This is a genomic window from Nocardia colli (assembly GCF_008704205.1).
Taxonomy (GTDB): Bacteria; Actinomycetota; Actinomycetes; order Mycobacteriales; family Mycobacteriaceae; genus Nocardia; species Nocardia colli.
The window spans coordinates 115,344-172,381 of sequence record NZ_VXLC01000016.1; the positions used below are offsets into that span (position 1 = coordinate 115,344).

Here is a 57,038-nt window from a genome sequence, read left to right on the forward strand (position 1 = left end):
GCGCGATGATCAAGCGCCGCTTCCAGCGCGGCGACAAGCACTTCATCTGCGTGGTCGCCGAGGGTTCGCATCCGGCGGAGGAATCCGATTTCGCGTTGCGCGAGGGCGGGATCGACGAATTCGGTCACGAGCGATTCACCGGCGTCGCCCAGCAGCTCGGTGCGGAGATCGAACGCCGCATCGGCAAAGAGGTCCGTACCACTGTGCTCGGCCACGTGCAGCGCGGCGGCAGCCCGACCCCGTACGACCGCGTGCTGGCCACCCGATTCGGCCTGCACGCCGCCGAAGCGGTGCATGCCGGGCAATTCGGCCAGATGGTCGCGTTGCACGGCAGCAATATCGACCTGGTCCCGCTGGCCGAGGCCACCAAGCAGCTCAAGCGGGTGCCGGACGAGCGCTACCGCGAGGCCGAGGCATTCTTCGGCTGATCGCCGAATTGGCCAGGGCCACAGCCGATCAGCGCAGCCCCGGCGGTGCGATCGTGGCCGCCGGGTTACGCTGGCGGTCATGGCCGACTTACACGTGAACGACCTGCCGCACGCCGACGTCGTCGTGCTCCGCCGTCGGGCCCGCGCCGCCGGACTCCCGCTGCTCGGCTACGTGCGCGAGGAACTGATCGCGCTGGCCCGCCGGCGCAGCGCCGACGACACGATCGTGGAATTCCTGGAGTCCGAAGGCCGCGAACTGATCCCGGAGATCGACGCGGCCGCCGTCGCCCTGTTCGACATCTACGATCTGCCCGCCGACGCCCTCGCCGTCTTCGGCCGCCGCGCCTACGCCGCCGGCCAACCGCTGAGCGACTACGTCCGCCAGGCCCTGATCACCTCCGCGCGCCGCAGCACCTTCGACGACGTCATGCTCGAATTCCGCGAGGCGCAAGACCGCGATCCGAGCTTGAACATCGACCTGGAATCCGTCGCCGCCTCGGTCCGGTACGCACGGGGCGAATGACCGATTCCGGGCGAGCCCACTAGCCGGGGACTCGCCGCGCACGGACCGGTCGGCCAGCAGGGGAGCATCGTTGATATCGCCGATCTCCGATGCCGTCGGCTGGACGGTGATCGGCTACACCGCCCTGATCGGGGTCGGCCGGCTGCTCTTCACCAGGGAAACGACCTTCGATCAGCTGGCCAATCGGATGCTGCTGTGGTTTCTGATCTGCCTGGTGCTGTATCGGTGCACGCCGATCGCGAGCGTGCGCAGCGTGACGAATCAGCTTGCGCTGGGCTGCATCGCGATGATCGTCATGTACCTCTACGGTCTGGTCCGGCTGTGGGAGGACGGCACCGAATCGGCGGCGACCTGGCGCCGCCAGCGGATCTACTGTGCGGTCGCCGTGCTCTCGACGGTGGTGATCATGCTCGCCGGTCCGTTCGCCGGGAGTGCCGGGCGGCTGGTCGAGCACAACCTGAATTGGGGCGGGCTGGTTTTCTGGACCGCGAACAGTCTGCCGTTGGTCGCCTCCATGCTGGTGTTCACCCGGTTGTGCGTTCACGAGCTGCGCGCGGCGAACCACCGGCCGCTGATCCGGGCGCTGTGTGTGCTGATGCTGCTGTCCGTCGTGCCCTTCTATGCCGATGTCGCGCTCGTCACGGGCGAGGTGTTCGGGGGATGGCAGCTGCGCTATCCGCATCTCGTGCGGGTTGAAATGGCCTGCACCAGTATCGGTTTCTTCGCCACCACGCTCGTCGCGGCGCCGGTGGTCGGGCACTTGCTCGAGCACGCCGGACTGGATCGGGACGGACGAGTCTGCCGCCGGTTGCGACCACTGTGGCGCGACGTCACCGCGGCCGTTCCGGAGATCGTGATGTCTCCCGGTGACCGGCCGGCTCGGCGCGACACGACCGCCCGCCTGCTGCGGATGACCGTCGAGATCCGGGACGCGCTACTGCATCTCGGTCCCTACCTGGCCGCCGTGCCTGCCCGCACCGAGTGGCCGACAGGGCATCCGGACGGATCCGAGGCCCAGCTGCGGGACTACGCGTGCCGCCTGGCCGAGGCCGCCCGATCGAGACGGGCGGGCGTCTTGCCGCTCAGCTCGGGGGCTGTGCCGCAACCGTTTCCAGCCGCCCAGGACTTCGACACCGAATTGCGGCAGCTGTTGGCGCTGGCCCGGGTCTGGCCTGCCGAACGGACCAGGGTTGTCACCGGCGGTCGGTAGTGTTGGTGCATGCGCACTGGGCGACTGATCGCGTTGGTTCTGTTCGTTGTCGGTGTTCTGGTCGCGGGTTGCTCGTCGGACTCGAATCCGCCGGAACCGACGACCGGCGATTGGCACGGGGTGATCGAGATTCCCGGTCAGCCGATCGCGGTCGGGGTGACGTTCACCGGTAAGGACACGGCCACCGTCGACATCCCGTTGCAGGGGGTGGCGAACAAGCAGCTGAAAGACGTGCGGTCCAGCCGCGACGGAGTGTCCTTCGCGCTCGCCGACGTCCCCGGCGACCCGAAATTCCAGGGCACCTACGACCAGGGCGCCGACCGCATCGCGGGTGACTTCGTCCAGGGTGGAACAACTTTCAAGTTGTCGCTGGAGCGCGGCAAGGTCGCCCCGCTGAACCGCCCGCAGGAACCGAAGGCGCCGTTCCCGTACAAGGCCGAGGACGTCACCTACCGCAGCGGCGATATCACCATCGCGGGCACGCTCACCAAACCCGAAGGCAACGGCCCGTTCCCCGCGGTCCTGCTGATCACCGGCAGCGGTCCGCAGGATCGCGACGAAGAACTGTTCGGCCACAAGCCTTTCCTGCTGGTCGCGGACACGCTGACCCGGGCGGGCTACGCCGTCCTGCGCACCGATGACCGCGGCATCGGCGGCACCGGCGGCAAGCTGGACGACGCGAACTACACCGACCTGGCCAACGACGCGGCGGCCGGCGTCGGATTCCTGCGCGGACGCCCGGACATCGATCCGGCGCGCGTCGGCCTGTTCGGCCACAGCGAAGGCGGCTACCTCGCGCCGCTGGTGGCCGCGCGGCCGGACAGCGGCGTCGCGTTCGCCATCCTGATGGCCGGGCCGGGGGTGCCCGGCTCCGATGTGCTCGTCGAGCAGACCCGATTGATCACCGCCGCCAACGGCGCCCCCGCCGATGTGGTGGACAACCAGGTGCGCGAAACCGCTGAGCTGGCCGCCCTGTTGAAGGTGGGCGACGTGGCGGGTGCGAAGGAACTCGTGCGCAAACAGAACGCGGCCAAGCCCGCCGACCAGCGGGCCCCGGAGGCCGAGGTCACCGCGGGGATCACGCCGTACCTGGCCGCCCTCGTCGCCTACGATCCGGCGCCGGCGCTGAACGCCCTGCGCATTCCCGTGCTCGCGTTCTACGGCGGCAACGATCTCCAGGTGCCGCCCGGCCAGAGCGAACAGCCCATGCGCGCCGGCCTCGCCGCCGATCCGGATGCGACCGTGCACGTCTTCCCCGGTCTGAACCACCTCATGCAACCGACCGAGACCGGCCTGCCCACCGAGTACGCCACCATCGAGACGACCATCTCGCCGGAGGTCCTCACCTTCGTCACGGGCTGGTTGACCCAGCGCATCCAGCCGAAATAAGTGCCGAGGAGCCCGTGCGTCGTCGTCCCGGGCTTTACATAGAATGTTCCGCATGAGCGAGCGCAGCGAGCGGAAATTAGGCACAGCCACTTGTGGGGTCATGGCGGAGCCGAGCGTTAGCGAGGCGCAGGCATGAGCACACCCACACTCGACTTGATGGACTACTCGGACGTCATCGCCCGCTTCGAGCCGGTGCTCGGCCTGGAGGTCCACGTCGAGCTGAACACCGCGACCAAGATGTTCTGTGGCTGCCCGACCGAATTCGGTGCGGAGCCGAACACCCAGGTGTGCCCGGTCTGCCTCGGTCTGCCCGGCGCGCTGCCGGTGGTCAACGAGAAGGGTGTGGAGTCGGCGATCCGGATCGGGCTGGCGCTGAACTGTTCGATCACCCCGTGGGGACGCTTCGCCCGGAAGAACTACTTCTACCCGGACCAGCCGAAGAACTACCAGATCAGCCAGTACGACGAGCCGATCGCCACCGAGGGTCACCTCGATGTGCTGCTCGACGACGGCAGCACCTTCCGGGTGGAGATCGAGCGCGCGCACATGGAAGAGGACACCGGCAAGTCCACCCATGTCGGCGGCGCCACCGGTCGCATCCACGGCGCCAGCCACTCGCTGCTCGACTACAACCGGGCCGGCGTGCCGCTGGTCGAGATCGTCACCAAGCCGATCACCGGCGCGGGCGACCGCGCGCCCGAGGTGGCCCGCGCGTACGTGACCGCGCTGCGCGAGGTGCTCGAGTCGCTCAACGTGTCCGACGTCAAGATGGAGCAGGGTTCGCTGCGCTGTGACGCCAACGTGTCGCTGATGGAGATCGGCGCCAAGGAATTCGGCACCCGCACCGAGACCAAGAACGTGAACTCGCTCAAGAGCATCGAGATCGCCGTCCGCTACGAGATGCGCCGCCAGGGCGCCGTGCTCGCCGACGGCGGCACCATCGTCCAGGAGACCAGGCACTTCCACGAGACCGACGGCAGCACCTCGTCCGGCCGGATCAAGGAAACCTCCGAGGACTACCGCTACTTCCCCGAGCCGGACCTGGAACCCGTTGCGCCGGACGCGGACTGGGTCGAGCAGCTGCGCGGCACCATCCCCGAGTACCCGTGGCTGCGCCGGGCCCGCATCCAGACCGACTGGGACCTGTCCGACGAGGTGATGCGCGACCTGGTGAACGCAGGCGCGCTGGACCTGATCATCGCCACCGTCGACGCGGGCGCCCCGGCCAACGAGGCCCGCTCCTGGTGGGTCGCCTACCTCACCGAAAAGGCCAAGGAGCGCGAGGTTGCGCTCGAGGACCTGCCGATCACCCCGGCCCAGGTGGCCGCGGTGATCAACCTGGTCGAGGCGAAGACGGTGAACAACAAGGTCGCCAAGCAGGTCGTCGACTTCGTGCTGGCCGGCGAGGGCGAGCCCGCGCAGATCGTCGAGTCCAAGGGGCTCGGCATGGTCAGCGACGACAGCGCGTTGCAGTCCGAGGTCGAGAAGGCGCTTGCCGCCAACCCGGACATCGCCGAGAAGATCCGCTCCGGCAAGGTGCAGGCCGCGGGCAAGATCGTCGGCGACGTCATGAAGGCGACCCGCGGTCAGGCCGATGCGGCCCGCGTCCGTGAGCTCGTGCTGGCCGCTTGCAGCTGAGTCCGAACCTGTTCGCGCACAACCGATAACGCAAAGGGCCGACTCCGCGGAGTCGGCCCTTTCGTTTACCCGGTGTCTAGTCCGGGCCGTTACCACCGGCCTGCGGCGGCGGAATGCGCACTACCCGATCGTCGTTCGGCGTCGGCTGGCCGTCGGTCTTGTTGACCGTGCCCACCCAGATCGCGCCGTCCGCGCCCACCGCGGCGCCGCCGAGCTGGCCGTATTTGTCCTGCGCGATCAGCGTCGGGGCCGAGGTGACCGCGTGCGTGGTCGCGTCGGCCGCCGCGATGGCGAGCGCCTTGGCCTTGGTGAGCGAGATGGCGACGCCGTCGGTCGCGGCCGCGCAGCCCGCGACGCCGGGGCGGTCCGGCCAGGTCCACGCGGTGGTGACCACGCCGTCGGCGCCGAGCCGCTGCAACCGGTCCTCGACCGCCGTGCGGTCGGTGATCCAGACGCTGTCCTTGCTGTCCCGGCAGACGTCACCCGCGACGCCGATGCCCGACACCGCGACCTCGGCGGTGGCGCCCGGCGCGGGGGAGTTCACCCGCAGCAGCTTGCCCGCCAGCGACGACGGGGAACTCGCGGCGCCGGGATTGCCGGAGTCGCCGGTCAGCACCAGCATCTGGGTCGGCGTGGCGAAGTCGATGGCCCCGTGGTTTCCGCTGGGCCCCTTCGGGATTCCGGTCAGGATGTCCTTGGGCGCGCCGCCGCCGGGGGCGATGCGGACCACCCGGTTGTCGCTGGGGGTGGTGATGTAGGCGTAGATCAGCCCGTCCTCCTGGAAGGTCGGGGAGAGCGCGAGGTCGCTGAGCCCGCCGTCGCTGGAGCCGTCCACGTCCACCCGGGCGAACTCGCTCGGCGGCGTATCCGGGGCCACCTTCAGGATGCGTCCGGTGCGGCGCTCGGCGACCAGCGCGCCGTCGCCGAGCGCGACCAGCCCGCCCGTGGTGTCCAGGCAGGTCGCCACCACCGCCGGGTCCGGGTCGATGCACGGACCGCTGGGCCGGGTGGTCGACGTCGGTGGCTGCGACGGTTTGTTCGGGTCGATGTTCGCTCCGTGCAGCGTCGGTTCCGGCGTGAACGGGCTCGACGCCGAATCATCGAACCGCGCGCATCCGGTCACCAGCACGGACCCGAGCGCCAAGCTCGCCGCAACGCGACCAACGACAACCAACCTCATAGCTCAGACGTTACGGAAAACCCTCCGTCCCCGCCCCTCCGGCCCACCGATGGGACGCACATGTCTTAAATGCCGACCACCACGCCGTGGTGTTAGGGGCCCGCCGTGCGGCGGCGCAGCATAGGGTATTGGCCGTGACCGAGAAGCCGAAAGACACATCCGATCCCTCGGCGGCCCAGCGTTCCGTGCCGTCCACGGCCGAGCAGTCGGCGGTGTCGTCCACCGGTCGAGGCGTGAGTTCTCCGTTCGATTCGCCGACCGAGCAGTTCCCCAAGCTGACCAAGGACGTGCCGCGCACGGACGACGAGCTCGGCTTGGACCCGCAGGTCCCGTCGGTCGGCGCGAGCGGCACCTCGCCGGAAGCACCGCCCGCCTACGCCTACGCCAGCATCCCGCCCGCCGCGAACGCGCCCACCGACACCGGTCGGCTGCGCCGCCGCAACGGCGACAACCGCCGCGGCACACTGGATTTCGGCCTGTTCCTGCTGCGCCTGATCGTCGGCGGCGTGTTCATCTACCACGGCTTGCAGAAGCTGACCGGCTGGTTCAACGGCCCCGGCCTCGACGGCACCCGGGACATGATGGAGAACGGCGGCTGGGATCACCCGACGCTGGCGGCCATCCTGGTCACCATCGGCGAGGTCGGCGGCGGCGCACTGCTCGTGCTCGGCCTGGCCACCCCGTTCGCCGCCGGCGCGGTGCTCGCGGTCATCCTGGACGCCTGGGCCTGGAAGCAGGGCATGATCCCTGGCTTCCAGTTCAAGGCCGCCGTCCCCACCGGCGTCGAACTCGAGAGCATCCTGGCCGGCACCGCCGCCGTCATCATCCTCACCGGCCCCGGCCGCTGGGCCTTCGACCGCAACCGCGGCTGGGCCACCCGCCCCTTCGCCGGCTCCTTCGTCGTCCTGCTCCTGGCCGTAGCCGCTGCCGTAGCCACCTACTGGTACCTCCACGGCGGCAACCCCTTCACCGGCATCGGCCCCTTCGACTAACCCGCCCCACCCCAAACCCCCGGCGCCCCTCAATCTTTCGAGGGGCGCCATTCGTCTATCTGCCCCCCAGTGCCCACCTGATGACACCGCCCATCGAGTGCCCCACCACCAAGTCCCATTCGCCAAGCAGCGGAACACGGCTGCTCATCGAGTGGGACTTGATCGTGGCGAAAGTCGAGTATCCCTGCTGCCTTGTCCCGTTCGGCGTGGTGCATTGTGCCTAGTGGGGCATAGCCGTGGCATTTGTCGAGTGACCGCGCTCTGGTGTCCCGTTCGGCACTATCCACTGCGTCGAGCGGGATGTGGCTGCGGCCTTAACGAGTAGCCGCTGTCTGTCGTTCACGCAGCATGATGGCGCATATCGAGTCGACCCGGCCGGTCGCGTCCCACCCGCTAAACAGCGGCACGTGGCTGCCATCAAGCGGGACATGACGGAGGCGCATATCGAGTAGCAGTGCCGTCATGTCCCGTCGGTGTGGTGCGTTGTTTCGAGTGGGACGTGGTTGCGGCGCTTGTCGAATGAGTGCGCTGTCACGTCCCGATTGCCAGCACATTGCGGCGGGTTGGAGTGTCCAACGGGACATCGTTGGGGCGAATGCCGAGTGGGGAGTCGGGGATATGTCCTGTTGGGCGGTTGGGCTGGGGGAGAACGCAATCCGGCGCTCCTCGGGGAGGAGCGCCGGAAGGTGGTTGGGGTGCTGGTGGTTACGGGACGTGGCGCACGGCGCCCTTGTCTGCGGACGTGGCCAGGGCGGCGTAGGCGCGCAGGGCGGTGGTGACGGTGCGGTCGCGGTTGACCGGCTGCCAAGGGCGTTCCGCGGCTTCCATTTTGGCGCGACGCTCGGCGAGGACGGCGTCGTCGACGAGGACCTCGAGCGCGCGGGTGCTGACGTCGATGCGGATCTGGTCGCCGGTTTCGATCAGGCCGATGGTGCCGCCGCTGGCCGCCTCGGGGGAGATGTGGCCGATGGACAAGCCCGAGGTGCCGCCGGAGAAGCGGCCGTCGGTGATCAGCGCGCACTGCTTGCCGAGGCCCGCGCCCTTCAGGAAGGCGGTGGGGTGCAACATCTCCTGCATGCCCGGCCCGCCCGCGGGACCTTCGTAGCGGACGACGAGCACGTCGCCCGCCTTGATCTTCTTGCCGAGGATGGCCGACACCGCCTCCTCCTGGGATTCCACGACGAGCGCGGGTCCCTGGAAGGTGAACAGCTCTTCGTCGATGCCCGCGGTCTTGAGCACCGCGCCGTCCGGAGCGATGTTGCCGCGCAACACGACCAGCCCGCCCTCGCGGGTGTAGGCGTGCTCGTAGTCGCGAATGCAGCCGCCGGCCGCGTCGGTGTCGAGCGAGGACCAGCGGTTCTCGGTGGAGAACGGCTCGATCGTGCGCACGCCGCCCGGCGCGGCATGGAACAGCTCGATCGCCTCCTCGGAAGCCTTGCCGGAGCGGATATCCCAGGTGTCGAGCCACTCGTCGAAGCTGCGCGTGTGCACGGTGCTCACGTCGGTTTCCAGCAGGCCCGCGCGACGCAGCTCGCCGAGGATGGCGGGGATGCCGCCGGCCCGGTGCACGTCTTCCATGTGGTAGTCGGAGTTCGGCGACACCTTGGACAGGGTGGGCACCCGGCGGCTGGTCTCCTCGATGGTGTGCAGGTCGAAGTCGACCTCACCCTCCTGCGCGGCGGCGAGGGTGTGCAGCACGGTGTTGGTCGAGCCGCCCATCGCCACGTCCAGCGCCATCGCATTGCGGAAAGCCTTGGCGTTGGCCACATTCCGGGGCAGCACGGACGCGTCGTCCTCGCGGTACCAGCGGTTGGCGATGTCGACCACCACGGTGCCCGCCCGCTCGAACAGCGACCGGCGCGCGGCATGGGTGGCCAGGGTGGATCCGTTGCCCGGCAACGCGAGTCCGAGCGCCTCGGTGAGGCAGTTCATCGAGTTCGCGGTGAACATGCCCGAGCACGACCCGCAGGTCGGACAGGCGGACCGCTCGACCTCGCTCAAACCGTCCTCGGACACAGCCTGATTCGCGCTCGCGGAGATCGCGGTGATCAGGTCGGTCGGCGCCTGCGCGACCCCGCCGACGACCACGGCCTTGCCGGCCTCCATCGGCCCGCCGGAAACGAACACGGTCGGAATGTTCAGTCGCATAGCGGCATTGAGCATGCCCGGGGTGATCTTGTCGCAGTTGGAGATGCACACCAGCGCGTCGGCGGTGTGCGCGTTCACCATGTATTCCACCGAGTCGGCGATGATTTCGCGCGACGGCAGCGAATAGAGCATGCCGCCGTGGCCCATCGCGATGCCGTCGTCCACGGCAATGGTGTGGAACTCGCGGGGCACGCCGCCCGCGGTGCGCACCGCCTCGGCCACGATCTCGCCGACGTTCTTCAAGTGCACGTGGCCCGGCACGAACTGGGTGTAGGAGTTCGAGATGGCGACGATCGGCTTGCCGAAGTCGGAGTCGGTCATGCCGGTGGCGCGCCAGAGTGCGCGGGCGCCTGCGGCATTGCGGCCGACGGTGGTGGTGCGTGAACGAAGCGGTGGCATTGATGGTCCTCGATCTGGGTCGCGGGGGCTGGGGTGCGACTGCGCAGAGTTAGCTCGGCGGCCGTTCCACGGTACTCCCGCGTGGGTTCGGCCTACCTGCCGGTCAGGGCGGCTCGTGGCCGTCGTCCCGATCCGTTCTCGGTGTCAGTCCGTGCTGGTGTCGCCGCGAATGGTGGTCGTCGACGCTGACGGTTCGCCGGAGTTGCCGGCCCGTCGGGCAGCGGTGTGCGAGCCGGAGATCGGTCCTCCCGACACGGGCACTGCTTCGCCGACAACATCCTACCGTCGGCGATTGTTCCTGCTCGCGCTCGTCGCGGTGTCATCGCCGCGGCGCGCGCTCCCGCACACCTGGTGATTTCCCGCATACCGAATCGCATGCGATTGCCTGTGCGGGAAATCAGGAGGTGTGCGGCGATCTACTCGGAGCGGCCGGGACCCTTGCCTTCGTCGGCAGGGTGGTCGGGGGTGTCTGCCGCCTCGTCGGTGACGGGATCAGCGGCTTCCTCCGCCTTCGGCGCGGCCGGCGGCACCGCGTACGGATCCGGGATCCGACCCTGCGACGCGAGCGCGAGATCCCGCACCCGGTCGTAACTCACCGCGGGCAATTTCATCTCGGTGCCGTCGACCAGATCCGCTCGCACGTATCCACGTTTCGGGATACGCACCCCCTTCAGCTGAGACCAGTCGAGGTGCCGCGACCCGAAAACCGTCCGCAAATCCAGCCCGGATTCGGAGACCGTGGTCTGCGTCCGCAGCACCCACACGGTCACCGCCACGGGGATCAGCAGCAACCACCACAGCCCGATCGGCCAGCCAACGAACATGAAGAACACGCACATGAACAGGATGAACACGCCTAGGAAGGCCAGGCGTGGGATGCGGATCACAGTGGCAGCCGAGCCGCCACCCGTATCCGATCCCTCGGTGGCGGTGTGGGACGATTTAGCCGGTGGCACGGACTGATGCGGTGATGACACACCACCATCCTCGCATCCCTGGTGAAGGACCAAACAGCCGCACTATCCCACATAATGGGACCTGTTTGACTCTTCGGCTCACGCACACATACCGTCATGCGCGTGAATCGAAACGAGCTTCTCGTAATCGGCCGGCGCGTCCAGCGTTGAGCCTGACTATCTGAGTCGAATACGTCAGCTCGCGTTGCGACGCGCCACCCTCGAACAGCCATGCGCTGTCGGGGGCTTTTTTGTGTTCGGACGGTATGTCCGGCAGGGCGAGTCGCAAGACACCGCATGTCAGACACAAATCCGGGGTCAGAACGACAAGCAGTTAGGAACGAAGACGGTGAGTGCACCAACCGCACGGCCCGGGCCCTCGGCCCGCAGGCCAGCGCCCTCGGCTAATCAGCCGAGCGCGCCCGCTGGCAGTTCGACGACGTCGGCCAACCGCCGCCAGCTCCCGCCCGAGCGGGTCACCGGCGCGCAGTCGGTCGTCCGCACGCTCGAGGAGCTCGGCGTCGACACCGTATTCGGCATTCCCGGTGGCGCGATTCTCCCGGTGTACGACCCGCTGTTCGACTCGACCAAGGTGCGGCACGTGCTGGTCCGGCACGAGCAGGGCGCGGGTCACGCCGCGACCGGCTATGCCCAGGCCACCGGCAAGGTCGGCGTCTGCATGGCGACCTCGGGTCCGGGCGCGACCAACCTGGTCACGCCGATCGCCGACGCGCAGATGGATTCGGTGCCGATCGTCGCGCTCACCGGCCAGGTCGGCCGCGGCCTGATCGGCACGGACGCCTTCCAAGAGGCCGACATCTCCGGCATCACCATGCCGATCACCAAGCACAACTTCCTCATCACCGAGGGCGTGGACATCCCGCGCATCATCGCCGAGGCGTTCTACCTGGCCTCGAGCGGTCGTCCGGGCGCGGTGCTGGTCGACATCCCGAAGGACGTGCTGCAGATGCAGACGACCTTCAGCTGGCCGCCGGAGATGCGCCTGCCCGGCTACCGTCCGGTGACCAAGCCGCACGGCAAGCAGGTGCGCGAGGCCGCGCGGATGATCTTGGAAGCCAAGTCGCCGGTGCTCTACGTCGGCGGCGGCGTGATCAAGGCGGACGCCTCGGCCGAGCTGCTCGAGCTGGCCGAGATGACCGGCATCCCGGTGGTCACCACGCTGATGGCGCGCGGCGCGTTCCCGGACAGCCACCAGCTCAACATGGGCATGCCCGGCATGCACGGCACCGTGGGCGCGGTTGCCGCCCTGCAACGTTCGGACCTGCTGATCACCCTCGGCGCGCGCTTCGACGACCGGGTGACCGGCCAGCTCGACTCGTTCGCGCCGGACGCCCGGGTGATCCACGCCGACATCGACCCGGCCGAGATCGGCAAGAACCGGCACGCGGACGTGCCGATCGTCGGCGACTGCCGCGAGGTGATCGTCGAACTGATCGAGACCCTCAAGGCCGATCCCGCGGCCAAGTCCCCGCTGCTCGACCTCACCGACTGGTGGAAGTATCTGGACGGCGTCCGCAAGAGCTACCCGCTCGGCTGGACCGCGCCCAGCGACGGCTCGCTCTCGCCCGAATTCGTCATCGACGCGCTCGGCCGCCTGGCCGGACCCGACGCCATCTACTGTGCCGGCGTCGGCCAGCACCAGATGTGGGCCGCGCAGTTCATCAAGTACGAAAAGCCGCGCACCTGGCTGAATTCCGGCGGTCTCGGCACCATGGGTTACGCCGTTCCGGCGGCCATGGGCGCCAAGATGGGCATGCCGGACAAAGAGGTGTGGGCGGTCGACGGTGACGGCTGCTTCCAGATGACCAATCAGGAGCTGGCCACCTGTGCCGTCGAGGGCGTGCCGATCAAGGTCGCGCTGATCAACAACGGCAACCTGGGCATGGTCCGCCAGTGGCAGACGCTGTTCTACCAGGAGCGCTACTCCAACACCGATCTCGGCACGCACACCTTGCGCATCCCCGACTTCGTGAAGCTCGCCGAGGCCCTCGGCTGCGTCGGCATCCGGGTCGAGCGCGAGGAGGACGTGGAGGACGCGATCCGCCAGGCGCAGGCCATCAACGACCGTCCCGTGGTGATCGACTTCATCGTCGGCAAGGACGCCCAGGTGTGGCCGATGGTCGCCGCGGGCACCAGCAACGACGAGATCATGGCCGCCCACGGCATCCGCCCGCTGTTCGACGACGACGAGCAGGCTTCCGAGCCGGCCGTCATCCACGAGGCGATGTCGCACGAGAAGAACAAGGTGAACGAGGCATGAGCGAGCGCAGCGAGCGAACAAAAGACACAGCTACGAGCGTGCTCGTGCCGGAGCCGAGCGCTAGCGAGGTGGAGGCATGAGCACCACGCACACGCTGAGCGTGCTTGTCGAGGACAAGCCGGGCGTGCTGGCGCGAGTCGCGGCGCTGTTCTCCCGTCGCGGCTTCAACATCGAATCGCTTGCGGTCGGCGGCACCGAGATTCCGGAGATCTCCCGGATGACCATCGTCGTCACCGTCGAGGACCTGCCGCTCGAGCAGGTCACCAAGCAGCTCAACAAGCTGATCAACGTCATCAAGATCGTGGAGCAGGATTCCGACACCTCGGTGGCCCGCGAACTGATCCTGGTGAAGGTCCGCGCCGATGCCAGCGTGCGGACCCAGGTGATCGAGGCGGTTACGCTCTTCCGGGCGAAAGTGATCGACGTCTCGCCGGACGCGCTCACCGTCGAGGCGACCGGAACCCGGTCCAAGCTCGACGCGCTGCTGCGCATGCTGGAACCGTTCGGCATCCGGGAGATCGTGCAGTCCGGTGTGGTCGCGGTGGGCCGTGGGCCCAAGTCGATCACTGCGACGCGATAAATCGCTTCCAACTAAACAACTTTCAGACCTAAGCAAAGTATCCAGAAGGGAACCAACCAAGTGGCAGTCGAGATGTTCTACGACGACGACGCCGACCTGTCGATCATCCAGGGCCGCAAGGTCGCGGTCATCGGCTACGGCAGCCAGGGGCACGCGCACTCGCTGAGCCTGCGCGACTCCGGCGTCGAGGTCCGGGTCGGCCTCGCGGAGGGTTCGAAGTCGCGGCCGAAGGCCGAAGAGGCGGGCCTGACCGTCGGCACCCCGGCCGAGGTCTCGGCGTGGGCCGACGTGATCATGGTGCTCGCCCCCGACACCGCGCAGGCGTCGATCTTCACCAACGACATCGAGCCCAACCTGAAGGACGGCGACGCGCTGTTCTTCGGCCACGGCCTCAACATCCACTTCGGCCTGATCAAGGCGCCGGAGTTCATCACCGTCGCGATGGTCGCCCCGAAGGGCCCCGGCCACCTGGTGCGCCGTCAGTTCGTCGACGGCAAGGGCGTTCCCGCCCTGATCGCCGTCGATCAGGACCCGAAGGGCGAGGGCCAGGCGCTCGCGCTGTCCTACGCGAAGGCGATCGGCGGCGCCCGCGCCGGCGTCATCAAGACCACCTTCAAGGAAGAGACCGAGACCGACCTGTTCGGCGAGCAGGCCGTGCTCTGCGGCGGCACCGAAGAGCTGGTCAAGACCGGCTTCGAGGTCATGGTCGAGGCCGGTTACGCGCCGGAGATGGCGTACTTCGAGGTGCTGCACGAGCTCAAGCTCATCGTGGACCTGATGTACGAGGGCGGCATCGCCCGGATGAACTACTCGGTTTCCGACACCGCCGAGTTCGGTGGCTACCTGTCCGGCCCGCGGGTCATCGACAAGGACACCAAGAAGCGCATGCAGGACATCCTCAAGGACATCCAGGACGGCACCTTCGTCAAGCGCCTCGTCGCCAACGTCGAGGGCGGCAACAAGGAGCTCGAGGGTCTGCGCAAGGCCAACGCCGAGCACCCGATCGAGGTCACCGGCGCCAAGCTGCGCGGCCTGATGAGCTGGGTCGACCGGCCGATCACCGAAACCGCCTGAGTTTCAGCTGATCAACGGCCCGGCACCGGATGGTGCCGGGCCGTTGTAGTCTTCGCGCCATGACGTCACTCGCTGCCGCTGAAGTCATCGCGTTCGCACCCTCGACGGACCTGGAACGGTCGCGCCGGTTCTTCGGGGAGGTGCTCGGACTGGAGATCGTGGAGGTGACGCCGTTCGCGTGCGTGGTTCGCAACGGTGGCACCATGATTCGGGTCACCGCGGTGGAGAGCCTTGTCTCGCAGCCGTTCACGGTGCTGGGGTGGGCGGTCGCCGATATCGCGGGCACGGTCGCCGAACTTGTCTCGCGCGGTGTGGAATTCGTGCGGTACGAGGGAATGGACCAGGGCGACAACGGTGTCTGGACGACGCCGGGCGGGGACCAGGTCGCATGGTTCACCGATCCGGACGGAAACGTGTTGTCCCTGACCGAATTCAGTGGCTGACCGTCCGGCTGGTTACCGAGTGCGACCGAACCGTGTGCCGAAACGAGAACGGCCCGGCTCCGCGACGGTGCCGGGCCGACGCGTTCTAGCTGCTGCCGAACAGCCCGTGCGGACGATTCTGCCGGAACTGCCAGAACGGATCCTGTTCGTGGCCGCGGTCGGAGAACGGGCCGTTGTTGCAGCGCCAGTCCTTGAACGGACCGAAGTCGCAGTTGGGATCGTGGCGCGGATGGTGCTGCCGGACCTCGGTGACGCCCGGGACGCCGATCTGTGCGTCGGCCGACGCGGGAATGGCCAACGCGGTCAACGGAACTGCGACGATCGCGCCGGCGACAGCCACTCGGGCCAGCATGCGCCGCGAATTCGTGGACTTGGTTGTGGAGAACAACATGGATCCTTTCACTCTGCGGTGAACTGTTCGTTCACCATCCCCCGCTGCGGTCTGCCCACGCGATGACGCACAGCGGTCGCTGGCGCGCACCCCGCCGACAGGTCGGGATCTACTGTGTCGCCGCCGCTTCGCGGGCGCCCCCGGCATACCCGGCGCAGCACCGACTGCACGGTCTCACTCTCGCGCATTTCACGCGAAAGGTCACGGGTGTTGGCAGGTATGCGGAAACTTTCAACCTTGGGGTCTAGGGGTTAACCCTCAGGGGCGCAACGCGCCGCCGCTTTCCCAGATGCTCGGCGACGAGTGGAGCGCCGATCCCGTGCAGGAAGACGCTGCCGACGACCACCACCAGCGTCACGCCGATCACGAGGAACGCGTCGTCGTCTTTGTGGAGTCCGTTGAAAGCGAGCAGCGCGAACACGATCGACGCGACACCGCGCGGGCCCAGTAGCCCGATCATGAGCCGTTCGCGCTGGGTGAAAGCCGAGCCGAGCAACGACAACCCGACCGGGACCAAGCGAACCACCGTCAAGGCGAGCAGTCCGTAGACGACGACCTGCCAGCTGAGCCAGGTGAACGTCGCCGCCGCGACATTGCCGACCGCGAACCACATTGCCAGCCCGGCGAATTCGGCCACGTCCTCGGTCGATTGCAGTGGCTCGCCCGGCAATTCGCGGCGCAGCGTGCTGTACGCGAGGCCGGCCAGGAAGGCGGCGACGAAGCCGTTGCCGTCCAACCACACCGCGACGCTGTAGGTGAGCACGGGAATCGCGATCGTCCCGATGCGCACGGCCCGCGCGTCCGTCCACCGTTTACGCGCCGCCACCGACATGCAGTATCCGGCCAGCGCGCCGATCGGCAGGCCGATGAGCACCGATTTGATCACCGCGGGCACCGCCTGCCCGAGCGCGTGCAGCGCTTGATCCGACTCCGCGCTCGCCTCCGCGGCCGCCAGCGCGAACAAGAAAATCGGCGCGACCAGCCCGTCGTTGAACCCGCTCTCCACATTGAGCGCGTGCCGAACCCGTTCCGGCACCCGCAGATCCCGCACGATCGCCTGCGCGGGCACCAAGTCGATGGGGACCACGATGCAGGCGATCAGCAGGATCACCGTCCACGAAATGCCCGGCAGGAGTGCGAATCCCAGCAGATAGGCGGCGGCGAGGCTCAGCGGGAAGGCGATGAACAGCAGCCGGAAGATCCCCGTGTGCCGACGGCCGGACAGTCCCCTGCGCACCTCCGTCGCGTCGGTGAAAAGGAACAGCGCCAAGATGAATTCGACGACCCGCTGCGCCGAATCGGTGTTGACCGCGGTGGTCAGCCAGTGATCGCTGCTCCAGCTCACCACCGCGCCGACCGCCACCATTGCCAGCGGCGCGGTCACCTTCCAGCGAGCCATCGAGCGGGACAGGCAGGACCAGATGAGGATGACCGTCATCGTGGCCGCGATCGCGATGAACATGGGACTCCCGATCCGTCAGGGACGCAGGATGAGTCGGATCGGATCGCCCTCTTTACGGACGAGCCGATCGACCACTGAGGGGGCTTCGGCCAGCGGGAACACTCCGCTGATCGAACGCGAAAGGTCAAGGCGCCCACCGGCGGTCAGCCGAATCAGCTGCGGCACATGGGTGGGGCCCGAACCGTAGTGCCCGCGAATCTGGTGCTGGGCCACCACGAACGGCGCGCTGTACTTGATGGTCAAAGGCTCATTGACAATGCCGACCAGAACCAGCCGGCCCTGCAGCGCCAGCACCCGAAGCGCCTGCTCGCGCACCGCGGCCACGCCGGCGAAGTCGAACGCGACATCAATGCCCGTGCCGCCGGTGGCCTGCTTGATCTTCTTCGCCAGTTCGGGGTCGGCCGAATCCAGCGCCAGGTCGGCACCGAACTCGACGGCCCGATCCCGGGCGGCGGCGTTCGGGTCGACCGCGATGATCGGGTAGGCGCCGACGATGCGCAGCAACTGCACCGCATGCGCGCCGAGCCCGCCGATGCCCCACACCGCGACGGCCTGCGCCGGGCGCACGTCCCCGGTCGCGGTGATCGCGGCCCACGGCGTCGAGACCGCGTCCGGGATGATCGCCGCCTGCTCGAACGGCAGGCCGTCCGGTATCCGGATCACGGACTCGGCTGTGGCGAGCGCGTATTCGGCCCAGCCGCCGTCGTAGTCGACGCCACGCGTGTAGACGACGCCCTTGCGCAGCTCGCCCGCCTGCAACGCCACCCGGTCGTCCACGGTGAGCCCGGTGACGTCCGGTCCCACCTCCGCGATGGTTCCGGAGACCTCGTGGCCGAGGGTGACCGTGTCGCCCTCGAGTAGCTGGGGTTGCAGGCCGCCGTCGATGAGGTGCACGTCCGACAGGCAGACCCCCGCGGCCTCGACCTTGACCAGGACCTCACCCGCGCCGGGTACCGGCTTGGGGACCTGCTCCATGGACAAGGTGTGCGAGGGGAGATGCAGCCGGGCCGCCAGCATCGTTTCCATGCGAGTCCTCCGCGGATAGTGAAAGGCGAGGCTGACGACGCTATCAAACAAGATCAACGGGACATGGTTGTGGCGTTGTGCGAGTGAACGCTCCACTATGTCCCGTTGATCATGGGCTCCGCGTTGATGGGTGCCGGCGGCGGGCTACTCGACGTTGCGTGCACCGCCGTCAGGGTTGGCCGGGTCGATGTGCCAGCTGCGGATGCGGCGGGGGTGGATGCGGATGATGTCGTGGGAGAACCATTCGGGCGCGACCGGCGGGACATCCACCGTCAGCGTCTCCACCACGCCGCGGATCTCGACGCCGCGTCCCCAGCCCGGCTTGACCGCGCCGGGCTCGTCCGGCGTCATGTCGTCGATCAGCAGGCTGACCTTCGGGTTGGCCAGGATGTTGCGATAGCGCTGGGTCGCAACATGATTCGGTCCGCCGAGATCGATGGTGCCGTCGTCGTTGAGCCGGAAGCCCAGCGCGATGATCTGCGGGGCCCCCTCGGCGGTGACGGTGGCGAGGCGGGCCAGTTTCTGGCCGGCGAGGTAGGCGCGTTCCACGTCGGTAAAACTCATACCGCGACCCTAGAACCTCAATCGCAGTTCAGATCAAGTCTGGTGCGGCGGTGATTCGCGGTCAGCTGATCCGGGCGATCTAGACTCTCTACTGATGAGTAAGTTCTTCAGTTCCGTCGACGAGGTGACCGGGCGGCTCACCGATGCCGGGTACCTCCCGTCCATCGACATCGCCACCGCCGTCTTCCTCGCCGACCACCTCGGTAAGCCCCTCCTGATCGAGGGGCCCGCCGGCGTGGGCAAAACGGAGCTGGCCAGGGCTGTGTCCACCGCGTCTACCGCCGACCTCATTCGCTTGCAGTGCTACGAGGGCATCGACGAAGCCCGGGCTTTGTACGAGTGGAACCACGCCAAGCAGCTGCTGCGGATCACCTCCGAGCGTGAGGCGTGGGACAGCACTCGCGACCACGTCTTCACCGAGGAGTTCCTGCTCGCCCGGCCGTTGCTTGCCGCCATCCGCAATCCTCGGCCTACCGTTCTGCTCATCGACGAACTCGACAAGGCCGACGTGGAGCTGGAAGGTTTGCTGCTCGAAGTCCTCGGCGACTACCAGATCAGCATTCCCGAACTGGGCACCGTCACCGCCGTCCGCAAACCCTTCGTCATAGTCACCTCCAACGCCAACCGCGACCTCTCCGAAGCGTTGAAGCGCCGCTGCCTCTACCTCCACATCGACTACCCCACAGCGGAATTGGAACGCGCGATCGTGCGGATGAAGGTTCCGGAGCTGGACGAAGCGCTGGGCGAACCGGTAATCCGCGTCGTCGGTGCACTACGCGAACTCTCCCTGCGCAAGCCGCCGTCCATCGCCGAAACCATCGATTGGGCAAGAACTCTCGTCGCTCTCGGCACCCGTTCGCTGACCGGGGGAGTCGTGCGCTCCACCCTCGGCGTGCTGTTGAAATACCAAGCAGACCACCGCATTGCGTCCGAACGCCTGTCATTGGACGCCGATGATGGAACGGCGAAGTGAGCGATATTCCGATCTCGCACAAGCGCATCGAGTCCTCGGTGTCGATCCAGATGGAATCTGAAGGCGGGCGCAAGACCCTTCGCTCACCATTGGCTTGCGCCGCCCGAGTGGGGTACGGGAATGGAGTAGGGACCGCCGATAGCTGCGCGTTGAGGTGGTTCGGGTCGCCGCGGGCTGCCGCGGTCGAAACGGGAGCGCAGGGGCGTCCAGCGGGCGTCGCGCGTGGCGTGGCAGGTCGGTCTGGGCAGACCACGGTGGTCTGGACAAGGGAGTCGGCATGACATCTACGGGCCGGCCAACTGCTCCGCAACAACCCTCCGACACGATGACCGACCGCCTCGTAGAGTTCGTCGGGCTACTCCGTGACCACGGAATCAGCGCGGGCCCAAGCGAAACCATCGATGCCGCAGAAGCAATGCTCGCGCTCGGCCTGTCGGACCGGAGTCGGCTGCGCTCGGGCATGGCGGCCTGCCTGCTTCGCCGCAATGGCCAGCGCGCTGTCTTCGACCAACTCTTCGATCTGTACTTCCTCACCACCGAGCTACCGAAGCCGGCGCCGCCGGAATCCCTCGAGTCGCTTCGCGATCGACTGGCCACCGCGCTCGCCGAGGACGACCCAGACGCTGCCGCCGACCTCGCCCGCCAGGCCCTCACCCAACTCGGCGCCTACGGCGGAGCCGGCACCGGCCAGACCACCACCCCCGTGACTACCGCATCCGGTGCCGGCTGGTCCTCCTACCTCACCATGCGCGCCCTGAACCCCGACGACCTCATCGCCCGCATCACCGCAAGCACAAGCGGCGCAACCGAACTCGACGCCGCCGTCCGCACCATCGAAGCCAACCGCCGCCTCACCCAATTCCGCACCGCCCTCCAAACCGAGGCCCGCCTCCGCTCCGCCCAACTCCGCGGCACCGAATACATCGCCCGCCGGGGCGTCGACTCCAGCGCCGACCAGATCGACTTCCTCGGCGCCCGCGAACAAGACCTGGCCGAAATGCGCCGCCTGGTAACCCCTTTGGCCCGCAAACTAGCCACCCGCCTGTCCGCCCGCCGCCGCAAATCCGTCCGCGGCCACATCGACATGCGCCGCACCCTCCGCCGCTCCATGTCCACCGGCGGCGTCCCCATCGCCCCCGTCCTCCGCTCCCGCAAACACGGCCGCCCCGACCTGGTAGTCCTAGCCGACCTCTCCGGCTCCGTAACCGGCTTCGCCGAATTCACCCTCCACCTGATCCAAGCCCTGCAAGACCAATTCACCAGGGTCCGCAGCTTCGGCTTCATAGACACCTGCGACGAAATCACCGACTTCTTCACCCCCGGCGAACCCCCGACACCAGGCCTGTCCGCCCGAATCACCCGCGAATCCAACATCGCCCGCTACGGCAGCTCCAACTACGGCGAAGCCCTCCAAGGCTTCACCGACCACTACCTAGACGCCCTAGGCCCCCGAACCTCCCTCCTGATCCTCGGCGACGCCCGCACCAACCGCACCGACCCCAACCTCCCTGCCCTACAAGCGATGTCCGCCCGAGCGAAGCACGCCTACTGGCTAAACCCAGAACCCGCCCGCTCCTGGTCCACCGGCGACTCCGCAGCCCACACCTACGCCGACCACATCACCATGCACGAGTGCCGCAACGTCAAACAGCTCGCCGAAGTCGTTGGACGCCTTCTACCCGCTTGACGCATATTTCCCGCGCGCGGCCGCACCCATCGCAGGCATCACCTTCAGGCGAAAGTGTGAGCCCGCTTTGTTGGCGCCATCAACCGAGAGTCAGCCACGTGCTGTCGCATCGTCTGTGCCCCAGAGCTCGTACTGGTCTTGGGTAGGGTTGACAGAAGCAGGGGTCTTCTTGCGGCCCTTCGGTCGGGCGGCGGCGGGCTCGCGATCACCCGCTTTCTGCTCGCGCTTTCGCGCCGCATTCAGCACGGTGATAATCGATTCACCTACCGCCTTGGCTACCGGCGGCGGGAACGCATTCCCCACTTGACGGTACTGCGCTGTCTTCCCACCAAAGAAGTCCCATTCGAGCGGGAAACCTTGAATAATCGCGGCCTGTCGGACCGTGAGCATCGGCCCATCAGGCCCGAAGAGGTCCCTGTTCTCGGTTTGCTTTTCCACACACGTCTTGATGTCGTTGGCAACACCCATTCCGGAGATTCCCAACTGCTTCCACGCGGTTTTTGCCCGGCTTGGCCCGAGATCGGCGCCGCCGTGCTTCTTCGACCCACCGACGAGTGTGGGGGCGACACCTCCGCCCTTGCTTTTGAGCTCTGCATCGCGGGAACGGGCCTTCTCCAGCCATCGATCGAAGGCAGCGTGCGCCCGCTTCGAGTGGACACCCTCGAAGTACGGTTCGAACCGCTCACGCATCGACGCTTCTAGACTTTGCAGGACACTGACCGGTTTCCCGGTTCCTGTGGGCCACTTGTATTCAAGGTCTCCGAGGACGTCGTCGCGGAAAGCCACGAGGATCGCGCGAGGTCGAAGTTGCGGTACACCGAAGTTGGCCGCCTCCAAGACGTCCCATGCACGTACGTTGTAGCCGAGGCGTGCCAGTTCGGCCCGTATCCACTCGCGGTACTCCGAGAATTTCGGATCCATGAGACCGCGAACGTTCTCGATCATTACCGCTCGCGGGTTGAGGACATTGACCAGTTCCAGCATCCGGGGGAAGAGGTCTCGCTCATCGTGTTTACCGAGCTGTTTTCCTGCGTGCGAGAACGGAGGGCACGGAACGCCGCCGGCCAGGAGATCCAGCCCGCGCTGCCGTAGCAGTCCAGTGCTCTTCTCCATCACCTTGGCATCGAAGGGATCGAACTCATTGACGTCGGCGCCGAGGATGTCGCAGTGCTCTCGCTCCCACTCCCACAACTGGTGGTCCTTGATGTTGAGCTCGAGAGTTTTGACCGCATACTGATCGATCTCGACCAGTGCCAGGTGGCCAAAGCCTGCCTGATGAAGGCCAACTGCCTGACCGCCCGCGCCGGCGCAGATCTCGATCGACGTGAACTCGGGTTCCCTTGGAGCTTTGGCGCGCTTCGATGCACCGCGCGTCATGTCGTTGGCCCATCGCCGCTGGTCGGCAGGCTCACCACGTAGTCCGCAATCACTCCGCACTCGGGCGCCTGTTTGCTGGCGCAACTCTCTATGACGCGAAGATCGGTCACGCTGATGCCTTTCGATGCAGAGGTCATGGTCGAGTACCCGGGTGTGCGGGGAGTATCTTTCCGTACTACACCCTCCTGCCTCGAACTGGGACAGATGTGACTGACAGCCGATCGGAAATCGCCAGGACGAAGGCCCACGAACGTGGCCTCTACCCAGCTCCTCTCAACGAGGGGCGTTCCCGCAACATGCGCGCCAACCGACGAACCGGCACGAAGCCGGAGATCGTGCTTCGAAGTGCACTGCACCGGTTGGGGTATCGGTACCGCAAGGACTTCAGACTCGACCTCGGCTCCGTGAAGGTCCGACCGGACATCGTCTTCACGGCCCGCAAGGTCGCAGTCTTCGTGGACGGTTGCTTCTGGCACGTCTGCCCCGAGCACGGCCGGCAGCCGACGACCAACGAATGGTATTGGACGCCAAAGCTTCGCCGGAACATCGAACGCGACCGCGCCGCGGATGTTGCACTGGCAGAGGCGGGTTGGCAGGTGGTCCGGCTGTGGGAGCACGAGACCCTGGAGAACAGTGTGACTGCAGTCACCAGCGTCTTGAATGGCGGACCCGAACATGTGAGCGATCATATGGGATCGACGAGAACTTGATCGGCGGACGCTCCGAACAAGCTAGATTTACTAGCTGTGAGCGCGTCGTTCAGGACTGAGTTGCTGGGCTGGAAGCCGAGCAAGAAGAACAAGCTCAACTGGAGGTGGGTACCCAACTCTGCTGACGTCGACAATGCAACGAGCCTGCGGCTTGCGGCGCATGTCCTTGAGCAGCTCGGTCATCCGAACCCGAATTTGGTCGAGGCGACACCCGATGTGCCGCCGGCGAATCCAGGCTCGCTTCTCGAGGTGCAGGTGCTGACGAACTTGGCCAACGAACTGCCTGTGTTGGACCCACGTCGGCGCTGGGATTTCGCTCGAGGGCAGAGCATCGTGGGATACGCGCAGTATCAGCACCTAGCCGACTTGGACAAAGCAATTGCCCAGGATCCGAACCTCAGGGTGACGCTGGGTACTGATTACCTGATCAAGCCCGATGTGCTGATTGGGCTGCTTGGAACGCAAGCTAGCATGACGTATCCGTGGCTGCACGCGGCGATCGCATGCAAGTGGACGATTCGATCCGACCGCGTCCAGAACATTCGCCACGAGAACAGCAACATGATCAGGCACAGGCGCGGACGTCTGCCTCATCTGGTGACAGTGACAGCCGAGCCACTACCCACGCGCCTTGCATCGATCGCACGGGGAACAGGTGAGGTGGACGCGACATATCACATCACCTATGACGAGTTGGCGGACGCTGTTTCCGCCCACGGTAGTTCGGAACAGAAGGCGGCGTGGGAGGAGGTAACCAAGCAAGGGCGATTGCTTGACTACAGGAGACTCGCGAATTCACTGGTTGCGGGGTAGACACTTTGGTTATCGAGTGGCTGGGTTGCGGCAGCTGTAACCGGCCGACTAATCGTCTGAGTCTCTCAGGCCATGGGCTCGCCCACATGGTTGGGCGGTGCCTGATAGTCGAGCGTGCTGCTCGGACTATCAGGCACGTCATCGTTCCGATAGGTGCAATTTAGGGCAACTATTCGTCACTTGGTGTCCGGTGTTGACGTGAAAATAATTCCCTCGAATCTGCCGGGAAACAGTACCGCCAGTCGATATAGCTCATAAAGCTCATCGGGGGTCTCGTCGAGAGCGTATGTCGCATAGTCTCGATGGACAAGCATATTTCTGAGCTTACCTAATCGCATAAATGCGAAATGCTCCTTATTGAATTCGTTGTCATTCTTTAATGTTTGTTCGAATAATTTCGCGCAACCTGGTCCGAAACTGCTAAATAGTATCTTCGCCTTCTCGTTATTCCAGTCGAATAATTGATGATATCCCCTGGACATTACGCGGTCCGCAACAAAGAAGCTAAGTTCATCGCGACCGTGCTCGCGGAACATAGACTCAATTACTCTTTTGACTTGATTTTCAAGGCTGCTAGCTGCCGCTACGAGGATGACTTTGTGGTAGGTTCGGTTCAGCGCGGCTAAGCCGGATGGGCTCCGATCCTTGAGATCTTCTACTAGCCCGCGATAGTCTTCATAGAGTGATCTGACAGGGCCGGTCATCTCGGAGTCCTCTGCTATACTTGTCATTTGAGGCCCTCAAGTTCCTCCTCCGCGATACCTATGCGGTTTTTGATATTGACTGGCTTGGTGGATCCCTCCTGCAGTGTGGCCGCAAAACGTGCACCATTCTTGACGCGTATCACCGATGCTGATATGCGGCTAGGATCGATCTGGGGCCTACCTTTGCGGATCCAAGCGGCGAAAAAGCTCTCAAATAGAACTCCGCTAAACTTTCCGCTTCTAGAAAAGGTCTCCTTGGATTGCCCCTGGAAAAGATCGAAGAATGCACGGAGGTCTGAGACCGCGCCGTCGGCTTGCTCAAGTGAGAACTGCTTAACTTCCTCGCAAAAACTGTTGACGAAGGCTGCCATTGAGCCGCGAAAGCTATCGAGCTTGCGCGCGAGTGCTAAGCTTCGGAGTAGAAATTCTGTATCGCGCATACGAGGGTCTGGGCTCGACTCTCCGACAAGCGCCCTCCACTCGGGTTCGAGATTAAGTGCCAAAATAGCGTTTATGAGGTAAGAATGGTAAAGGCTCGCTCGGATTTCCTGCGGTGACAAGTTTACGCCGCCAGTATTTAGTCTGCTGAATATCTCGTAGATCGCTGAATCGCCAGCAGGACTCATCTGCTTTACGACAATATTTCTGATCGTCCGCAGATCCAGAACGATACGGTCTTCCTTTAGTGTTTTATATGAAAGTCCATGATATCGTGCCGTCACGCCGGAGGCTGTCTTTGGAAGCGTGAGCTTGAAATCCGTGAAATAGATGTCATCGTGCAGAAACTCGTCGTTAATTACCCCCGAGCTCAGGCCGGGGCGTAGCTCACCTCTGATTTTGGGGAGTGGAAATCGACCCTTGGCGAAGAAGAATAGCGTAAGTAAGCGCTGCTGCCCATCGATCACAATAAAGTTATTCCGGCCTTCTTCGTACAGAAAGACTTGAGGTACCGGCAGTCCGATCATCAGGGATTCAATTAGCTTTGATGCACGTTTCTGATCCCAGACGAAATTCCGCTGAAAGGCGGGAATTTTCAGTGCACCTGACTCGATAAAATTCACAATAGTAGTGAAGTTCCAGTCATTTGGCGAGGATACGATGTCGTACTCAACCACTGAAACGTCTTCTTGCTCCTGTGATGCGTCGTCGAGCCATGAAGCTCGCTCATTTCGCGGCGGCAGCAGGATGCCTTGGCGTTCGTCGGATTCGGCGTCGTTCTCATCGCGTTCGCCCTCGTCATGGATACTTTCCATATCAGCCAGCCTTTCTTGAATGATTGTCCCCTGCGACTGTCGCTGGCGCAGCGTATCGGATTGCTAGCAGCCTATGCCAAGTTTTTGAGATGTTTGGTACTTGCAGATATCTACTGAGGCCCCATACCGAGTCGACTGAGGATCAGCGGTTGGCGATGAACTTGTTGAATCGCCATTGGGGCCCGTCTTTGTTGTGCAAGCACTTGCTTTGGAACCGAACTCGCGCCCACTGCTTGATGGCGGCTGGCGGTTGGCGCACCGATAGCTGTGCCTGGTGAGGACGCAGTCGCCCTTGTCAACTCTGGAATGATCAACCGTCGATCCGTCGGATGCGGCACGGTGCGACTTTAGTAGTCACGCCCGATCCCCGGCGCTAGGTTGTCGGCAACCCCAACGATCCATTGTGGAGGGTGGCTCTGGGTATTCGGTCAGATGGGGCGCCAGCAGCACTGCATGCCCGGGCGCGGTCCATCGCCACGCCGAGGCGCGTGCGATCTGCGAGTGGTGGTCGGGCGCCTCAAACGATCGCTTTCCGCGTGCGGAAGGTCGTGTCGTGAAATATCGTCTGGCGCTATACGATCCAGGTTGGACATTTGCCCAAGTATGAGGAGGTCGCATGGCGGACACTGGGTTCGGTCGATGGTTCCACGGAGAATGCCCGGTGTCGGCAGTTCCGCCCATCCGCGAGAGTGGGAATGCGCCAATCTTGGCTTACGCCACCATAAGCGCTCCTTCTCTGTCGTGGACTGTGACTGTTGATGCTAACGCTGATCGAGTACATGCACGCGAGTGCGTGCTAGGAAATGCGGTGGCCGCCGCATGATCACCGGCAACGAGTATCCTGCAGCGGCATATGCGCCTAGTGGTGAACTTTGGTGGTTACTGGAGCATGCGCCTAATACCAAGAAGCCTTTTGGGGCTGAGCCTAAGATCGCCGCCTGGCTGCATTTCAATAAAGAGATCGGTGACCGGTTCACTCTTCGCGAACTTCGCAAGGCAGTCAGCACTGACAACCTTGCGAACAATCAGGAACATTTCAACCGTCGGATGCGCCAGTTGCGCAAGTTGGGTTGGCAATTGGTGTCTTCGCAGGAAGACGGCCGGCTGCGCACAGACGAATACCGGGTTGCGCAGAAAGGGTGGCACCCCGCCGTTGGTCCCCGGCCGAAGATCTCTGGTCAGATCGGTGGTGCGCTTCGGCGGCGCGTGCTCTTGCGTGACGGTCACAGGTGCGTTATCTGTGGAATAGGCAGCGGCGAGCTGTATCCGGATCCGCCAGAAAGTACGGCCGTCATGTCCATTGGACACCGCATACCGCAGGAGCTTGGCGGTAGCGACGACATCGACAACCTCCAGGTTGAATGCAAGCGCTGTAACGAGCCTGTGCGTGAAGAAGCTGGGCTTCCTGAAACTCTTGAAGAGGTATACGCCCAAGTTAAAGGACTCAAACGGGCGGAAAAGATGACTTTGCTGGAGTGGCTCCGCAATGGACGCAGGTCACGGTCAAAACTCGATGACCTCTATGATCGTGCTCGGCGATTGAATCCCAGCGAGAGAGCGCGATTGGCCGATCGGCTCGGGGTAGCCACTGAGCAACAGTTTAAGATTGAGCCGTAGGAGCATTTCTTGCATGATCCTCGTTGGCAGTCGCCACAGGTGAGACGAGCAAGTCGTCACTCAGATTGCTGGAGTACGGGTATGGTCCATCGCGCGTGTGCCAATCCAAAGTGATAACCGACTGCGGTGCCTATGGCTATTTACCGATGGAAATGGGACTATTTTCGATGCCGTGATATGGATTGGGCTATGCACACGGATTGGTTGGGTGAGCCTGCAGACTCAAAGTGATCGCAGGTGTTAGATCCGCTGCCCACGAGATCGGCAGCAGTGCTGCCGGCTTGAACAGCACCGACAGTCGCCGCAGGCCGAGGCGACCAGCGCCACGCGATCAACGTCGGACTTCGGTGATCTCGACTGGGCGGTGTTCGCGGCGGGAGAGTTCGCAGGCTTCGGCTACGTAGAAGGCTTCGAGGGCGTCTGTTGGGCTGCAAGGGTTTTCGAGGTTGCCGTTGATGACGGAGATGAAGGCGGTGAGTTCTTCGGTGTAGGCGTTGCGGAAGCGGTCCATGAAGCCGGGGTAGGCGGGGAGGGGGGAGGGGGTGTAGTCGGGTTCGACTGAGGTCAAGGGGGAGCGGTCGTCTAGGCCGACGATTGCGTTGGCGGTGGAGCCTAGGGCTTCGAGGCGGACGTCGTAGCCTGCGCCGTTGTAGCGGGTGAGGGAGACGGTGGCGAGGGTTTCGTTGTCGAGGTGCAGTAAGACTGCGGCGGTGTCTACGTCGCCGGATTCGGTGAAGACCTGGTCGCCCTGGTTGGTGCCGGTGGCGTAGACCTGGGTGATTTCTCGGCCGGTTACCCAGCGGATTATGTCGAAGTCGTGGACGCCGCAGTCGCGGAAGATGCCGCCGGAGTGGGGGATGTAGGCGGCGGGTGGGGGTGTGGGGTCGAGGGTGGTGGCGCGGAGGGTGTGCAGCCAGCCGAGGGCGCCGGAGGTGATGGCGGCGCGGGCGGCTCGGTAGCCGGCGTCGAAGCGGCGTTGGAAGCCGATTTGTACTGGGACGGTGGAGTTTTGGAGGTGGTCGAGGACGGCCAGAGTGCCTTCGATGTCGGCGGCGACGGGCTTTTCGCAGAAGACGGGGAGGCCGGCGTCGACCGCCCGGAGGATGAGTTCGGGGTGGGAGTCGGTGGCGGTGGTGATGATGAGGCCGTCGAGGTCGGCGGCGAAGAGGGCCTCGAGGTCGGGGGCGAATTCGAGGTCGAGTTTGGTGGCGGTGGTGCGTGCTCGCTCGGGGTCGGCATCGGCGACGACGACGTTGGCCACGTTGGGGAAGTTCTTGAGGGTTTCGGCGTGGGAGGTGCCGATGCGGCCGGTGCCGGCGAGGCCGAGGGTGACGGCTTTGTGGGATGTCATCGACTTTCCTCCTGGTGAAATCTCAACGTGCGGTGGACATCTGCCGAGGGGCAGCGAGCGTTCAGTTGCTCGGGGGGCTCGTCGTCGAACGGACGACGAGGGACGGCTGTAGGCGGCGACGGACCGGGTCGGTGCGGTCGGCGCGGAGGCGTTCGACGAGTGCCTCGATGGCGAGCCGGCCCATTTGGACACGCGGCTGGTCGATCGTGGTCAGCGAGATGTGGCGGAGTGCGGCCAGGGACGTGTTGTCGTAGCCGACGATGGAGACGTCGTCCGGCACGCGCAATCCGGCCTCTTCCAGCGCAGACATGGCGCCGACGGCGTTGAAGTCGTTGCCGCAGACCAGGGCGGTGGGGAAGTTGTCGCGGGTGAAGAGGTTCAGCAGCTTCTGCACCGCGGCGATGCCGGCGGAGTCGGTGTGCTCGCTCGGGATGACCATGGGCTCGAGGCCGTGCCGTTCCATCGCGGCCTGGTAGCCCTTGCGCCGCGGAGACGCGGTGAACGCGTTGCCGCCGTCGAGGTGCACGATGCGCCGATGGCCAAGGGAGGCAAGGTGATCCACGGCCAGTCCGGCGCCGACCTCGCCGTCGTCGTTGACGGTGTCGACGTCGGCGATGGTGGAGCTGCGCGACACCAGGACCAGCGGAGCCTGTTGTGCCGCATCGCGAATGGCGGCGGCGGGCAGGATGGGGGAGAGCAGGATGATGCCGCCGGGACGGAACGCGAGCAGGCTTTCCAGCGCGGTTCGCTCGCGGGCGGCGCTGCGGCGGCCGGTGTTGAGGATCAGCTCGAGGCCGGATTCCTGTGCGGCGGTGTCCATTCCCTCGACGACGTCGGCGAAGAAGGCGTTGTGCAGGTCGGAGACCATGACGCCGACGATGTTCGACGTCCGGCTGGCCAGTGAGCGCGCCATGATGTCGGGCTGGTAGCCGAGGTCTTTCGCGGCTTCCAGCACGGCGCGGCGGCGGTGCTCGCTGACCTTCGGGGAGTTGCGCATGACGAGCGAGACCAGGGCGCGCGAGACGCCGGCGCGTTCGGCGACGTCTTCCATGGTGGGTCGCGCCATGTCGCCTCCGTTCCGCGATCGGTGATCTGTGCCGTGTCGGACGTTACAAGGTCGGCGCTTGCGAATCAATAGAGCGCTCTAATCGGACTTTCTTCTCACGTGAATCTCCGACATTTCCGCTGGAAGCGCGGATATTACCTGGTGGTAGCGCTATTCTGAGTCCCGTGCACCCTCTTGACACGCTATGACCCACGTTACATAGTTGGAGCGCTCCAATCGCTTGGAGCGCTTCAACTCGACATCGAAGGTCGGAGAAGTCCTGATGACCGAACCGCTCTACCCGCTGCGCATCGCGGCCGCCCCCATCTCCTGGGGAGTGTGCGAAGTTCCCGGCTGGGGTCACGTGCTCGACGCGCAGACCGTGCTCGCGGAGATGGCCGCGCTCGGCCTGTCCGCGACCGAACTCGGCCCGCCGGGCTATCTTCCGCCGGACCCGGACGAATTGCGTTCGCTGCTGGCGACATTCGGGATCTCCGCGGTCGGCGGATTCCTGGCGCTGGTGCTGCACGCGGAGCCGGAGCGCGCGCTCGTCGAGGCGAAGGAGGCCGCCGAGCTGTTCGCCGCGACCGGCGCCGAGGTGCTCGTCCTGGCCGCCGCGACCGGGCTGGGCGGATACGACGCCCGCCCGCAGCTCACCGCGAACGAATGGCGCACGCTCATCGAGACTTCCGCCGCGATCCGCGACCTCGCCGCCGAGCACGGGCTGCGCACGGTGCTGCATCCGCACGTCGGCACGCAGGTGGAGACCGAACCCGAAGTCGAACGCTTCCTTGCCGATTCGGACCTCGACATCTGCCTGGACACCGGGCACCTGCTGATCGGCGGCACCGACCCGGTGCTGCTCGCGCAGCGACATGCCGCGCGGATCGGGCACATTCACCTGAAGGACGTCCGCAGCGCGATGGCCGACGAAGTACGCGGCGGCGCAATCGAATACGGCGAGGCCGTGCGCCGCGGTCTGTATGTCCCACTGGGCGAAGGTGATGTCGACATCGCCGCCCTGGTGCGGACCATGCAGGCCGCCGGCTACCGCGGCTGGTACGTGATGGAGCAGGACACCGCCCTGCAGCCCACCGACTCGGCGGAGCTGCCGAGCCGGGACACCGAACGCAGCCTGCGCCACCTCGCCGGGCTCGCGACTTCCGCCGCACGAATCTAGTTGGGAAGTGATGACAACGATGTCTCTTCGAGTTCGCCGAGGGTGGCAACGATCGCGCCGCCTGGTGCCGTGGCTGGCCGCGGCCGCGGTGCTGGCCGCGTGTAGCGGGCCGGGCACCGACGCGGTCGCGCCGACCAATTCACCGGTCGCCGCGGGCAAATTGAACTCCGTCGCGGTGGTCACGCACGGCAGCCCCGGCGACGCGTTCTGGAACGTGGTCAAGAACGGCGCGGAGGCGGCGGGCAAGGACCTCGGCGTCCGGGTCGAATACAACTCGGCCGGCGATCCCGGCCAGCAGGCGAAGCTGATCGACAACGCGGTCGCGCAGGGCGTGGACGGGCTCGTCGTCTCGATGGCCAACCCGGACGCGCTCCGTCCCTCGATCGAAAAGGCCATCGCCGCAGGCATTCCCGTGGTGACGATCAACTCGGGCGAGGGCGAGAGCGTCAAGTACGGCGCGATCGGCCATGTGGGACAAAGCGAGTCGCTGGCGGGGCAGGCGGCGGGCAAACGCCTCGCCGACGCCAAGAAGACCAAGCTGCTCTGCGTGATCCACGAGGCGGGCAATATCGGCGCCAACCAGCGCTGCGAGGGCGCGACCAAGGCGTTCGGCAACGGGACGACGCTACAGGTGGACATCAACAACCCGACCGACGCGCAGTCCCGGATCAAGGGCGCACTGGAGGCGGACAAGTCGATCGACGCTGTGCTGACACTCAATTCGCAGGTCGCCGCGCGTGCGGTGGACGGGGTGAAGGAAGCGCAGTCCAACGCGACGGTCGCGACGTTCGACCTCAATACCGATGTGGTCGAGGCCATCCGCGCGGGCAAGCTGCTGTTCGCCGTCGACCAGCAGCAGTACGAGCAGGGTTACCTGCCCGTGGTGTTGTTGCAGGCCTACCGGACCAACCTGAACACCGTCGGTGGTGGCACACCGGTGCAGACGGGTCCGGCCTTCGTCGACAAGAACAACGTCGATGCCGTCGCCGCGCTTGTGGCACAGGGCACGCGCTGAGGTCAGGGAGTAGATGAAATGACCATTGCCACAAAGACATCCGAGGCCGAACCGGCCGCCGAGCCGAAGGGGCCGACGCTGATGCAGCGGATGGTCGTGCGGCCGGAGATCGGCGCCGCGCTCGGCGCGCTCCTCGTGTTCGTGTTCTTCTCGATCATCACCGATCGCTTCCTGAGCCCGCTGGGCGTCGCGACCTGGCTGGACGACTCGTCCACGCTCGGCATCATGGCGGTCGCGGTGGCGCTGTTGATGATCGGCGGTGAGTTCGACCTCTCGGCCGGTGTGATGACGGCGTCCACGGCGCTGGTCACCGCGCTGCTGGCGGTGCACGCGGGCTGGAACGTCTGGTTCGCGCTGCTGGCCTCACTGGTGCTCGCGCTGCTGGTCGGCGCGTTCAACGGGTGGCTCGTAATGCGCACCGGACTGCCGAGTTTCATCGTCACGCTCGGCACTTTCCTTGCGCTGCAAGGGCTGAACCTCGGCGTGACCAGGATGGTCACCGGAACCGTTCAGGTGTCGGGCATCCGGAGCGCGGACGGGTACAACTCGGCCGGTTGGGTGTTCGCCTCGACGCTGAACATCGGGGACGCGCGCATCCAAGCGTCGGTCATCTGGTGGATCGTGCTGACCGTGATCGCCTCGATCGTGCTGGTGCGCACCAGGTTCGGCAACTGGATCTTCGCGGTCGGCGGTGCGTTGCAGAACGCGCGGGCGGTCGGCGTGCCGGCCAATCGGACGAAGATCGTGCTCTTCATGACCACCGCGTTCGCCGGTTGGGTGGTCGGCTCGTGCAGCATCCTGCGGTTCGCCAGTGTGCAGGCGAATCAGGGTGTCGGGCTGGAGTTGCACTACATCATCGCCGCGGTGGTCGGCGGCTGCCTGCTGACCGGTGGTTTCGGGTCGGCCGTGGGCGCCGCGATCGGTGCGCTCATCTTCGGCATGGCACGTCAGGGAATCGTGTTCGCGCGCTGGGACAGTGACTGGTTCATGCTGTTCCTCGGCGTGCTGCTGCTGGCGGCGGTGTTGGTCAACAACAGATTCCAGAAGCGAGCCGAGAGGGTACGCCGATGACAACTCCACTGATCGAGGCCGTTGGCATCGGAAAGAGTTACGGCGGTGTGGTCGCGCTGGAGGACGTCTCCACCGTGGTGAACGCCGGCCAGGTCACCTGCATCCTCGGCGACAACGGCGCGGGCAAGTCGACACTCATCAAGATCCTGGCCGGCGTGCATCAGCACGACCGCGGCGAGTTGCGGATCGACGGACAGCCGGTCCGATTGTCCTCGCCGCGTGCGGCTTTGGACCACGGCATCGCGACGGTCTATCAGGATCTGGCGGTGGTGCCGCTGATGAGCGTCTGGCGCAACTTCGTGCTCGGCTCGGAGCCGACCTCCGGACCCTTCCGGCTGCTCGACCGCCGCAAGGGACGGGAGATCGCGCGGAAAGGGCTGGCGGACATGGGCATCGAGATCCGCGACATGGAACAGCCGGTCGGCACGTTATCCGGCGGGCAACGGCAATGCGTCGCCATCGCCAGGGCCGTGCACTACGGCGCGAAGGTGCTGATCCTGGACGAGCCGACCGCCGCGCTCGGCGTGAAGCAGGCCGGGGTGGTGCTGAAATACGTTGTCCAGGCCCGGGATCGTGGACTCGGGGTCATCCTGATCACGCACAACCCGCACCACGCCTTCCCGGTCGGCGACCGATTCCTGCTGCTGAAACGCGGCACGGTGCTCGGCTCGTACGAGAAGGACGAGATCGATCTGCCGGAGCTCACGCGGCAGATGGCGGGCGGTGCCGAGCTGGACGCGTTGCAGCACGAGTTGCAGCGGGTCGTGTCGTCGTGACCGGTCTGGAAGCGTTGACCATCGGCCGCGTCGGCGTCGATCTCTATCCGCAGCAGAGCGGTGTCGGGCTCGCCGAGGTGGAGTCGTTCGCGAAGTTCTTGGGCGGCACCGCGACCAACGTCGCGGTCGCCGCCGCGCGACTCGGCCGGCGCAGCGCGGTGCTGACCAAGGTCGGCCAGGACGGCTTCGGTGACTACGTGCGAACGGCGTTGGCGGACTTCGGCGTATCGCCCGACTATGTCGGGACCGCGCCGGAACTCCTGACGCCGGTGGTCTTTTGCGAGTTGAAGCCGCCCGCCGACCCGCCGCTGCTGTTCTATCGCGCGCCCATCGCGCCGGACCTCACCCTCACCGAGGACGAGGTGCCGTGGGACGTTGTGGATTCGGTTCCGCTGCTGTGGGTTACCGGCACCGGCGTGAGCGCCGAACCCGGGCGCAGCACCCAGCGCCGGATTCTCGAACGGCGTGACCGGCGCGGGCACACCGTGCTCGACCTGGACTACCGGCCGATGTTCTGGCCGGATGTCGAGACCGCGCGCGCCGAGATCGGCTGGATGGTCGACCACGTCAACGTCGTCGTCGGCAACCGCACCGAGGTCCAAGTCGCGGTGGGCACAGCCGATCCCGACGAGGCGGCCGACCGGCTGCTGGCTCGCGGCGTCCGGCTCGCGGTGATCAAACGCGGCGCCGAGGGCGTGCTGGTCGCCACCGAGTACGAGCGGTGGACGGTGCCACCGTGCCGAGTCGAGGTGGTCTGCGGGCTCGGGGCGGGAGATGGCTTCGGCGGCGCGCTGATTCACGGCCTGCTCTCGGACTGGGATCCGCATCGCATCGCCACCTACGCCAACGCCGCGGGCGCACTCGTGGCGTCGCGGCTGGCGTGCGCCGATGCCATGCCGACGGACTCGGAGATCGAAGAACTACTGTGCCGCTGAACGCGGTGCGCCCATCTGGAATCGGAGGAACTACCGTGCATTTGACCGACGAACGCTGGCGTGAGCTACTGCGCGTCCGCGCGACGGACCCGGCGGCGGTCGAGCGGGCATATGCGAAACGAGTCCGTCGCCCGAACCTGTTGGCGGACAAGGACACCCTGTTCCTGATCGCCGCGGACCACCCAGCCCGGGGCGCCCTCGGCGTCGGCTCGGACCTGACCGCGATGGCGGACCGGCGCGCGCTGCTGGAGCGGCTGCTGATCGCGCTGGCCCACCCTGACGTCGACGGCGTGCTCGGCTCCCCGGACGTGGTCGAGGAGCTGCTGCTGCTGGACGCGCTGGACGACAAGGTGGTCATCGGCTCGATGAACCGCGGCGGACTGGCCGGCGCGGAGTGGGAGATCGACGACCGCTTCACCGGCTACGACGCGGACTCGCTCGCCCGATTCCGGCTCGACGGCGGCAAAATGCTGCTGCGCCTGGTGGATTCGGACGCGGGCACGGTGCCGACCTTGCAGGCGTGCGCGCAAGCGGTGTCCGAACTCGCGGCGAACGGACTCATGGCGATGGTCGAGCCGCTGCCGTACCACCGCGACGAATCCGGTGCCCTGGTCATGAGCAAGGATGCGGCCGCCCTGTCGCGTGCGATCACGGTCGCTTCCGGCCTCGGCGTCACCTCCGCCTACACCTGGCTGAAGATCCCTGCCCCGGAGGACATTTCGGTGCTCGACGCCACCACCCTGCCGGTCGTCGTCCTCGGCGGCGCACCCTCGGGCGACCAGGTCGCCGACGTGGCGTACTGGGACGGCGCCCTCGGCCACGACGTGGTCCGCGGCCTGGTGGTCGGCCGCACGCTGCTCTACCCGCACGACGGCGACGTCGGCGCGGCGGTCGACGCGGCGGCCAAGATGCTGAAGGAGACCCGATGAGCCGCGGAAACCTCCTCGACTGTGCGCTGTTCCGTAGGAGCGACGCGCACGGATTGTCTTCGCGCGCACGAACTCGCCGACGAACTCGTTCGCGGCGCACGATGATGCGCGCTCCGTTCGAGGGGCCACGCGCGGACCGGGGAATCCGGTCTGCCGCTGGCATGCGGCGCGCTGGGCGGCAGCGGCGCACGAATCATCTTGGCGCGCGGGGCGCTGGTAGTTGTGTGCGCTCGGTGCGAAGTCGGACGCGACGGCCAGCAGGTACGAACAGAGCGGCTGTCAGGATGAAGGAGGGCCGATGAGCCGAGGTCGGCCAGCGAACGTCAGCGGTGATCAGCTACTGCGCACAGATCATCATGGTGCGCACAAAGCTGCTGGCAATTGTGTGCACGTGGCGCGAATTCATGCGCGGCGGCCCGCGAATACCGACGTCGTGGCCGGCGGGATGTTGAAGGAGGGGCGATGAGTCGTGGTCACCGAACGAACGTGAGCGGTGGTCGCTTGCTGCGCACGGATCATTACGGCGCGCACGGAACAGTTACCAATATCTTGCGCTCGGGGCGATTTCGTGCGCAGCGCGCCCTGGTATGTGGGCCGCACGACGGCGGCGGGGAGAGGCGCACCGTGCGTGCGCGCGGAGATGGCGCCGGTGAAGTTCGCGGTCTGCCGCGTACGAATTGTTCTGCTGCGCAGGGTTTTGCCCGTGGTTATGTGCGCGCGGGGCGGAGTTGTGCGTTGCGAGCGGGGGATGTGCGTATCGCGGCGGCCGGTTCCGGGGCGATCGGCCGACACGGGAGCGTGCGATGAAGCTGCATCGGCCTGCTGGAACGCTGCGTGCGGGCGGCGATCCGATCCACCTCGGCCCGGAAGACGCCGGGTGGACCTACACCGGCTTGCGTGTCCTGAACCTTCGTGCCGGTGAAACCAGAGACATCGAGACCGGCGAGTTCGAAGCGTTCGTCCTTCCGCTGGCTGGGTCTTGCACCGTCCGCGTCGACGGCATGACGTTCGAATTGTCCGGCCGCGACTCGGTTTTCACCCGGGTGACCGACTTCGCCTACATCCCACGTGATGCGACCGTCGAACTGACGGCCAGCAGCAACCTGGAGCTCGCCCTCCCCATGGCCCGCTGCACGAACCGTCTCGACCCGAAATACGGTCCCGCAGAACAGGTCCCGGTCGACATCCGCGGCGCGGGACAAGCCACCCGTCAGGTCACCAACTTCGGTGTTCCCGGCGTCTGGGACCACGCCGACAAACTCAACGCCTGCGAACTGATTACCCCGGACGGCAATTGGTCCTCCTACCCGCCGCACAAGCATGACGCGGCGAGCGACTGCGAGGTCGTCAACGAGGAGATCTACTACTTCCGCATCGCCGGACGAGACGGGATCACTCCGTCACGTGACGGATTCGGAATGCATCGCACGTACACCGCGGACGGTGCACTCGATGAAAACGTCGCGGTTCGGGACGGCGATGTTTTCCTGGTCCCGCAGGGCTATCACGGTCCGTGCATCGCCGCCCCGGGCTACCCGATGTACTACCTCAACGTGCTCGCGGGCCCCGCCGCGGAACGTTCGATGGCCTTCTGCGACGACCCGGCGCACAGCTGGGTGCGCGGCACCTGGGACGACGAACCCCGTGATCCCCGCTGCCCGGTCACCAACCACGAAGGACGGCTCCGATGAAATTGACCGCGGCGCAGGCGCTGGTGGCCTGGCTGGTCGCCCAGCGCTCGGAAACCCTCGACGGCCGCGAAGTGCCGCTTTTCCCTGCGGTTTTCGGCATCTTCGGGCACGGCAACGTGCTCGGCCTCGGCACCGCCCTGCACGAGCGACGCGACGTGATCCCGGTCTGGCGCGGGCACACCGAGCAGGGCATGGCCCTCGCCGCCGTCGGTTACGCCAAGGCGACCCATCGCCGCCAGATCGGCGTCGCCACCTCCTCGATCGGCCCCGGCGCGCTGAACATGGTGACCGCCGCCGGCGTCGCGCACGCGAATCGCCTTCCGCTGCTGTTGCTTCCGGGCGACACCTTCACCACCCGCGCACCCGACCCGGTGCTGCAACAGGTCGAGCATTTCGGCGACGCCACCGCCACGGTCAACGACGCGTTCCGCGCGGTGAGCCGCTACTTCGATCGGATCACCCGCCCCGAGCAGCTGATTTCCACACTGCCCCAAGCGGTCCGGGTGCTCACGGACCCGGCCGAGACCGGTCCGGTCACGCTCGCCCTGCCGCAAGACGTCCAGGCCGAGACCTACGACTTCCCCGACGCCCTGTTCGAGCCGGTCGTCCACCGCATCCTGCGCCCCCGCGCCGACGAACGCTCGTTGGCCGACGCCGAAGCGGCGCTGCGCAACTCGGCGCGGCCGCTGCTGGTCCTCGGCGGCGGCGTCCGCTACTCGGGCGCGGGCAGGACCACGCTCGAATTCGCTGAGCGCCATGGCATTCCGGTCGTCGAGACCACCGCGGGCCGCACCTTGGTACCGCACGTGCATCCCCTCTACGCCGGTCCGCTCGGCGTCACCGGCTCGACCTCGGCCAACGCACTCGCCGCCGAAGCGGACCTCGTCCTCGCCGTCGGCACCCGCTTGCAGGACTTCACCACTGCCTCGTGGACCGTCTTCGCGCCGGAGGTCCGCCTCGTCACGATCAACGCCGCCCGCTTCGACGCGGTCAAACACGGCGCCCTCGCGGTCGTCGGCGACGCCGACGCAACGGTCCGCGACCTGGCCGAACGCACAAAGCAATGGCAGGTCGACCCCGAATGGACGGCCCGCGCCGCCGCCGAACGCAGCACCTGGGACGCCCACATCGACAAGCTGCGCGCCCACACCCTCGGCACCCCCAGCTACGCCCAGGTCGTCGGCCTGGTCAACGAGCTCAGCGGACCGAACGACTACATGATGACCGCCTCCGGCGGCATGCCCGGCGAACTCGTCGGCGGCTGGCGCGCGACCGGCGGCGCGCCGACCATGGACGTCGAGTACGGATTCTCTTGCATGGGTTACGAACTCGCGGGAGCGTGGGGCGCGGCCATGGCGCACACCGACGGCCTGGTCACCACGATGCTCGGCGACGGCTCCTACCTGATGTTGAACTCCGAACTGTTTTCCGCAGCCTTCGCCGGCCACCCGTTGGTCGCGGTGGTCTGCGACAACGACGGTTACGCGGTGATCGCCCGCCTGCAAGAGGGTCAGGGCGGCGCACCGTTCAACAACTTCTACGCCGACTGCCGCAGCGCGCACGACGAACCGCCCCGGGTGGACTTCGCCGCCCACGCCCGCGCCCTGGGCTGTGCCGTCTTCACCGCCACCGACCTGGCCGAATTCCGCGCCGCCTACGCCGCCGCGCGCGACACCGCGGTCCGTGAGTCCCGCCCGGCCGTGCTGGTGATCCGCACCCAGCCGTCGTCCTGGACCGAGGCGGGCGCCTGGTGGGAGGTCGGCGTGCCGGAGCATCTGTCCGGGCACACCGCGCACGCCGAGGCGAAACCACACCAGTTGCGCTATTTGCAACATTGAACTCGAGGTGAAACAAGGTGCTGCGCTACTCGGCGGAAAGTCGTAGGATGACTTAACGGCGCATCGGGGCGCTGGTAGCGATGGCCCTTGCGGCACAAGATAACTGGGACTCGACCGAGTATCGGTGACCAGTTGCGTCGAGAAGGGGAAGGCCTGTGCGGACCGAGGCGAGCAGAGCGGGCCGGTGACCCTCAACCGGGTCGACCACACCGCGTTGGCGCTGTGGGCGGCGGATTGCGCCGAACGCGTGCTGCCGCTGTTCGAGCGTGCGCGACCGGATGATCTACGACCGGCCGCGGCGATCGAGGCGGCCCGCGCCTGGGTGCGCGGCGACCTGACGATGCCCGAGGCGCGCAGGGCCGCCTTCGCCGCCCATGATTCCGCTCGCGAGACCACCGGCGCGGCTACTTTCGCCGCGCGGTCGGCCGGGCACGCCGCCGCGACCGCCCATGTGGCGGGTCACGCGGTGCACGCCGCGAACTACGCGATGCAGGCGGTACAGGCGGATTCGTCGGAGGGGGACGACGAGCGCGCCTGGCAAGAAGCTCAGGTACCGGCACGACTGATTCGGGTGGTTTTCCCGGATCGGGGCCTGTCAGAGCAGGGGAGGTGAAGGCGACAACCCCCTAGTCAGCGTTGTTTTGCTCACAGTTGACCGGGGAAGAAGTGGAGAAATTCGTCGGATCATGGCATCGTTGATCTCGAGACCAGGCCATTCCATTTGGCAGAATCTGGCTCGTCTACAGAAAGTATGAAATGGCTCAGGGCATTGTGAAGTGGTTCAACAGCGAGAAGGGCTTCGGCTTCATCGCGCAAGACGGCGGAGGCCCCGACGTCTTCGTGCATTACTCGGCCGTCAGCGGCGCGGGTTTCCGGTCCCTCGATGAGGGGCAGCGCGTGGAGTTCGAGATCGGCCAGGGCCAGAAGGGCCCGCAGGCGCAGGACGTTCGCGTTCTCTGATCTGATCGCTCCTAAGCTTTCGGAAGGCCCCGCACCGGTCAGGTGCGGGGCCTTTCCCCCTTTTCTGGGGAGTGCTTACGCCCTGGTGAAGGTCACATGGGTGACCGCAGGGGAGCGGACCGCCGAGCTGATCGCATAGCCGGGCAGCGTGCCGAGGTCGTCGTAGAGACGCTCGCCGCCGCCGAGCAGAATCGGTACGACGGCCAGATGCATCTCGTCGACCAGCCCCGCTTGCAGGAACTGGCGCACGACCGATGAGCCGCCGCCCAAGCGCACGTCCTTGCCGTCGGCGGCCTCGAACGCCTGCCGCAGCACCTTTTCCGGGGTGTCGTCGACGAAGTGGAACGTGGTCCCGCCCGCCATCGGCAGCGACTGCCGCGGGTGATGGGTCAGCACGAAGGTGTCGTGGTGGTACGGCGGGTTGTCGCCCCACCAGCCCTTCCACTCCTCGTCCTGCCACTCGCCGCGAATCGGCCCGAACATGTTGCGGCCCATGATGGTTGCGCCGATGCCGACATCTCCGGCCTGGATGAAATCGTCGTCGATCCCGGTCTCGCCGCCCTCGGCGCCGGACCAGCCGTTGCCGGTGCGGGTGGCGAAGACCCACTCGTGCAGACGCATGCCGCCTTCGCCGATCGGGTTGTCCGGGCTCTGGTTCGGGCCGGCGACGTAGCCGTCCAAGGAGATGGCCAGGTTGCGTACGAGGAGCTTCGCCATGGTCTTGTCTTTCGCTAGAGTGCTTGCAGTTTGCAATCGCTTGGGTACAGACTAGGGGTGAGTGGTTGTATATTGCAAGCAGAAGTTCGAAAGATTTCGCGGAGCAAGGAGCGGTGGATGCGTGACGAGGGACGCTCGGGCTGCCCGATCAATGCGACGATCGAGGTGATCGGCGATCGGTGGACCCTGCTGGTGCTGCGCGACGTGATGTTCGGCAATCGGCGCTACTTCCGGGAACTGCTGTCCGCCTCGGACGAGGGCATCGCCTCCAATATCCTGTCCGACCGGCTGAAACGGCTGGTCGCGGCAGGTCTGCTCAGCCGGGAGGACAGCAGGCCCGGGCAGAAGGCGGAGTACCGGCTGACCGAGCCTGCCATCCAGTTGGTGCCGATAATGGCGCAACTCGGGTCGTGGGGGCTGCGGCACCGGCCGACCACTCGGCAGTTGCGGGTGCGGGCCGAGCTGCTCGAGCAGGGTGGCCCCGAGCTGTGGGCGGAGTTCATGGACGAACTGCGGGAGTCGCACCTCGGGATTCCCCGGCCCGACCCGGACCGGCCGACCGCGACGGATCGGCTGGCCCAGGCGTATGCGGCGGCCGTCGCCGAGGCGTGAGTGCTACGCCGGTCCGGCGGCCTCGGCGCGGAAGAACTCCGCGGTGAGCTTCCTGGCCTGGTCGAGGTCCGGATCCACCGACTTCGGGAAAGCGTCTGCGGCCAGCTCGAATTCGGACTCGATGAACGCGGCGATCGGGACCGGCACTGTGCCGCTGCCCATTTCGCGGGTCCGGGACTTGAGCTCGGTCAACTCCGCCACTGCCGCAACGAGATCGGTGGTCAGGTCGCACTCGGCCATCAGCGTCGGCAGGTGCATCGGCGCCACCGCCGCACCCGGGTGCTCGCGCAGCCAGCGCAAAGCCATTGCCGGGCGCAGTGAATAGAACACCTTCTTCAGTGATCGGTTGCGGTCGAACAACTCCCACTGCTTCGCACCCAGGTGCAGGTAGTGCCGGGCCACCCGGTTGCGGTCGGCGACCTCGTCGGCCAGCGCGCGCAGGTCGGCGCGGAACCGGCTGTCGCCGCGGTACACGATGGGCGACATCAGCCATTCGATGAGCACGGCGTTGCCCGCGACCAGCAGGCGCAGCGCCTTGGCCAGGTCCCAGCCGTTCACGTCGAGCAGCCCGGCCAGCGGCGTCTCGATCACGTCCCGGGTGGGCCACGGGGACAGGTAGGTGTCCAGGTTCGCGACGTAGACGAACCGGCAGTCGTAGTCGGAGTCGGGCGACGGGAAACCCCAAGCCCGGCTGCCGCTTTCGATGGCCAGCCGGATCGAGACGCGGTGTTCGCGCTCGACCCGGTCCAGCTCGAAGTCGATGGACCCGACCACGGTCGGGTCCATCGAAGCAGGGATCGCGCGTAGGGCCATGCCGTTGATGCTATGTGCCGGCTACCCCGGAACGCAGTTCATTTTCCGGCCATCGGTGCTGTTCAGGCCTGCTCCGGGGCGCGACCGGCGGCCGCGATCAGCAGCGCGGCGATCACCAGCGCGCCGCCGAGCCACATCGCGGAGGTGACGCCGAACGCGTCGGCCATGCGCCCACCGGCCAGCGCGCCCAAGGCGATGGCGGCGTTGAAGACACACGCGTTCAACGAGGACGCGGCCTCGCGCGCCCGGGGCGCCGCGGCGAAGGCCCAGTTCTGCGTGGTGACCGACACGCCGCCGTAAGACAGGCCCCAGGCCACCATCAGCGCGACGGCGAGCCACAGCGATCCGCCGAGCACCGGAATCAGTAGCACGGTGACGGCCAGCGGGACGGTGATCGTCATCAGCATCCGGCGCGGATCGCGGACACCGGCGGCGCCCGAGCTGAAATTGCCGATGACACCGGCGATTCCGTACACCAGCAGCAAGGTGCCGATCGCGCTCGCGCCGATGCCGGTCACTTTCTCCAGCAGCGGGCGGATGTAGGTGTAGGCGGCGAAGTGGCCGGTGACCAGGAACGCGACGACCAGCAGCGCGGTGCGCAATTGCGGCTCGCGGGTCAGTCCCAGTGCTTCGCGCAGCGGAACCGACTGTGCGACAGTCAGTCTCGGTAGCAGTACCGCGATCGCGATCAGCACTACCACCGCGAGCGCCGCGATGACGAGGAAGGCCGCCCGCCACCCGGCGAGTGCGCCGATGTACGTCCCCGCCGGCACGCCGATCACCGAGGCCACCGCGACGCCGCTGTAGACCAGCGCGGTGGCGCTGCCGATCGACTCGGCCGGCACCAGCCGCGCCGCCAGGCTCGCCGCGATCGCCCACACCCCGCCGATCCCGATGCCGACCAGCACCCTGGCCGCCATCATGACCGGGAAGTTCGGCGACCAGGCCGCGCCGACATTGCCGAGGGTCAGCACCGCGAGCAGCACGCAGAGCACGAGCCTGCGGTCGGTGCGGCCGAGCGCACCCGTGATCAGCGGCGCGGACACGGCGGCGACCAGGCCGGTGGCGGTCAGCGAAAGCCCGGCCGCGCCCTCGGAGACCCGCAACGCGCCGCTGATCGGGGTGAGCAACCCGACCGGCAGCATCTCCGAGGTGACGACCGTGAAGGTGGCCCCGGTCACGGCGCCGACGCCGAGCCAGCCGCGCAGAGCCGAATCCGGTGCCGCGGGTGCCGGACTCGCGCTGTCTTGAACCTGTGTCATGCCTCCAGCCAACTGATCGGCCGGGGCGGAAACAACGGCGAAGGTCTCATCGTTCTATGAGCTGAGCTCATCGACGCTGGAGAGGACGCCCATGACCGGCCTGGAGGTACGCGAGCTGGAGGCATTCCTGGTGCTCGCCGAGGAACTGCACTTCGGGCGGGCGGGGGAGCGGCTCTACGTTTCGCAGAGCCGGGTGAGTCAGCTGCTGCGCACGTTGGAGCAGCGGGTCGGCGCGCGACTGATCGAGCGCACCAGCCGCAAGGTCACGCTCACGCCGCTCGGCGCGGACTTCCTGGCCGAGCTTGAGCCCGCCTACACGGCGCTGCGGGCGACGGTGGACAACGTCCGGGCGACCGCCCGTGGGGGTGAGGGCGTGCTGCGCATCGGCATTCAGGGTTCGGGCAGCGAATACCTCACGGAGGCAATCGAACTGTTCCGGCACCGCTTCCCCGCCTGCGTCACCGAGGTGGTCGAGATTCCGCTGGCCGATCCGTTCGGTGCGGTACAGCGCAGCGAGGTCGATATCGCGGCCGTGCTGCTGCCGATGGGGGAGAGCGATCTGGTTCTCGGACAGGTCTTTTCGGAGAAGCCGCAGATGCTGGCCATGCACAAGGGGCATCCGCTGGCGGCGCGGACCAGCTTGTCGCCGGAGGATCTGGCCGAGTTCTCGTTGATCGGCGTGCGCGGGCCCGCACCGCACTACTGGCGTCGCGCGCAATCGGTGGATGTGACCCCGGGCGGTCGGCCCGTTCCGGTCGGCCCCGGCGTCGGCACGTTGCAGGAGGGGATCGAGTTGGTGGCGGCGGGTCAGGGCGCGATGCTGCTGTGCCATCCGACCGCGGTGTTCCACGATCGGCCGGAGGTCAACTTCGTGCCGGTGACCGGGCTGGCGCATTCCCGGCTGGGGCTGGTCTGGCATCGCAACCGCGAAACCGCGCGCGTGCGGGACTTTTCGCGGGCGGTCGCCGCGGTGAGCTGAGCGGTATTGCCGGTCGGCGAAAGATAGTGCGCGGCACTTTATCCGATGCGGATATGGGTGAACCCGGGTGTGCCGAATGCGTAATCCGGCGATGCGTACACGACTCCTTCTCGGAGAGACAATCGGCGAATTCGTGCGCTTGTTACAGGGTTCGGCCGAGCTGTCGGAAATGTCCGGCTTCTTGGGATGTGTATAGCCCTCTTATTGGGGTGCTATCGAATTCTCAGAGGTTCTTTATGTTTATCGTGCTGGCGCGTCGGGAACGCGAGATCCTGGGCGAACGACGTGGTCAAGCCCATGGTTCTCAGGGCGCACACCCCTGTTGGTCACTTGACCAGGGGATCTTCGTGATGTGTCTGTAACCTATGTCACTAAATAGACGAATTTCGTAACCGTCTTTGTTCGGGTGCCGATGTGCCTTGTGTCAGCCAGTACGACTGGATTGTCTTTCAATGAAGAGGTATTTAAATGATCCCCGTTATCATCGACACCGGTAGCGCTGCCCTCGGCGGTTTCCTGGACACCTTCGGTGCCGCTCTGCACGGAATCGTCAACACCCTGTGGACGGGCTCCTTCGGTCGCTGATTTCAACGTGATGGTCGATTGATCGACCGGGTCTCGCGCTCGGTGAGCGTGATTCCGGAGAGGGCCCCGCACCCAGGTGGTGCGGGGCCCTCCGCGTTATCGGGCAGGTACGCCGGCCCCGACTCCGGCGATCTCGGCGGCGACCTGCGCGGGGTGGGTCAGTTGCGGGTAGTGGCCGGTGCCATCGATCACGGTCAGCTCGCTCGTCGTGGCCGTCGAGAGTGGATCGTCCGACCCGGCGACGAGCCGCACCGGCACTTGTACCCGGGCAAGCAGTTCGATCAACTCGTTTCGCCGAGCAGGCGCACTCGCGTGCCGCAGCGCGGCGACCGTGCGTGCCGCGACGCCGGGTCTGCACAAGTTCGCCGCCGCGTTGTCCACCGCCGGGCTCCGAGGCAGACCGAGGCGTGTTGCCAAGGTAGCGGCCGTCATTCGTCGTAGCGCAGGTGCGGCCAGGGGCGAACGCAGCAGCCATCCGGTCCGCGACTGGAGGAACGCGGGCGACACCAAGACGACGCCGGAGATCCGATCCGGGTGCGCTGCGGCGTATCTCAGCACCGGGCCGCAACCCAGCGAATGTCCGACCAGTACAGGACGACTGCGCACATCCCGCATCAATCGCGGTAGTACGTCATCGATCTCGCCGGGCGCGGAGCGTCCCAGCCCGGGCAGGTCGACGGCCAGGCTCGATGCGCCGAGGGCGGTCCGCACCTCGGTCCAGGAATCGCTGTCGACCGGCAGGCCATGCAGGAAGACGTAGTCCGGACGCACGCGGTCACCGGAAACCCAAGTGCCGTCGACGAACCCGGCGGTGGGATCCTCCTCGACCGTGCCGAAGCGACTCGACACCAGGTGATCAGCCCAGGTGCGCAAAACCGACCCGGCCTCCGGCATCGTCAGACCGGCGGCACGCGCGACCTCGTCCGCTGCCGAGGTGTCGTACCTGTCGTCGGCAATGAACGGCAGCGTCTCGGGATCGGCGCCGGTCAATGCCCGCGGCAGCTTCTCGATCACACTGACCGGCACCGAGAACCGCGGCGCCCGCACCCCCACATGCCCGGCGAGCAGCCGAATCAGCTCCGGCAGCACCGGCGTTCGCGGATCGAGCACGGTCAGCGACCGCCCCGCGGTGTCCGCCTGACTCGGCAGGCTGATCAGGAACTTCGCGAAGTAGTCCAGATCGACTATCGGAACGAAGGTTTCGCGCCCACCGGGGATCGCCGCGAGCTTGCCGTGCCACAGGTCCTCGACAATGCTTGCGAGCCCGACATATTGGCCGGGACCGAGCACGCTGCTCGGGTTCGCGATCGTCAGCGGAATCCCGCGCTCGGCCGCGTGCCGGCGCAGCAGCGGATCCGACTCGAACTTGGACGCGCCGTAAGCCCCTCTGTCGTAATGCTGTTCGTCGGACTCCTCGACGGTGATCCGATAGCCGGTGATGTGGACGACGCGGCGCAAGGCGGGCAGTGTCGCGGCCCAGTCGAGCATGTTGAGCGCGCCGGTCACGTTCACCGCGTACGCGTCGTCCTTGCCGAGGCCGAAGGCGAAGCGTGCCGCGCAGTTGTAGACGTCGCGGATGTCGGTCGCGTCCAGGTCGGCGGGCAAGCCGAGATCCTTCGCGGTGATATCGCAGGCGACAACGCGAAGCCCGCGCTGATCGACGGCGCTCGCCCGCAACCATGAGCCGAGTCGGTCCTCGCCGCCCGGCCGGACCGCGGCGACCACGGATTCGCCCTGTTCGAGCAGCTGCGCGACCACCGCGCGACCGATGAACCCGGCGGCGCCGAGCACGATGCTGTGGGACATGAAATCTCCTTAATAGACCGGTCTACATATTCGATGGACCTGCGAAAACTGTTGGCATGACATCTGACTCAGCTCAGAGCATCGTGCGGATCGTGCGGGCCACGCGCTCCAGCGGCTCGCGGCTGCGCTGGGCTCGTGCCAAGAGCAAGCCGCCTTCGATCATCGCGAGGATCGCCGCGGCCAAATCCGCCGCATCCGGATGCCCGTCGGCCCGCAGCCGAATCCGCAGCGCCTCTTCCCAGCTCGCGTACGCGGACGCGCATTCGGCCTGGATCACGTCGTTGGCCGCCGAAACATCAAGGGTGACAGTGGCAACCGGGCAGCCCTGACTCCAGTCGGAAGCCTCCAGTCGATCGCCGAACGCGTTGAGCAGGCTGGTCGCCGCCCCTGCGGTATCGCCGGGCGCGACCGCGTCGATCAGCGCCGAGATCTCGTTGCCCGCCTGGGCGACCGCCTCCGCGACGAGCTGGTCCTTGCCGCCGGGGAAGTGGAAGTAGAGCGATCCGCGCGGCGCGCCGCTGGTCTCGATGATCTGGTTGAGGCCGGCCCCGAAGTATCCGTGCTTCTCCACCAGCTCGCGCGTCGCGCTGATCAATCGGCAGCGCGTCTCGGTTCCCTTGGCACCCATGCGGTAACTGTAGACCGGTCTTCATATTTTGACCAACCAGTCATCCCATGGGTCATACTGACGACGGCCGCCTTACCAGGGGGTAGCACATGCCGAAACGACGCCCACTAAGCTGATCGGCGGTAATTGCCGACCCCTTTCCCCAGGAGTACTCCACCGTGAGCCAAGCAGGCCGTCCTGTTGTCCTGATCGCCGACAAGCTTGCCCAGTCGACCGTCGACGCGCTCGGTGACGGAGTCGAGGTCCGGTGGGTCGACGGCCCCGACCGTCCGGCTCTGCTCGCCGCGGTCCCCGAGGCCGACGCGCTACTCGTGCGCTCCGCGACCACGGTGGACGCCGAGGTGCTGGAGGCGGGCAAGAACCTGAAGATCGTCGCTCGGGCCGGCGTCGGCCTCGACAATGTCGACGTGCCCGCGGCCACCGAACGCGGCGTCATGGTCGTCAACGCGCCGACCTCGAACATCCACACCGCCGCCGAGCACGCGGTCACGCTGCTGCTCTCGGCCGCCCGCCAGATCCCGGCCGCCGATGCCACGCTGCGCGAGCACACCTGGCAGCGCAGCAAGTTCAACGGCGTCGAGATCTTCGACAAGACCGTCGGCGTGGTCGGCCTCGGCCGGATCGGGCAGCTGTTCGCCGCCCGGCTCGCCGCCTTCGAGACCAAGATCGTCGCCTACGACCCCTACGTGTCGCCGGCCCGCGCCGCCCAGCTCGGCATCGAGCTGCTGAGCCTGGACGAGCTGCTCGAGCGCGCCGACCTGATCTCGGTGCACCTGCCGAAGACCCCGGAGACCAAGGGCATCATCGGCAAGGAAGCCATCGCCAAGACCAAGCCGGGCGTCATCATCGTCAACGCCGCGCGCGGTGGCCTGGTCGACGAGCAGGCGCTGGCCGACGCGATCAAATCCGGGCATGTGCGGGCCGCCGGCCTGGACGTGTACGAGACCGAGCCGTGCACCGACAGCCCGCTGTTCGAGCTGCCGCAGGTCGTGGTGACCCCGCACCTCGGCGCGTCCACCTCCGAGGCGCAGGACCGGGCGGGCACCGACGTGGCCAAGTCCGTATTGCTCGCGCTCGCCGGTGAATTCGTGCCCGGCGCGGTGAACGTCACCGGTGGCAGCGTCGACGACGACGTCGCGCCGTGGCTGGACATCGTGCGCAAGCAGGGCGCGCTGCTCGGTGCGCTGTCGGACGAACTGCCGGTCAGTGTCGAGGTGCAGGTGCGGGGCGAGCTCGCCGCGCACGACGTTGCGGTGCTGGAACTTTCGGCGCTGCGCGGCATCTTCTCCGCGCTGGTCGAAGACCAGGTCACCTTCGTCAACGCGCCGGCCCTGGCCAAGGAGCGCGGCATCACCGCACAGGTGAACACCGTGCCGGACAGCCCGAGCCACCGCAGCGTCGTCGACCTGCGCGCCGTGTTCGGCGACGGCCGCACGCTGAACGTGGCGGGCACGCTGACCGAGCCGCAGCAGGTGCAGAAGATCGTCAACATCAACGGCCGCAACTACGACATGCGCGCCGAGGGCATCAACATGGCCGTGCTGAACTACGAGGACAAGCCGGGCGCGCTCGGCAAGATCGGCACCAAGCTCGGCGAGGCCGGCATCGACATCCTCGCCGCGCAGCTGAGCCAGGACGTCGACAAGGAAGGCGCCACGGTGATCCTGCGGGTCAACCGCGAGGTGCCCGACGCCGTCGAGGCCGCGATCGCCGAATCCGTCGGCGCCGCAAAGGTCGTCGTCGTCGACCTGTTCTGATCGCGTGCGGGGGCGCGCCCACGACTGGGCGCGCCCCCGATTAACAACGGAGCGTTGCAATGAAGCTTGCTGTCATCCCCGGCGACGGCATCGGTCCCGAGGTCATCGCCGAGGCGCTGAAGGTGCTCGACGTGGTCCAGCCCGGCGTCGCGAAGACCGAGTACGACCTCGGCGCCAAGCGTTACCACGCGACCGGTGAGATCCTGCCGGAATCCGTGCTGCCGGAGCTGAAGCAGCACGACGCGATCCTGCTCGGCGCGATCGGCGATCCGTCGGTGCCGAGCGGCGTGCTCGAGCGCGGGCTGCTGCTGCGCACCCGGTTCGCGCTGGATCATCACGTGAACCTGCGGCCGTCCAAGCTGTTTCCCGGCGTGACCAGCCCGCTGGCCGGTACGCCCGACATCGATTTCGTGGTGGTCCGCGAGGGCACCGAGGGGCCGTACACCGGTACCGGCGGCGCGATTCGGGTCGAGACCCCGCATGAGGTGGCGACCGAGGTCAGCACCAACACCCGGTTCGGCATCGAGCGCGTGGTGCGCTACGCCTTCGCCAAGGCGCAGGCTCGGCGCAAGCACCTCACGCTGGTGCACAAGACCAACGTGCTGAGCTTCGCCGGCTCGCTGTGGCAGCGCACGGTCGACGAGGTCGCGGCCGAATTCCCGGATGTCGCAACGGCTTACCAGCACATCGATGCCGCGACCATCCACCTGGTGAACGATCCGGGCCGGTTCGACGTGATCGTCACCGACAACCTGTTCGGCGATATCATCACCGACCTCGCGGCCGCCGTCAGCGGCGGCATCGGGCTCGCCGCCAGCGGCAACATCGATGCCTCCGGCGTCAATCCGAGCATGTTCGAGCCGGTGCACGGCAGCGCCCCCGACATCGCGGGCCAGTCCAAGGCCGATCCGACCGCCGCGATCCTCTCGGTGTCGTTGCTGCTCAATCATCTCGGCAACACCGAGGCCGCGGCGCGCATCGAGTCCGCCGTCGCCAAGGATCTGGCGTCGCGTTCGGGTGCGGCGTCGACGGTCGAGGTCGGCGACCGCATCGCCGCGATCGTCTGAGCGAAGTTCGAACCAGAGGTCCCGTACCGGAGCACGATCCGGTACGGGACCTTTCGGCAGGTGTGAACCCGCCGTGCGGTGGTAAGCCGTCATCGACGGGCTTGCCCGGTGAGACGGAGGTTCGGTGAACGAGCGGCGCGGGAATCGGAGAACACAGGTCGGTCCGTATGCCGGGCTGGACCTGCGCGATGTCCCAGGTGGCGGCAAGGGTTTCGAGCTCGAGGACGGCTGGCTGGTCGAGGTGGCCTGCGGCGCGCGGCACAATCACGTGACGCAACGGCTCGGCCGGTTCATCGACGCCGGAGCGGTCGGGGCCGCTGTGCACCTGTGTGTCGGGAGCGGCTGGGAGGTCAGCACCCGCAGCGGGGTACGCAAACCGGACATCATCGTGATTCCGCGTGAGGTCGCCCGGGCCGCCGTGGTCGCGGAGGTACCCAAGCGGATTCCCGGATCCGAGGTGCGGCTCGCGGTCGAGGTGATCGCGCCGGGGAGCGGGACCGAACGCACCGATCGGGTGCGGAAGGTGCGCGAGTACGCGGCGGTGGGCATTCCGCAGTATTGGATCGTCGAACACCAGCCGGAGGTCGAGGTGCATCGGATGGTGTTGGGGGACGGCGGTTATGGGGCCGATCCGGTGGTCTGTTCCGGCAGCGTCTTCGACGCGGTCGTCGACGCCGACAAACCGTTTCACGTCACGTTCGATCCCGCTGCGCTGCTTGCGGTTTGAGCCGGTCCGCGGTTATCCCTTGTGGTGGTGGCGATTCGGGCGAGGGTTGATGCCGACCGCACGGCGGACGAACGCGACTGTCTCCGGGACGATCTCGTTGTGGTCGCGGCCGGCGTCGATGCGCTCGATGGCGCGGCCCAGTGCGCCGTCGATCAGTTCGGCGGTCAGCTCGGGGTTCGGGTTGTCCAGAGCGGCGAGCGCCGTGCGCAGCGGGGCGGCCACCGCGTAGTGCGCGTCGGCGAGTTCGCGCCGGGCCGCCTCGTCGCGCGGGAGGGTGCTGCCGAGGACTGCGATGCGGTGCGCGCCGGAGGCGGCCAAGGCCAGGGTGGTTCGCACGTAGGCCTCGACCTGGCCCTCGGCGGTCTCGGCGCGATCGACCGTATCGCGTACCCGCTCACCCCATTCCAGCAGCGCGTCGGCCACGATGCGGAACAGGATTTCGTCGCCGGAGCGGAAGTACTTGTAGACGCTGCTGCGGGCGAGGCCGGCGGCGGCGCCGACCGTGGCGGGGGACACCGCCTGCGGGCCGTGCTGGAGCAGTACCTCCCGGGCGGCGTCGAGCAGTGCGCGTTCCTGGTTCGCCCGGTGTTCGGCGACGGTGGGTGCGTCGATCTTCGGCATCGAACTCCTGGCGTTGGCGACGGGATGTTCCCATCGTACCTCTTGGCGACACGATGTCGCGAAAAGCGACAGCAGGCGTGTGGGCGACGACACGGTCGCGCTTCTGTTCGATTCCGCTCGGGGACAGCAGGAGTCGCCCGGGAGATCCTGGGGTGTTCAGTGGGCTGAATGGCGCTGTCGTACCAAAAGTGTTGTGGGCTAATCGTTCCCGGCGCATCGGGGTGACCGTCGTCGCATCAGACTTGGTGTGACTTCACATGTCGTGAGGGACACATCGGTGGATCGACGCCTGCTCCGTGGTGCAGAGCAGGCGTCAATCCCCCTGGGCCGGGCGGTTATTGGGGACGGCGGTCGGTCGGAACCAAGGGAACGGCGGCCACCGCCAGTCCGGCCGCCAGTAGATAGGCGGCGGCGAAACCGCTTGTCGTGATGAGGGCGCCGAAGACCGGCGGCACCGCGGCCATGGCCAGATTCTGGCCGGTGTTCTGGATGCCGAGTCCGCGGCCACTCCAGTAGGGGCCCGCGATTTCGGCCACCGCGGTGAACGCGAGTCCGTTGTCGGAGACGGTGATCACCGACGCGACGACCAGCAACGGGATTGCGGCCCACCACATGTGGGTCCAGGCCGCCAAGGCCAGCGCGGCCATCGACAGCGCCGCCGCGATGGCGACCGTGCGCAGCGGACCCAGTCGGCTGCCGACCCGGTCGGACCACGCCCCCGCGCCGATTCGGCCTGCCGCGCCCAGGATTTGGGTGACCGTGACCAGGATTCCGGCCGCCGCCAACGACCAGCCGATGTCGCGGTGCAGCCACAACAGTGCGAAAGTCCACACCGTGCCCTGCGGTATGACCAGCAGCACAGAGACGCCGTGGATGCGCCACAGCGTCGAGTCGCCGCGATAAGGATTGGCGCGCAACGCCACATCGGCCGAGCGTTCGGGGCGCGGCGGGTCGATGATGCCGATCAGGCTGCCCACCGCGGCGAGTCCCGCCATCGCCGCGGGCACCAGAATCGCCGCGGGCACACCGTAAGTCGCGGCCACAGCGGGCACGGCCAGCGCGCCGATGCCGACGCCGAGCGGCTGCGCGGTCTGCCGGATGCCCATCGCCAGCCCGCGCCGGTGCGGCGGAAACCAGCCGACGATCAGCCGGCCGCTGGCGCCGTTGGTGCTCGCGGCGCCGACGCCACCCAGGAACAACAGTGCGCCCAAAGCGATGTCGTTCGAGGCTGCGGCCGCGGCGGCGCCGGCGGCCAGCATCAGCAGCGGCCCGCCGATCAGCACCTTGCGCTCGCCGATCCGGTCGACCACGTACCCCCAGGCGATCAGGGTGCAGACCAGTCCGAGGGTCGGCATCGCCACCAGCAATCCCGCCGTGGCCAATCGCATACCGCGATCGGTCAGCGCGGGCAGCAGAAACGCGACGCCGTTCACGAAGACCGCGCTCGCCGCCTGCGCGAAGACGCCGAGACCGAGCATGGACCACCGTCGAGTCTCCTTGATCTGCGTCACGGTAGTCATCGGTCTCACCTCTGAATCTCATTATTTGGGATCGTGTTCCCATTGGTTGAACAGTGAGGCTCACGTTACACCGGGTGGGCAAGTGGATTCCGGCGCTTCGCTGTCAGACTGCTCACAACCGGCGGAATTGGGGCTCGCGCCGCCTCGCGTACCGCTCGGTTGGGCGCGTTCGAGCAGGTGGAAGCCGGTCGATAGACTGCCCGGCATGCGTCTAGGTCGAGTAGCCAGTCCCGATGGGGTCGCCTTCGTCAGCATCGAGGGGGACGGAAGCGACAGCATCGCGAAGGAAATCGCGGAACACCCGTTCGGTACGCCGACGTTCACCGGGCGGAGCTGGCCGCTGGCCGATGTGCGCCTGCTCGCGCCCATCCTGGCGAGCAAGGTCGTCTGTATCGGCAAGAACTACGCCGCCCACGCGGCCGAAATGGGCGGTCCCGCACCGGAAGACCCGGTGATCTTCCTCAAGCCGAACACCTCGATCATCGGGCCGAACGCCCCGATCATCCTGCCGCCCAGCTCCTCTCAGGTCGACTACGAGGGCGAACTCGCCGTCGTCATCGGCCGTCCGTGCAAGGACGTGCCCGCCGCCCGCGCGCTGGACGTGGTGCTCGGCTACACCGTCGCCAACGACGTGACCGCGCGCGACCAGCAGCGCCACGACGGACAGTGGACCAGGGGCAAGGGCTACGACACCTTCTGCCCGCTCGGCCCGTGGATCGAAACCTCCTTGGATCCATCGGATCTGGAGATCGTCACCGAGCTCGACGGCGAAGAGCGCCAGCGCAGCCGCACTTCGCTTCTACTGCACGACATTCCGAAGCTCATCGAATGGGTCAGCACCGTGATGACGCTGCTCCCAGGCGATGTCATCCTCACCGGAACGCCCGAGGGTGTCGGCCCGGTACAGGCCGGACAGCAGGTGTCCGTGACCGTGGAGGGCATCGGAACGCTGATCAATCCTGTTGCCGCCAAGCCTCGCTAGTCGAAAGAGAGCCATGACTGAAGTACGGGTCCGCTTCTGCCCGTCACCGACCGGGACGCCGCACGTCGGCCTGATCCGGACGGCGCTGTTCAACTGGGCCTACGCCCGACACCACGGTGGAAAGTTCGTGTTCCGCATCGAAGACACCGATGCGGCACGGGATTCCGAGGACTCCTACCGGGCGCTGCTGGACGCGCTGCGCTGGCTCGGCCTCACCTGGGACGAGGGCCCGGAGGTCGGCGGCCCCTACGAGCCGTACCGCCAGTCGCTGCGCAAGGATCTGCACCGCGACGCGGTCCGGCGTTTGCTGGAGGCCGGCGAGGCCTACGAATCCTTCTCCACGCCTGAGGAAGTCGAGGCCCGCCATCGCGCCGCCGGGCGCGACCCGAAGCTCGGCTACGACAACTACGATCGCGAGCTCACCGCCCAGCAGATCGAAGCGTACCGAGATGCCGGGCGCCCCGCGGTGATTCGGCTCCGGATGCCCGACGAGGACATCACCTGGCACGATCTGGTGCGCGGCGAGACCACCTTCAAGGCGGGCAGCGTGCCCGACTTCGCGCTCACCCGCGGCACCGGTGATCCGCTGTACACCCTGGTCAACCCGGTCGACGACGCATTGATGAAGATCACCCACGTATTGCGCGGCGAGGATCTGCTCTCCTCCACGCCCCGGCAGATCGCGCTCTACGGCGCGCTGCGCCGCGTCGGCCTCACCGACTTCACCCCGGAGTTCGGCCACCTGCCGTTCGTCCTGGGACAGGGCAACAAGAAGTTGTCCAAGCGCGATCCGGAGTCGAATCTGTTCGTCCATCGGGACCGCGGATTCATCCCGGAAGGTTTGCTGAATTACCTGGCACTACTCGGTTGGAGCATCGCCGACGACCACGACGTGTTCAGCATGGCGGAGATGGTTGCCGCGTTCGACATATCGAAAGTGAATTCGAATCCGGCCCGATTCGATCAGAAGAAGGCGGACGCGCTCAACGCCGAGCACATCCGATTGCTGGAACCGGGTGATTTCAGCAACCGACTGCGTGAGTACCTGACCGCGCACGGTCATATCGGCGCCGAAATCGATGAGAAGATGTTCGCCGCCGCGGCCGAACTGGTGCAGACCCGGATCGTCGTCTTGTCCGACGCTTGGGAACTGTTGCGTTTCCTGTTGGCGCCCGCCGAACAATTTGCGATCGACCCCACTGCCGGAGCCAAGAATCTCGGTGCCGACGCAAATCAGGTATTGCAATCCGCTATTGCCGCGCTGGAGCCGCTGACGCAGTGGTCCACCGCCGCTATCGAGGAGGCGCTGAAAACCGCGCTGATCGACGATCTGGGCCTCAAACCACGCAAGGCATTCGCGCCCGTGCGCGTCGCGGTCACCGGCTCGCACATCAGCCCGCCGCTGTACGAGTCGCTCGAACTGCTCGGCCGCGACACCACTTTGGCCAGGCTGCGCTCCGCACAGGGGTGGTCGGCCACCGTCTGAAACTCCGAAAACGGCCGAAAACATGGCTTTGACCAGGCGATTTGTAGTTAACCCGTAACGGTTTGGTACTCTTCTTCTCGGCTCGGAACAAGGCCTCGCAGTCACCCAGACGCGAGGCTGAAACGCCTGGTCATTGGGGTATGGTGTAATTGGCAACACAGCTGATTCTGGTTCAGCCATTCTAGGTTCGAGTCCTGGTACCCCAGCGGAGAGATTGCTAGTCGAGATCGGTGCGCGGCCGAAATCAACACAGCAGCTGGCGATTTGGTCGCCACGCTCCGGCCAGCTAAGCTAGCCGAGCCTCCTGATCGAAAGATCAACCAAAGGTGCTCCTCGTGCAAACGAGAAGCAGTCCTGGCCCCGTCGTCTAGCGGCCTAGGACGCCGCCCTCTCAAGGCGGTAGCGCGGGTTCGAATCCCGTCGGGGCTACACAGTTGGAAGGCCCATGCCCATGGGGGCATGGGCCTTTACTGTTTCGCAATTCTTTTTGGGGGTGCAACCCCCAAACCCCGCCCGGCGGGCTTCGCCCCCGGACCCCCCGGCCGGAAGGCTTCGCCCCCGGCGGGCAGTGGAGCGGTAGTCGATGGCAGGGGTGCCCACGGTGTTGCGGGCTTTACCGGCCGCGGTCTTCCTTGGTTGGCGTCGCGGGGCTTGCGTGCCCGCGGGGGTGCTGGCCTGGTCTGGGCAAAACGAAGGCCCCCTGGTCTGTGACCAGGGGGCCTTTCTCGTCGTTGCTTATCCGCTCTTGCGGCGGAATTCGCGCTTGGTGCTGGCGTTGCCGTGGGTGGCGTTGGCGCCCTTGGAGCGGCCGTCGAGGTGGTCGGCGGTGCGGGCGTTGTGCTGGTTTTTGCGGTCGAGGGCCTCTTT

Annotated in this window: 52 protein-coding genes and 2 tRNA genes (2 of these 54 cut by a window edge); 34 read left to right on the top strand and 20 right to left on the bottom strand. The window is 66.5% G+C overall.

Annotated features, from left to right (window positions below; all coding sequences use genetic code 11):
* The 5 genes from F3087_RS29935 to gatB form a co-directional block, all read left to right on the top strand.
* Positions 1-428, top strand: the end of a protein-coding gene (locus tag F3087_RS29935; RefSeq protein WP_150405434.1) for an ATP-dependent 6-phosphofructokinase. The gene continues 607 nt to the left of window position 1, outside the view; the window shows 428 of its 1,035 coding nt (coding positions 608-1,035); the start codon falls outside the window, past its left edge; the stop codon is at positions 426-428.
* A gap of 79 nt (positions 429-507) precedes the next feature.
* Positions 508-951 carry a hypothetical protein gene (locus F3087_RS29940; RefSeq protein WP_150405435.1) on the top strand — a complete coding sequence of 148 codons (444 nt, stop codon included), beginning with the start codon at positions 508-510 and terminating at the stop codon, positions 949-951.
* A gap of 70 nt (positions 952-1,021) precedes the next feature.
* Positions 1,022-2,161 carry an MAB_1171c family putative transporter gene (locus F3087_RS29945; RefSeq protein WP_150405436.1) on the top strand — a complete coding sequence of 380 codons (1,140 nt, stop codon included), beginning with the start codon at positions 1,022-1,024 and terminating at the stop codon, positions 2,159-2,161.
* A gap of 9 nt (positions 2,162-2,170) precedes the next feature.
* Positions 2,171-3,550, top strand: coding sequence for an alpha/beta hydrolase family protein (locus F3087_RS29950; RefSeq protein WP_150405437.1), 1,380 nt, complete (start codon positions 2,171-2,173; stop codon positions 3,548-3,550).
* A 132-nt stretch (positions 3,551-3,682) separates the two neighbouring features.
* Positions 3,683-5,188 carry an Asp-tRNA(Asn)/Glu-tRNA(Gln) amidotransferase subunit GatB gene (gene gatB, locus F3087_RS29955; RefSeq protein WP_150405438.1) on the top strand — a complete coding sequence of 502 codons (1,506 nt, stop codon included), beginning with the start codon at positions 3,683-3,685 and terminating at the stop codon, positions 5,186-5,188.
* 76 nt (positions 5,189-5,264) lie between these two features.
* On the opposite strand, the gene F3087_RS29960 is transcribed toward gatB, so the two are convergent.
* On the bottom strand, positions 5,265-6,368 hold the full coding sequence (locus F3087_RS29960) for a PQQ-dependent sugar dehydrogenase (protein ID WP_150405439.1): 1,104 nt from the start codon (positions 6,366-6,368) through the stop codon (positions 5,265-5,267).
* 134 nt (positions 6,369-6,502) lie between these two features.
* On the opposite strand from F3087_RS29960, the gene F3087_RS29965 reads away from it, so the two are divergent.
* Positions 6,503-7,360 (top strand): DoxX family protein, encoded by an 858-nt coding sequence (locus tag F3087_RS29965; protein ID WP_150405440.1) that lies wholly within the window; start codon positions 6,503-6,505, stop codon positions 7,358-7,360.
* Positions 7,361-8,065: 705 nt separating this feature from the next.
* Here the strand turns inward: F3087_RS29965 and ilvD are convergent.
* Together ilvD and F3087_RS29975 are read right to left on the bottom strand one after the other, a co-directional pair.
* Positions 8,066-9,907, bottom strand: a complete 1,842-nt coding sequence (ilvD, locus tag F3087_RS29970) for a dihydroxy-acid dehydratase (RefSeq protein WP_150405441.1) — start codon at positions 9,905-9,907, stop codon at positions 8,066-8,068.
* A gap of 416 nt (positions 9,908-10,323) precedes the next feature.
* Positions 10,324-10,794, bottom strand: a complete 471-nt coding sequence (locus F3087_RS29975; protein ID WP_191094209.1) for a PH domain-containing protein — start codon at positions 10,792-10,794, stop codon at positions 10,324-10,326.
* Between the two features lie 418 nt (positions 10,795-11,212).
* On the opposite strand from F3087_RS29975, the gene F3087_RS29980 reads away from it, so the two are divergent.
* The 4 genes from F3087_RS29980 to F3087_RS29995 all read left to right on the top strand — a co-directional run bounded on the left by F3087_RS29980 (position 11,213) and on the right by F3087_RS29995 (position 15,241).
* Positions 11,213-13,144, top strand: coding sequence for an acetolactate synthase large subunit (locus tag F3087_RS29980; RefSeq protein ID WP_150405442.1), 1,932 nt, complete (start codon positions 11,213-11,215; stop codon positions 13,142-13,144).
* 76 nt (positions 13,145-13,220) lie between these two features.
* Positions 13,221-13,724 carry an acetolactate synthase small subunit gene (gene ilvN / locus F3087_RS29985; RefSeq protein WP_150405443.1) on the top strand — a complete coding sequence of 168 codons (504 nt, stop codon included), beginning with the start codon at positions 13,221-13,223 and terminating at the stop codon, positions 13,722-13,724.
* Between the two features lie 72 nt (positions 13,725-13,796).
* The gene (gene ilvC, locus F3087_RS29990) at positions 13,797-14,798 is read left to right on the top strand and encodes a ketol-acid reductoisomerase (protein ID WP_191094228.1); all 1,002 of its coding nucleotides are present in this window, start codon (positions 13,797-13,799) and stop codon (positions 14,796-14,798) included.
* 59 nt (positions 14,799-14,857) lie between these two features.
* Entirely contained in the window at positions 14,858-15,241 is a 384-nt protein-coding gene (locus F3087_RS29995; protein ID WP_150405445.1) for a VOC family protein, read from the top strand.
* 85 nt (positions 15,242-15,326) lie between these two features.
* Here the strand turns inward: F3087_RS29995 and F3087_RS30000 are convergent, their stop codons facing one another.
* From F3087_RS30000 to F3087_RS30015, 4 genes are all read right to left on the bottom strand, one after another.
* Positions 15,327-15,632 (bottom strand): hypothetical protein, encoded by a 306-nt coding sequence (locus F3087_RS30000; protein WP_150405446.1) that lies wholly within the window; start codon positions 15,630-15,632, stop codon positions 15,327-15,329.
* Between the two features lie 244 nt (positions 15,633-15,876).
* Entirely contained in the window at positions 15,877-17,094 is a 1,218-nt protein-coding gene (locus tag F3087_RS30005) for a cation:proton antiporter (RefSeq protein WP_150405447.1), read from the bottom strand.
* A gap of 15 nt (positions 17,095-17,109) precedes the next feature.
* Positions 17,110-18,120 (bottom strand): zinc-binding dehydrogenase, encoded by a 1,011-nt coding sequence (locus F3087_RS30010; protein ID WP_150405448.1) that lies wholly within the window; start codon positions 18,118-18,120, stop codon positions 17,110-17,112.
* Positions 18,121-18,264: 144 nt separating this feature from the next.
* Positions 18,265-18,684 (bottom strand): PPOX class F420-dependent oxidoreductase, encoded by a 420-nt coding sequence (locus F3087_RS30015; protein ID WP_150405449.1) that lies wholly within the window; start codon positions 18,682-18,684, stop codon positions 18,265-18,267.
* Between the two features lie 94 nt (positions 18,685-18,778).
* On the opposite strand from F3087_RS30015, the gene F3087_RS30020 reads away from it, so the two are divergent.
* On the top strand, positions 18,779-19,657 hold the full coding sequence (locus F3087_RS30020) for an AAA family ATPase (RefSeq protein WP_150405450.1): 879 nt from the start codon (positions 18,779-18,781) through the stop codon (positions 19,655-19,657).
* Between the two features lie 325 nt (positions 19,658-19,982).
* Positions 19,983-21,344 (top strand): vWA domain-containing protein, encoded by a 1,362-nt coding sequence (locus tag F3087_RS30025; RefSeq protein ID WP_223885452.1) that lies wholly within the window; start codon positions 19,983-19,985, stop codon positions 21,342-21,344.
* Positions 21,345-21,434: 90 nt separating this feature from the next.
* On the opposite strand, the gene F3087_RS30030 is transcribed toward F3087_RS30025, so the two are convergent.
* Positions 21,435-22,721, bottom strand: coding sequence for a DNA cytosine methyltransferase (locus F3087_RS30030; protein WP_150405452.1), 1,287 nt, complete (start codon positions 22,719-22,721; stop codon positions 21,435-21,437).
* Between the two features lie 227 nt (positions 22,722-22,948).
* On the opposite strand from F3087_RS30030, the gene F3087_RS30035 reads away from it, so the two are divergent.
* Together F3087_RS30035 and F3087_RS30040 are read left to right on the top strand one after the other, a co-directional pair.
* Positions 22,949-23,431, top strand: coding sequence for a very short patch repair endonuclease (locus F3087_RS30035; protein WP_263407247.1), 483 nt, complete (start codon positions 22,949-22,951; stop codon positions 23,429-23,431).
* Positions 23,432-23,467: 36 nt separating this feature from the next.
* A complete protein-coding gene (locus tag F3087_RS30040; protein WP_150405454.1) occupies positions 23,468-24,244 on the top strand; it encodes an NgoMIV family type II restriction endonuclease in 777 nt (258 codons plus the stop codon).
* 176 nt (positions 24,245-24,420) lie between these two features.
* Here F3087_RS30040 and F3087_RS30045 read toward each other — a convergent pair whose 3' ends face one another.
* Both F3087_RS30045 and F3087_RS30050 read right to left on the bottom strand, forming a co-directional pair.
* Positions 24,421-24,948, bottom strand: coding sequence for a HEPN domain-containing protein (locus tag F3087_RS30045; protein WP_150405455.1), 528 nt, complete (start codon positions 24,946-24,948; stop codon positions 24,421-24,423).
* A gap of 23 nt (positions 24,949-24,971) precedes the next feature.
* On the bottom strand, positions 24,972-26,201 hold the full coding sequence (locus F3087_RS30050; RefSeq protein WP_150405456.1) for a DUF262 domain-containing protein: 1,230 nt from the start codon (positions 26,199-26,201) through the stop codon (positions 24,972-24,974).
* Positions 26,202-27,020: 819 nt separating this feature from the next.
* On the opposite strand from F3087_RS30050, the gene F3087_RS30055 reads away from it, so the two are divergent.
* Positions 27,021-27,818, top strand: a complete 798-nt coding sequence (locus F3087_RS30055) for an HNH endonuclease (protein WP_150405457.1) — start codon at positions 27,021-27,023, stop codon at positions 27,816-27,818.
* A 331-nt stretch (positions 27,819-28,149) separates the two neighbouring features.
* On the opposite strand, the gene F3087_RS30060 is transcribed toward F3087_RS30055, so the two are convergent.
* Both F3087_RS30060 and F3087_RS30065 read right to left on the bottom strand, forming a co-directional pair.
* Positions 28,150-29,169: a Gfo/Idh/MocA family protein gene (locus F3087_RS30060; RefSeq protein WP_150405458.1), complete on the bottom strand. Its 1,020-nt coding sequence runs from the start codon at positions 29,167-29,169 to the stop codon at positions 28,150-28,152.
* A 61-nt stretch (positions 29,170-29,230) separates the two neighbouring features.
* Positions 29,231-30,235 (bottom strand): LacI family DNA-binding transcriptional regulator, encoded by a 1,005-nt coding sequence (locus F3087_RS30065; protein ID WP_150405459.1) that lies wholly within the window; start codon positions 30,233-30,235, stop codon positions 29,231-29,233.
* Positions 30,236-30,497: 262 nt separating this feature from the next.
* Here F3087_RS30065 and F3087_RS30070 point away from each other — a divergent pair, with 262 nt between their 5' ends.
* From F3087_RS30070 to F3087_RS30115, 10 genes are all read left to right on the top strand, one after another.
* Positions 30,498-31,394, top strand: a complete 897-nt coding sequence (locus F3087_RS30070) for a TIM barrel protein (protein WP_150405460.1) — start codon at positions 30,498-30,500, stop codon at positions 31,392-31,394.
* A gap of 19 nt (positions 31,395-31,413) precedes the next feature.
* Entirely contained in the window at positions 31,414-32,409 is a 996-nt protein-coding gene (locus F3087_RS30075) for a sugar ABC transporter substrate-binding protein (protein ID WP_150405461.1), read from the top strand.
* A gap of 18 nt (positions 32,410-32,427) precedes the next feature.
* Positions 32,428-33,480, top strand: coding sequence for an ABC transporter permease (locus tag F3087_RS30080; RefSeq protein ID WP_191094210.1), 1,053 nt, complete (start codon positions 32,428-32,430; stop codon positions 33,478-33,480).
* Positions 33,477-34,256, top strand: a complete 780-nt coding sequence (locus F3087_RS30085; RefSeq protein ID WP_150405462.1) for an ATP-binding cassette domain-containing protein — start codon at positions 33,477-33,479, stop codon at positions 34,254-34,256. The genes F3087_RS30080 and F3087_RS30085 overlap by 4 nt, the downstream gene beginning before the upstream one ends.
* Positions 34,253-35,191, top strand: coding sequence for a 5-dehydro-2-deoxygluconokinase (iolC, locus tag F3087_RS30090; RefSeq protein ID WP_150405463.1), 939 nt, complete (start codon positions 34,253-34,255; stop codon positions 35,189-35,191). The genes F3087_RS30085 and iolC overlap by 4 nt, the downstream gene beginning before the upstream one ends.
* Positions 35,192-35,226: 35 nt before the next feature.
* Positions 35,227-36,120, top strand: coding sequence for a Cgl0159 family (beta/alpha)8-fold protein (locus tag F3087_RS30095; RefSeq protein ID WP_150405464.1), 894 nt, complete (start codon positions 35,227-35,229; stop codon positions 36,118-36,120).
* A gap of 803 nt (positions 36,121-36,923) precedes the next feature.
* Positions 36,924-37,811: a 5-deoxy-glucuronate isomerase gene (gene iolB / locus F3087_RS30100; protein WP_150405465.1), complete on the top strand. Its 888-nt coding sequence runs from the start codon at positions 36,924-36,926 to the stop codon at positions 37,809-37,811.
* Positions 37,808-39,649 (top strand): 3D-(3,5/4)-trihydroxycyclohexane-1,2-dione acylhydrolase (decyclizing), encoded by a 1,842-nt coding sequence (gene iolD, locus F3087_RS30105; RefSeq protein WP_191094211.1) that lies wholly within the window; start codon positions 37,808-37,810, stop codon positions 39,647-39,649. Before iolB ends, iolD begins: the two co-directional genes overlap by 4 nt.
* 124 nt (positions 39,650-39,773) lie before the next feature.
* The gene (locus tag F3087_RS30110; RefSeq protein WP_223885453.1) at positions 39,774-40,262 is read left to right on the top strand and encodes a putative immunity protein; all 489 of its coding nucleotides are present in this window, start codon (positions 39,774-39,776) and stop codon (positions 40,260-40,262) included.
* 143 nt (positions 40,263-40,405) lie between these two features.
* Positions 40,406-40,609: a cold-shock protein gene (locus F3087_RS30115; protein WP_054814460.1), complete on the top strand. Its 204-nt coding sequence runs from the start codon at positions 40,406-40,408 to the stop codon at positions 40,607-40,609.
* Between the two features lie 75 nt (positions 40,610-40,684).
* On the opposite strand, the gene F3087_RS30120 is transcribed toward F3087_RS30115, so the two are convergent.
* Complete coding sequence (locus tag F3087_RS30120; RefSeq protein ID WP_150405467.1) at positions 40,685-41,326, bottom strand: dihydrofolate reductase family protein; 642 nt, start codon at positions 41,324-41,326, stop codon at positions 40,685-40,687.
* A 117-nt stretch (positions 41,327-41,443) separates the two neighbouring features.
* Between F3087_RS30120 and F3087_RS30125 the strand changes: the two genes are divergently transcribed.
* Positions 41,444-41,938, top strand: coding sequence for a winged helix-turn-helix transcriptional regulator (locus F3087_RS30125; RefSeq protein ID WP_150405468.1), 495 nt, complete (start codon positions 41,444-41,446; stop codon positions 41,936-41,938).
* 3 nt (positions 41,939-41,941) lie between these two features.
* On the opposite strand, the gene F3087_RS30130 is transcribed toward F3087_RS30125, so the two are convergent.
* On the bottom strand, positions 41,942-42,751 hold the full coding sequence (locus F3087_RS30130) for a nucleotidyltransferase domain-containing protein (RefSeq protein WP_150405469.1): 810 nt from the start codon (positions 42,749-42,751) through the stop codon (positions 41,942-41,944).
* A 62-nt stretch (positions 42,752-42,813) separates the two neighbouring features.
* Entirely contained in the window at positions 42,814-44,013 is a 1,200-nt protein-coding gene (locus tag F3087_RS30135; protein WP_150405470.1) for an MFS transporter, read from the bottom strand.
* Between the two features lie 91 nt (positions 44,014-44,104).
* On the opposite strand from F3087_RS30135, the gene F3087_RS30140 reads away from it, so the two are divergent.
* The gene (locus F3087_RS30140) at positions 44,105-44,992 is read left to right on the top strand and encodes a LysR family transcriptional regulator (protein ID WP_150405471.1); all 888 of its coding nucleotides are present in this window, start codon (positions 44,105-44,107) and stop codon (positions 44,990-44,992) included.
* 681 nt (positions 44,993-45,673) lie between these two features.
* On the opposite strand, the gene F3087_RS30145 is transcribed toward F3087_RS30140, so the two are convergent.
* Together F3087_RS30145 and F3087_RS30150 are read right to left on the bottom strand one after the other, a co-directional pair.
* A complete protein-coding gene (locus F3087_RS30145; RefSeq protein WP_150405472.1) occupies positions 45,674-47,383 on the bottom strand; it encodes an alpha/beta fold hydrolase in 1,710 nt (569 codons plus the stop codon).
* A 73-nt stretch (positions 47,384-47,456) separates the two neighbouring features.
* A complete protein-coding gene (locus F3087_RS30150; RefSeq protein ID WP_150405473.1) occupies positions 47,457-48,011 on the bottom strand; it encodes a TetR/AcrR family transcriptional regulator in 555 nt (184 codons plus the stop codon).
* 158 nt (positions 48,012-48,169) lie between these two features.
* Here F3087_RS30150 and serA point away from each other — a divergent pair, with 158 nt between their 5' ends.
* The 3 genes from serA (at position 48,170) to F3087_RS30165 (ending at position 51,562) form a co-directional block, all read left to right on the top strand.
* Positions 48,170-49,768: a phosphoglycerate dehydrogenase gene (gene serA / locus F3087_RS30155; RefSeq protein WP_150405474.1), complete on the top strand. Its 1,599-nt coding sequence runs from the start codon at positions 48,170-48,172 to the stop codon at positions 49,766-49,768.
* 59 nt (positions 49,769-49,827) lie between these two features.
* Positions 49,828-50,835 carry a 3-isopropylmalate dehydrogenase gene (locus F3087_RS30160; protein ID WP_150405475.1) on the top strand — a complete coding sequence of 336 codons (1,008 nt, stop codon included), beginning with the start codon at positions 49,828-49,830 and terminating at the stop codon, positions 50,833-50,835.
* Positions 50,836-50,959: 124 nt separating this feature from the next.
* Positions 50,960-51,562 carry a Uma2 family endonuclease gene (locus F3087_RS30165; protein ID WP_223885454.1) on the top strand — a complete coding sequence of 201 codons (603 nt, stop codon included), beginning with the start codon at positions 50,960-50,962 and terminating at the stop codon, positions 51,560-51,562.
* 12 nt (positions 51,563-51,574) lie between these two features.
* Here the strand turns inward: F3087_RS30165 and F3087_RS30170 are convergent, their stop codons facing one another.
* Positions 51,575-52,183 (bottom strand): TetR/AcrR family transcriptional regulator, encoded by a 609-nt coding sequence (locus F3087_RS30170; protein ID WP_150405476.1) that lies wholly within the window; start codon positions 52,181-52,183, stop codon positions 51,575-51,577.
* Between the two features lie 335 nt (positions 52,184-52,518).
* Positions 52,519-53,703 (bottom strand): MFS transporter, encoded by a 1,185-nt coding sequence (locus F3087_RS30175; protein WP_150405477.1) that lies wholly within the window; start codon positions 53,701-53,703, stop codon positions 52,519-52,521.
* Positions 53,704-53,908: 205 nt separating this feature from the next.
* Between F3087_RS30175 and F3087_RS30180 the strand changes: the two genes are divergently transcribed.
* The 4 genes from F3087_RS30180 (at position 53,909) to F3087_RS30195 (ending at position 56,600) form a co-directional block, all read left to right on the top strand.
* Complete coding sequence (locus tag F3087_RS30180) at positions 53,909-54,685, top strand: fumarylacetoacetate hydrolase family protein (protein ID WP_150405478.1); 777 nt, start codon at positions 53,909-53,911, stop codon at positions 54,683-54,685.
* Between the two features lie 13 nt (positions 54,686-54,698).
* Positions 54,699-56,171: a glutamate--tRNA ligase gene (gltX, locus tag F3087_RS30185; RefSeq protein WP_150405479.1), complete on the top strand. Its 1,473-nt coding sequence runs from the start codon at positions 54,699-54,701 to the stop codon at positions 56,169-56,171.
* Positions 56,172-56,305: 134 nt separating this feature from the next.
* Positions 56,306-56,377, top strand: a tRNA-Gln gene (locus tag F3087_RS30190).
* Positions 56,378-56,527: 150 nt separating this feature from the next.
* Positions 56,528-56,600, top strand: a tRNA-Glu gene (locus F3087_RS30195).
* A gap of 306 nt (positions 56,601-56,906) precedes the next feature.
* Here F3087_RS30195 and F3087_RS30200 read toward each other — a convergent pair.
* Positions 56,907-57,038, bottom strand: the 3' portion of a protein-coding gene (locus tag F3087_RS30200) for a DUF5302 domain-containing protein (protein ID WP_150405480.1). 75 nt of this gene lie beyond the right edge of the window; only the last 132 of its 207 coding nucleotides appear in the window; its start codon lies off the right edge, out of view; it ends in the stop codon at positions 56,907-56,909.

Bases quoted from the DNA above. Each gene is read 5' to 3' on its own strand.
- F3087_RS29940 (WP_150405435.1), top strand. From the start codon at position 508: ATGGCCGACTTACACGTGAACGACCTGCCGCACGCCGACGTCGTCGTG.
- F3087_RS29950 (WP_150405437.1), top strand. From the start codon at position 2,171: ATGCGCACTGGGCGACTGATCGCGTTGGTTCTGTTCGTTGTCGGTGTT.
- gatB (WP_150405438.1), top strand. From the start codon at position 3,683: ATGAGCACACCCACACTCGACTTGATGGACTACTCGGACGTCATCGCC.
- F3087_RS29960 (WP_150405439.1), bottom strand. From the start codon at position 6,368: ATGAGGTTGGTTGTCGTTGGTCGCGTTGCGGCGAGCTTGGCGCTCGGG.
- ilvD (WP_150405441.1), bottom strand. From the start codon at position 9,907: ATGCCACCGCTTCGTTCACGCACCACCACCGTCGGCCGCAATGCCGCA.
- ilvN (WP_150405443.1), top strand. From the start codon at position 13,221: ATGAGCACCACGCACACGCTGAGCGTGCTTGTCGAGGACAAGCCGGGC.
- ilvC (WP_191094228.1), top strand. From the start codon at position 13,797: ATGTTCTACGACGACGACGCCGACCTGTCGATCATCCAGGGCCGCAAG.
- F3087_RS29995 (WP_150405445.1), top strand. From the start codon at position 14,858: ATGACGTCACTCGCTGCCGCTGAAGTCATCGCGTTCGCACCCTCGACG.
- F3087_RS30000 (WP_150405446.1), bottom strand. From the start codon at position 15,632: ATGTTGTTCTCCACAACCAAGTCCACGAATTCGCGGCGCATGCTGGCC.
- F3087_RS30005 (WP_150405447.1), bottom strand. From the start codon at position 17,094: ATGTTCATCGCGATCGCGGCCACGATGACGGTCATCCTCATCTGGTCC.
- F3087_RS30010 (WP_150405448.1), bottom strand. From the start codon at position 18,120: ATGGAAACGATGCTGGCGGCCCGGCTGCATCTCCCCTCGCACACCTTG.
- F3087_RS30015 (WP_150405449.1), bottom strand. From the start codon at position 18,684: ATGAGTTTTACCGACGTGGAACGCGCCTACCTCGCCGGCCAGAAACTG.
- F3087_RS30020 (WP_150405450.1), top strand. From the start codon at position 18,779: ATGAGTAAGTTCTTCAGTTCCGTCGACGAGGTGACCGGGCGGCTCACC.
- F3087_RS30025 (WP_223885452.1), top strand. From the start codon at position 19,983: ATGACCGACCGCCTCGTAGAGTTCGTCGGGCTACTCCGTGACCACGGA.
- F3087_RS30030 (WP_150405452.1), bottom strand. From the start codon at position 22,721: ATGACGCGCGGTGCATCGAAGCGCGCCAAAGCTCCAAGGGAACCCGAG.
- F3087_RS30045 (WP_150405455.1), bottom strand. From the start codon at position 24,948: ATGACCGGCCCTGTCAGATCACTCTATGAAGACTATCGCGGGCTAGTA.
- F3087_RS30050 (WP_150405456.1), bottom strand. From the start codon at position 26,201: ATGGAAAGTATCCATGACGAGGGCGAACGCGATGAGAACGACGCCGAA.
- F3087_RS30055 (WP_150405457.1), top strand. From the start codon at position 27,021: ATGATCACCGGCAACGAGTATCCTGCAGCGGCATATGCGCCTAGTGGT.
- F3087_RS30060 (WP_150405458.1), bottom strand. From the start codon at position 29,169: ATGACATCCCACAAAGCCGTCACCCTCGGCCTCGCCGGCACCGGCCGC.
- F3087_RS30065 (WP_150405459.1), bottom strand. From the start codon at position 30,235: ATGGCGCGACCCACCATGGAAGACGTCGCCGAACGCGCCGGCGTCTCG.
- F3087_RS30070 (WP_150405460.1), top strand. From the start codon at position 30,498: ATGACCGAACCGCTCTACCCGCTGCGCATCGCGGCCGCCCCCATCTCC.
- F3087_RS30075 (WP_150405461.1), top strand. From the start codon at position 31,414: ATGTCTCTTCGAGTTCGCCGAGGGTGGCAACGATCGCGCCGCCTGGTG.
- F3087_RS30080 (WP_191094210.1), top strand. From the start codon at position 32,428: ATGACCATTGCCACAAAGACATCCGAGGCCGAACCGGCCGCCGAGCCG.
- F3087_RS30085 (WP_150405462.1), top strand. From the start codon at position 33,477: ATGACAACTCCACTGATCGAGGCCGTTGGCATCGGAAAGAGTTACGGC.
- iolB (WP_150405465.1), top strand. From the start codon at position 36,924: ATGAAGCTGCATCGGCCTGCTGGAACGCTGCGTGCGGGCGGCGATCCG.
- iolD (WP_191094211.1), top strand. From the start codon at position 37,808: ATGAAATTGACCGCGGCGCAGGCGCTGGTGGCCTGGCTGGTCGCCCAG.
- F3087_RS30115 (WP_054814460.1), top strand. From the start codon at position 40,406: ATGGCTCAGGGCATTGTGAAGTGGTTCAACAGCGAGAAGGGCTTCGGC.
- F3087_RS30120 (WP_150405467.1), bottom strand. From the start codon at position 41,326: ATGGCGAAGCTCCTCGTACGCAACCTGGCCATCTCCTTGGACGGCTAC.
- F3087_RS30125 (WP_150405468.1), top strand. From the start codon at position 41,444: ATGCGTGACGAGGGACGCTCGGGCTGCCCGATCAATGCGACGATCGAG.
- F3087_RS30130 (WP_150405469.1), bottom strand. From the start codon at position 42,751: ATGGCCCTACGCGCGATCCCTGCTTCGATGGACCCGACCGTGGTCGGG.
- F3087_RS30135 (WP_150405470.1), bottom strand. From the start codon at position 44,013: ATGACACAGGTTCAAGACAGCGCGAGTCCGGCACCCGCGGCACCGGAT.
- F3087_RS30140 (WP_150405471.1), top strand. From the start codon at position 44,105: ATGACCGGCCTGGAGGTACGCGAGCTGGAGGCATTCCTGGTGCTCGCC.
- F3087_RS30145 (WP_150405472.1), bottom strand. From the start codon at position 47,383: ATGTCCCACAGCATCGTGCTCGGCGCCGCCGGGTTCATCGGTCGCGCG.
- F3087_RS30150 (WP_150405473.1), bottom strand. From the start codon at position 48,011: ATGGGTGCCAAGGGAACCGAGACGCGCTGCCGATTGATCAGCGCGACG.
- F3087_RS30160 (WP_150405475.1), top strand. From the start codon at position 49,828: ATGAAGCTTGCTGTCATCCCCGGCGACGGCATCGGTCCCGAGGTCATC.
- F3087_RS30170 (WP_150405476.1), bottom strand. From the start codon at position 52,183: ATGCCGAAGATCGACGCACCCACCGTCGCCGAACACCGGGCGAACCAG.
- F3087_RS30175 (WP_150405477.1), bottom strand. From the start codon at position 53,703: ATGACTACCGTGACGCAGATCAAGGAGACTCGACGGTGGTCCATGCTC.
- F3087_RS30180 (WP_150405478.1), top strand. From the start codon at position 53,909: ATGCGTCTAGGTCGAGTAGCCAGTCCCGATGGGGTCGCCTTCGTCAGC.
- gltX (WP_150405479.1), top strand. From the start codon at position 54,699: ATGACTGAAGTACGGGTCCGCTTCTGCCCGTCACCGACCGGGACGCCG.